The sequence below is a fragment of the Klebsiella sp. JB_Kp004 genome, assembly GCF_040065795.1.
GTDB classification, from domain to species: Bacteria; Pseudomonadota; Gammaproteobacteria; order Enterobacterales; family Enterobacteriaceae; genus Klebsiella; species Klebsiella quasipneumoniae.
Genome location: NZ_JBEAKW010000008.1, coordinates 114,596 through 165,866, shown reverse-complemented (window position 1 = coordinate 165,866; position 51,271 = coordinate 114,596). Strand labels below are relative to the sequence as shown.

Sequence of the window (51,271 nt, the reverse complement as noted above, 5' to 3'; positions counted from 1 at the left end):
GGCCGGGTCAGGCGCAGCCGCCACCCGGCAAAAAAGCGGCATCATGGCCGCGACCTGGCGAAAACGATTTTGTCGCTCGGGTGGATACTGTAGCGGCAAAACGCCTCTGCGTTTGTCGGTAAGAGCTCAGGTTCGCCTCCGGCGAGTGCGTCGCGGTTTCCTCTTTTAGCTTAGCCGTTCGCGGCGCTTTGCAACAGGATGCGCCACTCGCTGAGGGCGGAGGTGCTGAACCCCTGGCGCCAGATAAGCTGGGTGGTCGCCTCGCACAGCGGTTCGCTTAAGCTGTTTTCGGGAAGCGTCATCAGCGCCAGCACGCTCTGCGGCAACAGGCAGGCGTAGCGCCCGGAGGCCACGCAGGCCAGCATGCTGTGATAGGAGCTCACCTCATGCACCTCCACGGCCGCCTGTTGTTCCGCCAGCCAGCGCTCTCCCAGCGCCCGATAGCTGCAGCCGCTGGCAAATGCCGCGAACCGCAGCGGGCCAGCGCTCTGCGGACGGACCAGCATCAGGGTTTCCTGAAACACCGGGACAGATCCCAGGCCGGGCGGGCATGCCGGTTGGCCATCCGTCCCTGGCGGCAGGCAGACCAGCGCGGCATCAAGGGCGGCGGTTAATACCCCCTCGGTTAACTGGCGGGTCGGCCGGGTGCTGAGCGTGACATCCACCTGCGGGCACCGCTGTTGGAAGCGGGTGAGCAGCGGCGGCAGACGGCTGGCGGCGGTCGCCTCCATCGCTCCCAGCCGCAGGCTGCCGCCGGGCGTGGTTGGATGCAAACTCTGCTTTGCCTCTTCCGCCAGGCTCAGGATCCGCCGGGCATAGCTGAGAAACTGAACGCCTGCCGGCGACAGCACCATTTTTTTGTTGCCGCGGACGAAGAGTTCCACGGCAAGCTCCTCCTCCAGTTGCTGAATACGGGTGGTGATATTGGACTGGGCGCGGCCAAGCCGTTTTGCTGCCAGAGTGACGCTTTGCGTGTCGGCCACCTGGATAAAAATCTGCAGTGTGCTGTGGTTCATATTTTTATTCTCAATATGATAATGATGTTGATCTTATCATCTTTAAAAGAGATGGTAAGCCTCCGGCATCGCTCATGAACGAGGAACCCATGCAAAATTCACTGCTTTCGCTTCTTGATATTGACTACCCCCTGATCCAGGCCCCGATGGCGGGCGTCTCCACCCCCGCGCTGGCTGCCGCGGTGAGTCATGCCGGGGCGCTGGGTTCGCTGGGGCTGGGCGCTTCAACCGTTGCCCAGGCGGAAGCGATGATCGTCGCCACCCGCCAGCTGACGGACCGGCCGTTCAATGTCAATCTGTTTTGCCATGCGCCGCCCCGGCGCGACGCCCGACGGGAGGCGGACTGGGCTGAGACGCTGCGCCCCCATTTTACCCGCTTTGGCAGTCTCCCTCCGGCGTCGCTTAGGGAGATATACCAGACGTTTATCGGCCACACCGCCATGCTGGAGCTGCTTCTCGATCTCTCACCCGCGGTGGTGAGCTTTCATTTCGGCCTTCCTGAGCGCGAGGCGATCCAGCGCCTGCGACAGCAGGGGATCGTCACCATGGCCACGGCGACGTCGCTTAAGGAGGCGCAGGTCATTGAGGAGCAGGGGATTGACGTGGTGGTCGCTCAGGGCTTTGAGGCGGGCGGGCACCGGGGGATCTTCGACCCGCAGGAGCCAGACGCGCAGATGAGCACCTTTACTCTGGTGCAACATCTGCGGCGTCAGCTGACCATCCCGGTGGTCGCCGCCGGGGGCATCATGGACGGCGCGGGGATCGCCAGCGTGATGCAGCTGGGGGCGCAGGGCGCTCAGCTCGGCACGGCGTTTTTACTCTGTCCGGAATCGGCCGCCGACGCCGGCTACCGCGCGGCGATCGCTAACAGCATTGACGGGCGTACGGTACTGACCTCAGCGATATCCGGGCGTCCGGCACGTTGTCTGGCGAATACCTTCTGCGCAGTGGGGGAAGCCTGTCCGGCGAGCGCTGTGCCGGATTATCCGCTGGCATATGATATCGGCAAAGCGCTGGCCGCCGCCGCGAAAGCCCAGGGCGTCCATGAGTATGGCGCGCACTGGGCCGGGCAGGGTGTGGGGTTGATCCGCGAGTGTGACGCCGCCAGTCTGGTCCGCCAGCTGGCGGCTGAGTGCGGCTGGAATTAATATCTGACGGTTAGCGGCGGTGTGCCAGGCGGCGCACCAGCCGATCGCCGGCCATTTGTACGCCCTGAACCATCGCCACCAGGATCAGCACCGTGCCAAACATCACCTCATTATTGAACCGCTGATAGCCGTAGCGGATGGCGAGGTCGCCGAGTCCGCCGCCGCCGATCACCCCGGCCATCGACGAAAAGCCAATCAGCATCACGATGGTCAGCGTAATCCCGGCCAGCAGCGTCGGCAGGGCTTCCGGCAGCAGAGATTTAAAAATCACGTGCCAGACGTTGCCGCCCATCGACAGAATGGCTTCGATTCTCCCGTAATCCACCTCGTCGAGCGCGTTTTCCGTCAGACGGGCAAAGAACGGAAAGGCGCCGATGGTCACCGGCACGATAGCGGCGGTGCTGCCCAGCGTGGTGCCGACGATCAGGCGGGTAAAAGGGATCAGCGCGATCAGCAGCACGATAAACGGTAACGATCTGCCGATGTTGATCGCCGCCCCCAGCAGCGCGTTCAGTTTCGGCATCGGCGCGAGGCCGTTGGCGCGGGAAATAAATAACAACACACCGGTGGGCAGCCCGATCAGCACGGTAAACAGGGCCGCCAGGCCCACCATATAGAGCGTATCCAGCGTGCCGTCGAGTAATAACGGCCACAAATCTTCCCAGCTCATGCTACTCCGCATAATGGCCTCCCCTGAACGCCGTGACGGGTAAGAAAATCCTGTTCAGCCTGCGGGTCGTGCAGCAGCGACTGACGCAGCCGTGACCACGGGGTCACCAGCAGGTCGGCGAGTTTGCCGCTTTCGACAATTTCGCCCTGTTCCAGCAGCGCCGCGTGGTCACAAATGGTTTTCACCACCTCCAGCTGGTGCGTTATCAGCACAATGGTCAGATTGAGCCGCTGGTTAATATCCGCCAGCAGAGCCAGCACCGAGGCGGTGGTCTCGGGATCCAGCGCGCTGGTCGCCTCATCGCACAGCAGCACCTCCGGTCGGGCGGCCAGCGCCCGGGCGATGCCGACGCGCTGTTTTTGCCCGCCGGAAAGCTGAGACGGGAAGGCGGCGGCCTTGTCGCTGAGATCCACCAGCTCCAGCAGTTCGCGCATCCGCGCTTCGCGAGCGGCCCGCGGCACCCCGGCTATCTCCAGCGGCACCGCGATGTTGTCGGCGACGGTGCGGGCATGCAGCAGATTGAAGTGCTGGAAAATCATCCCGGTACGCAGGCGATAATCCCGCAGCGCCGCCTTGTTCAGCTGTGTAATATCCTGTCCGTTCACCAGAATGCGGCCCGAGGTGGGCCGCTCCAGCAAATTGAGACAGCGGATGAGCGTACTTTTGCCGGCGCCGCTGCGCCCGAGAATGCCGTATATCGCCCCTTTCGGGATCTGTAACGCGATATCGTTCAGCGCCGGTCGGCCGGTTCCGGCGTAGGTTTTGCTCAGCCCTTCGATGGTTATCATGACTGAGGGGCCACCGGGATCACCGAGCCGTTGTAGTTTTTACGGATAAACTCCGCTACCTGTGGCGACGTCAGGTCTTTCGCCAGCGCCTTAATGCGCGGGTCATTGGCCAGGGCTGGGGTGGTCACCAGGATATTGGCGTAGGGGTTATGCTCGGCACTTTCCAGCCCCAGAGCGTCTTTCGCCGGCACCAGCCCGGCTTCGAGGGCGTAGTTACCGTTAATCACCGCCAGGTCGACATCGTCGAGGGAGCGCGGGATCTGCGGCGATTCAATCTCCAGGATCTTCAGGTGTTTCGGGTTCTCGACAATATCCTTTGGCGTCGCCAGAGTGGTGGCCGGGTCGGTAAATTTAGGGTCCAGCTTGATAAGCTTCTGCGCCTGCAGCAGGAACAGCGCACGGCTCAGGTTGGTGGTGTTATTCGGCACCGCCACCGTGGCGTTGTCCGGCAGCGACGAGAAATTTTTATGTTTATGCGAGTAGATCCCCAGCGGCTCAATGTGCACGGTGGCCGCGACGGCAAAGGTTTTACCCAGCGCTTTTTCCTGATCCTTCAGGTAGGGAACATGCTGGAAGTAGTTGGCATCCACGTCGCCACTGGCCAGCAGTTCATTGGCGTTGACCCCGCTGGTCAGCTCCACCACCTTCAGATCGAGGCTGGGATCGATTTTTTTGATGTAGTTGAGGATCTCAGCGTGGGGAACCGGGTCCGCGGCGACGCGCAGCGCGGCGGCCTGGGCAGACGTCCATGCCAGAGAAAGAGACAGTGCGACCCCTGCCAGTTTAAAAGCGGCATATTTCATGGTGTGTTCCTTTTTAGTTATGGTTAAACGATCAATTGCTCGGCGCGTTCGCGAAACACGTCCTGATAGTAGCGTTCCGCCACGTCCGGATGGGAACGCAGACGGCCCTTGAGATAATTCCAGCCGACATCGCGCAGCAGCGGATTGTGCGGGTCGCTGTCCGGACCGCGCGCCTCACGCGCCAGCTCGGGCGGCAGGGTATAAACCGGCACCACCGCGTCAAGCTGGGCGCCAAGGAAGAAAGCGATGGAGAGGCGCTGCTGCTGCGCCGGCGGCGACACCACCCGGTGAACGGTAGCGCGCAAATAGCCGTTGGTGGCCAGCTCCAGCAGTTCGCCAATATTGACCACAAAGCTGCCGGCCAGCGGCACGGCGTCGATCCACTGCCCGGGCGCCACCTCAACCTGCAGCCCTTTCTGTTCGTCCTGCAGCAGGAAGCTGAGAAAACCGGAATCTTTATGGGCGCCGACGCCCTGGCTGCTTTGCGTCTCCTGCTGGCCGGGATAGCGGATCAGTTTGATATGCTCGTTGGGTTTGTCGCCATAGAGTCGGTCAAAGGCATTCTCCGGGAGCTGCAGCGCTTCGGCAAAGGCGCGCAGCAGGCGGATCCCCACCTGGGTCATCTGCTGTTGCCAGTGAAGTAATACCGGTTTAAGCGACGGCAGGGCGGCAGGCCACAGGTTCGGACCCTGCAGGCGCTGCCAGCGCGGGGCGTCATCGCTGAGGGTCAGCGCCGGACGTTCGGCGCCGATATCAAACTGCTCTCGCCAGTCAGGCTGGCCGCGCGTCAGCTCAGAGGCCGCGCGGTTATAGCCGCGAAAATGGGGGGAGTGGATCATCGCCACCTGCTGTTTTTGCGCCTCATCGAGGGCAAAAAAGCGTTGGGACTGGCGCTGAACTTCATATTGAAGCGCGTCGTCGACACCGTGGTTGATCAGATAAAAGAAGCCGATGTCGCGGGCGGCGTGGCGCAGGTCGGCCAGGAAGGCCGCTTTATCCGCGGGGTCCGCGTAGCGGGCCAGATCGAGAATCGGCAGGGTTGTCGCGTTCATTGTGTTCTCCGAAAACGGGATAATATGTTATGGGTCGATTCAGGTTCAGGGTTCGGGCACAACAGCAGCGCATGGTGATTTCCTCTGTTCGGGGCTGAGCACAGCTTGCCTCAGGGCCAGATAATCAACCAATAACGTTATTTTCTAATTTATGTTCGCGCGGGGTTCAGTGCTTTTGCGTTAAATAGATAAAGGCGTAAGGGCGAACTGAAGCCGTTGCGCCCGTCATCGAGAGTCAGTAAGGTGGGCGCACTTTTTTAATGCGGAACGGATGTATCCTCATGCACAGTTCAAAAGATCCCCTGCACGGCGTGACGCTGGAAGCGCTGCTCAATGCCCTGGTCGCGCGCTACGGCTGGGCGGAAATGGCCCGCCAGGTCAACATTAACTGCTTTAAAAGCGATCCCAGCATCAAGTCCAGCCTGAAATTTCTCCGCCGGACGCCGTGGGCGCGCAAAGAGGTGGAGGCGATGTATCTGGCTTCGCTCGACGACGATGCGCCGGCAGAGAAAGCGGATCCATGGGCAAACTGGCAGAAAAAATAACCCTTACCACAGGACATCATTATGCAGAGCTGGAGCAGTAAAGATTTCACCGCCGACCGCGCGTGGGGCGCGCTGGATATCGCCAATTTTTCCGGCACCACCGTGCGCCTGCACTGGACCGACCAACCCTATATCTGGCACATCAACGACGGTCAGGAGGTGTTTGCCGTCATGGATGGTCAGGTGGCGATGCATGTGAAAGTCAACGGCGAGGAGCAGGTGATCGTGCTGAACGCCGGCGATATCTTCTACGCCGAGGTGGGATGCGAGCATGTCGCTCATCCCCAGGGGGCGGCGCGTATTCTGGTGATTGAGAAAGAAGGGTCGGTCTGATCCCGCCGGCGGGCCATTCGTTAGTCCGCCGTTTCATCGCCTGTCAGACTCCATATACCGCGTTGATATAAATCACGTATCCAGCTTTCGATATACTTAATTCTTGTTTGCCATTCCCTTCACCCCAGCACTATCTTTTGCCGCAGACGCCTGAACAGGCACAACCGCGGGAGAGATCATGGCAACCTTGCAGTGGGACCACGCAGTACAGTTTGTGAATCAGCCGGAAGCGGCGATTGAAACCTTTGCCGGACAGCAGCTGCGGGCGGTGGCCGGCGGGCGCCATCCGGGGTGGGGAACCCGCAATGCGCTGAGCTATTTTGGTCTGACCTATATCGAATTCCTCGCCATTTCCGACCCGGACGAACTGCGCGCCGCGAGGGACAGGTTTCTGCTCTCGCGGGATGCCGCGCGGTTGCTGCCGGAGAACGAAGCGCTGTTTCGCGTCGCGCTGCGCAGCGACGACATCGACGCCACCCATGACCACTTGCGGCGCAAGGGGCTGGCGGTGTCACCGATCGTCGATGGCCAGCGCCACGATCCGCAGGGCAATGTCATCCGCTGGCGGATCTTCACCATCGATGGCGACACCGACGGGCTGGTCTATCCTTTTGTGCTGCAGTGGGGAGAAGACGACGAGACCCGGCTGGCGCGGCTGCGCGCCCAGGGGCTGGACGTGCCTCATCCGCTGGGCGACATTGTGCTCGAGCAGGCGGTGTTCGAGGTGGACAATCCGCAGGCGGTGCGCGATCGCTGGCAGGCGCTGCTGGGCTTCCCGCCACAGGGGGAGCAGGGGCTGGACGTGGGCGGCCAGTGGTTTACTTTCCGCGAAGGAGCCGCCAACCAGCTGACCGAACTGGTGTTTCGCGTCGCCAACCCGGCGCTTAAGGGGCAACGCTTTCGCGTTGGCAACGGCGTGTATCGCTTTATATAAAGGCTGACTCTAGCGTACCGTGGCGCGCAGGGCCCCCGGCGGCTGGCCGGTGATGCGTTTGAAAGCCCGGCTGAAGGCCGCCAGCGACTGATACCCGAGGCGGAAGGCCACCTTTTCCAGCGCCTGGCCTTCGTGTGTGATGTACTGCACCGCCAGCCGCATACGCAGCTCGGTCAGATAGCGGGCGGGGGTGGTGCCGGTGGCGGCAAGAAAACGCTCGGCGAAGAGAGAGCGCGACAGCCCCGCCTCCCGCGCCAGATCTTCCACTTTCCAGTTCACGCCCGGACGCTGATGCATGGCGTAGATCGCTTTCGCCAGCCGGGGATCGCGCAGGACCTGCACCCAGCCGGTGGCGTTACCGCACCCGCATGCCACCCAGCCGCGGACAATCAGCGCGGCCACCACGTCCGCCAGCCGGGCGAGGATCCCGGCATAGCCCGCCTGGCGGGTGAGCGATTCCCGCTCCATTGCGGCCAGCAGCGGTTGGATCTCCGGCCAGGTGTGGAGCAGGCAACTCACCCGCATCACCTCGGGCATGGCCTTCACCAGCGGCTGCATGCCGCCGAGCTCAAAGTCCATGCAGCCGCTGAAAATCACGGCGCGCTCCGGGCAGTCAGGCTGGCCGCCAGCGTTGATGCAACTTACCGTGCTGCACACCGTTTCGCTATTCAGCTGCGCCACATTCACCACCGCGGCCTGCGGATCGGAGAGCAGGGCGTGTCCGTCGCCGTTGGGAATAAACAGCGCGTCGCCGCTCTCCAGGGTGAACTGTTCTCCGCTGGCCATGCGCAGCAGCACCGGCCCGCGGCTGATGAAATGGAACTGGGCTTTGCCCGCCACGGCGCTAAAACCGACGCCAAACGGGCGGGAGGTTTCGATGCGCCGGTAATTCACGCCGGAAAGGCGCATACCGCGCAGCAGTTCGCTGGTCAGGTCGATAGTAGGCTGGCTCATGGTAATTCCGGACGAATAATCAATAACTGAAGAGTATGCATCATATATCGTCCAGAGGTAAGCCCCTAAGATGGCCAGGATGTTAATAAACCTGGAGAGATGTATATGACTTCCTGCATAGCTGCTGATGCAAGCCTGACCCCCGTCAGGCCTGCCTGGCGTGCCGTCTATGCCCTGGCCCTCGGGGTGTTCGGCCTGATCGTGGCCGAGTTTCTGCCCGCCAGCCTGTTAACGCCGATGGCCAGCAGCCTCGGCGTCAGCGAAGGGATGGCCGGGCAGGCGGTGACCGCCACTGCGCTGGTGGCGTTAGTCACCGGCCTGCTGATCGCCACCGCCACCCGCAATATCGACCGCCGCTGGGTGCTGATGTTTTTTTCCGTGCTGCAGATTGTCTCCAGCCTGATGGTCGCTTTTGCCGGTTCGCTGGCGTTTCTCCTGCTCGGTCGTCTGCTGCTGGGGATCGCCATCGGCGGTTTCTGGGCGATGTCCACCGCCACGGCGATGCGTCTGGTGCCGGCGGCCCATGTGCCGAAGGCGCTGGCGATCATCTTTTCCGCGGTATCTGTCGCCACAGTGGTGGCCGCGCCGCTCGGCAGCTACCTCGGGGAGCTGATCGGCTGGCGCAACGTGTTTATTCTCTGCGCGATACCCAGCCTGCTGGCGCTTCTCTGGCAGCTGTGGGTGCTGCCCTCCATGCGCCCGGAAAGCGTTGGCACCTTCTCCACGCTGTTCAGGGTGCTGCGCCGTCCCGGTATGCTGGGCGGCATGCTGGCGTCGATCCTGATTTTCAGCGGCCATTTCGCCTTCTTCACCTACCTGCGTCCGTTCCTTGAGACCGTCGCGCAGACCAGCGTTGAAGGCGTTTCACTGATTTTGCTCGGCTTCGGTATCGCTAACTTTATCGGCACCTCGGTAGCGAGCTATCTGCTGAGCCGCAGCCTGCGTCTGACCCTGGCGCTGGTGCCGCTGATGATGAGCGCCCTGGCGCTGCTGATGGTGACGTTTGGCCATCTGAGCGTGCTCGACGGGCTGCTAGTCGCCCTGTGGGGGTTTGCCTTCGGTCTGGTGCCGGTGGCCTGGTCCACCTGGCTGGCCACCACCGTGCCGGATGAGGCGGAAAGCGCGGGCGGTCTGCTGGTGGCCTCTATTCAGCTGGCCATCAGCGCCGGCGCCGCCGGCGGCGGGGCGGTGTTCGATCTGCACGGCGCCAGCGGCGTCTTCACCGGCAGCGGTGTGCTGCTGTTGACCGCGATGGTCGTGGTCTTCACCGCCGTGCGGGTGAAACCGGTCGCCCGCGCCGAACAGCCGGAGACCGGTCGCTTATCCCGCGAGATCGATAACTAAATTGGCCGACAGGCTGCGGGAGCAGCACAGCGCAATATGCTGCTCCGCTGCCTGTTTTTCCGCCTCCGACTGCACGGTATCCCGGTGGTCGACCGTTCCCTCCCGCACCGGCGTCAGGCAGGCGCCGCAGATCCCCATTTCGCAGGAGAGCGGCACATCGACGCCATGCTCCTGCAGCACCCGGGCGATGGTTTTGTTCCCCGGTACCGGCCAGCGCTCCCCGGTGGAGGCGAGGGTGATGGTGAAGGTTCCGTCCGCCGCCGAGGCCGCCGTCGTGGCGGGCGGCTGGAACGCTTCGCTGTGCAGTTGCGCCTCCGCCCAGCCGGCCGCCAGCGCGGTGTCGCGCACCTGGTTCATAAACCCTGCCGGTCCGCAGAAATAGACTCGGGTGTCGGCGTCCGGCGCGCCCAGATCCTGCGCCAGCCGCAGGCGCGGACTCTGTCCGTCGGCAGAGCAGTGGATCAGGCAGGTTCCGCCGGTGAGCTGGCTGGCGATCTCGGTGGCGAAGGCGACCTCCTGCGCGCGGCTGACGTAGTAGTGCAGCGTAAAGCTGGCGCCGGACGCCGCCCGGGCGTAGGCCATCGCCAGCAGCGGCGTAATGCCGATCCCGGCGGCGAGGAGCACCACGTGGCCGCCCCCGCGCAGGGGAAAGTGGTTGCGCGGGGCAGAGATCAGCAAGGGCTGCCCCGGACGCAGGGTGTCATGAATATAACGGGAGCCGCCTCGCGACTGCGCCTCGCGGGCGACGCAGAGCAGATAGTGATCCCGCCCGGCCGGGCTGCCGGTCAGCGAATACTGACGGATCAGCCCGCAGGGGAGATGGAGGTCGATATGGGCGCCGGGCGTCCACGCCGGCAGCGGTTGCCCATCGGCGCTCACCAGACGAACGGCCAGATTTTTCGCGCCCTGGCGCCACAGGCCATCGACCACCACCGGGAGTATGTCGCGCATAAGACCTCCACTCATACCAGAAAGAAATCGCCAAAGCCCATCTTCTTCAGCCCACGGCGGTAGGCGATAGAGCTGCGGTCTGCCGGAATATGCGCCTCCAGGGTCAGATCCAGCGGCAGCCGCTCCGGGCGCTGGGTCTCAACCATCAGGCGATCCTCCTCAAACACCCGCAGGTTGAACGCATGAACGTCTTCCACCGGCACATGCAGGTCAAAATTGCGGGCGATAGGGGCGAACATCCGCGTCACGCGCGACGACACCGGCGAGGCGGCGTTCATGATCACCAGCTTCGCATCGGCAGGGAAATGGATGGTCAGCGTGGCGGTGAAGGGCAGATGCATTTCAAAGTGACGCAGCCACTGGAACCCTTCCGGCGCGCGGAAATCGGAGCTGGCCGGGTAATTGCCCACCGAGCTCCAGTAGTCGGCAACAAAACCGAACGGTGTCTCCTGCGGGGTGTAGTCCGGCACCTGCTGATTGTCCGGGTCGGCGAAGGTATCAGTGTGGATCCACGCAAAGTGGGCGACATCGAGAAAGCCTTCGACCTGGCGGCCGGCAAAGCCCTTCACCTCGAAGGCCGGGCAGTTGATTTGCTGAAAGCCGGCGTCGTCCCAGTGCGGCATGGTCGGTAACGGCGGCGGATTGTCCGGATCGCAGGCCAGACAGGTCCAGATCAGCCCGTAGCGCTCCTCCACGGCGAAGCTGGTGAGATGCAGTTTGGCTGGAATGGGTTGCCCCGGACTGGAGGGGATGCGGTTGCAGCGGCCATCCTCGCCAAAGCGCAGGCCATGATAGGGGCAGACGATGCCTTCTTCTTCATGAAACCCCAGGGTCAGCGGGACGCCGCGGTGCGGGCAGACGTCGCGGGCGACCACCACCTGACCTTTAATGCGATAGATAACCAACTGTTCGTCCAGCAGGGTGGCTTTCACCGGGGCGCCGCCAATATCGCAGGCGCGGGCCACCGGGTGCCAGCAGCGGGCCAGCCGCAGCCAGTCCTCTGGATCATAGGTGCAATGGGCGGGGGGCGTGGGGGTGGTTGTCTTCATGGTTTCTCTTCCTGCTCACATCGGTGATTGTTTTATTGTTGTGAGATTATTGTTGTCATATTAGGGTGTTCACATCCATCACCATTAATTCACTCTGCTGTTGCAAAAAAGAGTACAGGGTCGCCATGAGTCCATTTTCCCGTTTCGCCCACTATTTCATCGCCGTGGCCCGCTGCGGCAGTCTGCGCCGGGCCGCCGAGCAGCTGCATATCTCCGCCTCGGCGATTAACCGCCAGATCCTGCAGGCCGAGGAGACCTTCGGGACACCGCTGTTCGAGCGGCTGCCGGAGGGACTGCGGATGACCACCGCGGGCGAACTGCTGTATGACAATCTGCTGCGCTGGCAGAAGGAGTTTCGCCAGACCCGGCAGAAATTTGATGAGCTGCAGGGGATGAAGCGCGGGAGCGTTAGCGTCGGTATGGTGCAGGCGCTGGCGGAAGGTGGCTTCGCCGCCGCGCTGGCGGAGATTATCGCCAGCTGGCCGTGGCTGGAGCTGGATCTGCAGGTGGCCGACAGCCACACCGTCAGCCAGAAAGTGCGTCAGGCGGATCTGGACGTCGGTCTGATCCTCGATCCGCAGGGGCAGGCCGGACTCAGCGTGCTGGCCTTTGCCGAACTGGAGGTGGGGATTGTGATGCGCCCGGACCACCCCCTGGCGGGGGCGAGGGCCCTGTCTTTGGGCGAGCTCAGCCTCGAGCGGCACATCGTGCCCGGCGCGCCGCTGATCGTTCATGAGCGGGTGGCGCTTCTCTATCGCCACCATGACTTTGCGCCAGAGAATACCATCAGCTGCAATGATATCCGGCTCATTAAGTCGCTGGTGCTGCGCGGCAGCGGCGTGACGCTCCTCAGCCTGCTCGACGTGCTGGACGAGGTTCAGCGCGGACAGCTGGCCTTTGTCCCGCTGCGCAGTACGCTGCTGCGGCCGCTGACCCTGGCGCTGTGCACCGCGCCTTCGCGTCAGCTATCGCGTCCTGCGCAGATGGCCATTCAGACGCTGAGCGCGGTGATTGAATCCATGGCGACCGTCAGCCCAGCGGCCCGCTGAGGATGGTATCGCACATGCCGTTGATAATCCGCTCGCCGGTCTCCTCCCGCAGCTCCTGGTACCAGGCTTCAGTGAGCTGCATATCCTTTCCGTGGGTGATATCGCAGCGCTTGCGCGCCTTCAGTACCAGATCGCGGACCCGGTCGCAGCGCTGGGCTTCATACTCGCGCAGGGCGGTCGCAATATCGCGGGTCTGGCGGAAAACGGCGCCCAGCACCACCGCATCTTCCATCGCCGCGCATCCCCCCTGGCCAATATCCGGGGTGGTGCTGTGTCCGGCGTCGCCCAGCAGCGCGACGCGACCGCGCACCAGGCGGCTGAATGGTTCGATATCGTGGATTTCAATACGGTTGGTGGTCTGCGGGTCGAGGGCGGCGATCAGCTTCTGCACCGGCGGCGCCCAGCCGGCAAAGTAGCGGCTGAGGTCAGCGCGCAGGGTGTCACGATCCTCCGCCAGACCCGCCGGCAGCGGCACATCAAAGAAAAAGTAGAACCGGCCGGCGGAGACCGGCATCAGCGAGACGCGCTTGCCTTCGCCGACAAAGGTGGTCCACTGATCGCCGGGCGCCAGCGCTTCATCTATTTCCACCAGACCGTTCCAGTTGACGTAGCCGGCGTAGCGGCGCTGCGGGGTAAAGCCGAGCACCCACGGACGCAGCGCGGAATGGCTGCCGTCGGCGGCAATCAGCAGATCGCCGCTGGCGCTGCTGCCGTCGGTAAACCACACCGTCACGCCGTCGGCGTTTTCTTCACAGCGGGTGACGCGTTTGCCGAACTGCACGCTTTCCCGTCCCCAGTAATCCAGCATTTCCCGCTGCAGCTCTGCGCGGGAGACCGGGCAGGGGCGGCTGCCGGTACGTTCGATCAGCGGCGCGAGGCTGAACTGGGTCATGTTCTCGCCGCTGCGGAAATCGCGATACGCCATGCGGCGCAGCGGTCCGCCGAAGGTTTCCATGATATCGCCCATACCGAGGTGGGCCATGCACTTCACGCCGTTGGGCCACACGGAAATTGCCGCGCCGACCGGTTTGATCTCTTTCACCGCTTCATAGACTTCGCAGTCGATCCCCGACTGTTTGAGCGCCACTGCCGCACTTAAGCCGCCGATGCCGGCGCCAATCACGATTGCTTTCATTTTTTTCTCCTTCTCCCGATGTTGTGACTGACTACAGCAATTTGCGTACCAGTTCGCCGGAGGGAGGAAAACCGCCGGCCTGAGGCACAGCGATAGGTCATGACGCACCACATCGGTGCAATGTGACGCATTGGTTGCCTTTTTATGAATCAAAAGTTTCTTTATGTTGCATTAAGAATCTATCGTTTCAGCACTCTGGTTCCGCAGCGGTGGGGAGCGAGGCGTGACTGGAGTGATTTAACTAATTGATATTAAAGTATTAATAAATTTATTCGTTCGCGTTGGTCGTCTCTGGCCTGCTTTGTGCAGAAGCTCTTGCACTTCTCTTTGCTACGGGATAACACCATGTCTGACGAACATCACAGCGGCCTGCTTTACGGCCTTGAACAGCGGATCCCACCGCTTGCGGCCTTTTTTAGCGCCCTCCAGCATGTGCTGGCGGGTCTGGTGGGGATCATCACGCCGCCGCTGATTATCGGCGCCACCCTCGGACTTGGCGACTGGCTGCCGTATCTCATCAGTATGTCGCTGCTGGCCTCGGGTATCGGTACCTTTCTGCAGTCCAACCGGGTCTGGGGCATTGGCGCCGGGATGATCTGCATGCAGGGCACCAGCTTCGCCTTTCTTGGCGTGGCGGTAGCCGGAGGGATGTGGGTGAAAGCGCAGGGCGGCGGGCCGCAGGATATTATGGCGATGCTGTTTGGCGTTAACTTTGTCGCCGCCCTGGTGCCGGTGATTGTCAGCCGCTTTATTGAACCGCTGAAGAAAATCTTTACTCCCATCATTACCGGCAGCGTGATTGCGCTGATCGGCATCAGCCTGATCAAGGTCAGCGTTATTAACTGGTGCGGTGGAGAAAAGGCGCAGGATTTCGCCAGCATGAGCAATATCGCGCTCGGGGCGGGTACCCTTGGCGTTATCGTTCTGCTGAGCTGCGCCAAAAACCGCTGGCTGCGGCTCTCCTCGGTGGTGGTGGGCATTGCCGTGGGCTGTGTGGCGGCAGGACTGAGCGGTCAGTTCCACCTTCACAGCCTGGGCGACACCCTGTTTCGCCTGCCGACGCTGTTTCCGTTCGGCTTTCAGTTCAACAGCGCGATTTTTCTGCCGGTGGCGCTGGTGTCGCTGGTCTGTATTCTGGAGGCGGTGGGCGATCTGACGGCCAACTCGCTGATTTCGCAACAGTCTGTTGACGATCGCGCTTTCCGCAACCGGTTGAAGGGCGGTATCCTGGCGGACGGCGTCAGCTGCATGGTGGCCGCGATGCTCAGCGCCTTTCCGAACACGACTTTCGCGCAGAACAACGGCGTGATCCAGATGACCGGGGTGGCCAGCCGCTATGTCGGGCGCTACATTGGCGTGATTCTGATCCTGCTTGGGCTGTTCCCGCCGGTGGGCGAACTGCTGCGGCAGATCCCGGCGCCGGTGCTGGGGGGCGCCACGATGGTGATGTTTGGCTGTGTGGTAGCGGCCGGGATCCGGATCATTACCCAGAACCCGCTCACCCGACGCGATGTGCTGATCGTTGGTCTGGCGTTTGGCGCGGGCCTTGGCGTGGAGTCGGTGCCGGCGTTTCTCAGCCATTTTCCGCCGATGGTCGGCGATCTGTTCGGTTCGGCGGCCACCAGCGGTGGGCTGGTGGCGATAGCGCTGAACCTTGTTCTGCCGCAGGAGCAGGCGGCGACGAAAACGATAAGGAGTCAGGATGATCGCGCTGAGACAGTTTAACCGTCTGAGTCATGATGAGGCAGTGGCGCTGCTGGCCCCCTGCGTGGCGCTCCCGGCCTGGAGCGATACGCTGGTGAGCTTGCGACCCTTCGCCTGCCGTGAAGCGCTGCTGCAGGTCGCCCGGGAAGCGATGGCCGACTGGGGGGAGAACGATCTGAACGCGGCGCTCAGCGCCCATCCGCGGATCGGCGAAAAACCGACCGGCAGCCAGGCGCACGCGACGATGTCGCGCCAGGAGCAGTCGGCGGTGGACAGCGATAATGAAAAGCTGGCGCAGGCCCTGCGGGAGGGGAATGCCCGCTACGAGGCTCGTTTTGGCCGGGTGTTTTTAATCCGCGCCAAAGGGCGCAGCGGCGAAGAGATGCTGCAGGCGCTGACGCGCCGGCTGCAGCATACCGCCGACGAAGAAGTGGCTGAGGCGCTTGCCCAGCTGCGGGAAATTACGATGTTAAGACTGGAAGGAGCGATTGGCGAATGAGTACCCTGAGCACCCATATTCTGGATATTTCCACCGGCACGCCGGCGGAAGGCGTGACGGTCAGCCTGAGCCGGGAGGGCGAGACGCTGGCGAACCTGGTGACGAACGCCCAGGGGCGTATCGCCACCTTCAGTGCCGCGCCGCTGCCGGCGGGGCGCTACTGCTTAACCGCGGAAACGGGGGCGTGGTTTGCCCGCGTCGGGCGCGAGAGCGTTTTTAGCCGGGCGCAGATTGATTTTGTCATTGGCGAGGCGACAGATGACCATTTCCATCTGCCGTTTCTGATAGCCCCGGGCGGGTGGTCGACCTACCGCGGCAGCTAAGCCCGGCTGCCCGTTGCCGGGCGGCGCAGCGCTTGCCCGGCCTGGATCGTTACGGAGCAGGCAGAGACAGCCGTAGGCCCGGTAAGGCGCAGCCGCCACCGGGCATGTAAAGGTGTCTCCGGCCACCATTGTTCCTGTTTTATCCCCACACAAGGATAATTATACTCCTATCCCCACCAGGGGATAACCTTGACATTATCCCCTGTAGGGTATAAAAGCAGATTTATCCCGATAGGGGGATAAACAATGGTGAGGAACAAGCGATGCATTCCCCTCAGATATACAGTCCCGTTCAGCTGGCCAATTACCTGAAACTGCTGCGCCAGCAAAATCACTGGACTCAGGAGGCGCTGGCCAGCCGGATCGGCATTAAACAGGCGACGCTGTCCAATTTTGAAAATCACCCGGACAAAACCACCTTGACCACCCTGTTCAAGATCCTCCAGTCGCTGGGGGTGGTGATGACCCTGAACGCCAAACCGGCCGAGACGGCGACGGCCCCCGATAACACCACGGATCTGGACTGGTAATGGCGACGCTCACCACCTGGATGAACAATGTGCGCGTGGGAACCTTAACCCGCCAGGCCAACGGGGCGCACAGTTTCCGCTATGATGACGAGTGGCTGCGCAGCCCGCGCGCCAGGCCGCTCTCCCTCTCGCTGCCGCTGCAGTATGGCAATATCACCGCCGACGCGGTGTATCACTATTTTGATAACCTGCTGCCCGACAGCCCACAGGTCCGCGACCGGATCGTCAGGCGCTATCAGGCGCGCTCGAAACAGCCGTTCGATCTGCTGGCTGAGGTCGGCCGGGATAGCGTAGGGGCGGTGACTCTGCTACCGCCGGGGGAAGAGGCGCATCTTGCAGCGTTGCGCTGGCAGACGCTGGATGAGGCGCAACTGACCGCGTTGCTGACCGCCTACCAGTCGGATATTCCGCTCGGGATGGTGACCGGCCAGGACGATTTTCGTATCTCGGTGGCCGGCGCTCAGGAGAAAACCGCGCTGCTGCGAATGGGCGAGCACTGGTGTATTCCGCAGGGCACCACCCCGACCACCCATATCATTAAACTGCCCATTGGCGAGATAAAACAGCCCAATGCGACGCTGGATCTGCGTGAAAGCGTGGATAACGAATATCTGTGCCTGGCGCTGGCCAGGGCGTTGGGCCTGGCGGTGCCGGAGGCGGAGATTATCACCACCCCGCGGATCCGTGCGCTGGCGGTGACCCGCTTCGACCGGCGCTGGGCGCAGGAGGGGCGCGTGCTGCTGCGGCTGCCGCAAGAGGATCTGTGTCAGGCATTCGGCATCCCGTCGTCGATGAAATACGAGTCTGACGGCGGGCCGGGTATCGCCGCGATCATGACCTTTCTGCTGGGCTCCAGTGAAGCCCTGAAAGATCGCTATGACTTTATGAAGTTCATGGTGTTCCAGTGGCTGACCGGGGCAACGGACGGGCATGCGAAGAATTTCTCGCTCTTTCTACTGCCCGGCGGCAGCTACCGGCTCACGCCGTTCTACGACATTATTTCGGCATTTCCGGTGCTGGGAGGGACGGGACTGCATCTGCGCGACCTGAAGCTGTCGATGGGGCTCAACGCCACCCGAGGGCGGAAAACGGAGATTAACGCCATCTATCCGCGTCATTTTCTGGCGACCGCCAAAGCGGTTAACTTTCCCCGGGATCAGATGCTGGCGATCCTTGACGAGTTTGCCGACCGCGTGCCACAGGCCATCGAAAGCGCCCGCCGGACACTGCCGGTGGACTTTTCCGCCCACGTCTGGCGGGCGATCACGGAGAACATGCTGAAACTGCACGCCCGCCTGCAGCAAGGGCTGCAGGCGCGATAGCGAAACCGAGTGGCGGTTAGCTCTGCGGCTGCCCCCAGCGGCTGCGCAGGTAGTTAACCGCCTGGCGGGTCTGCGGCTGATTGAGGTTGTTTTCGCGGAACAGGATGGTGCCCTGGATCTGCGGCAGGGACTCATTGAGATCGAGCTGCTTTTTCAGCTCCGGCACGCCGCCATCCACCGTCCAGTCAGGCTCATTTTTGGACGGCTCACCCACCTTATACAGCGCCACGCCAATATACAGCCGGGTATGGGTGGGCTTAACCACCTCGGCCCACCAGTTGGCCAGCACATCATAGCGCGCCGCATCGCGGGAAAATGGCCAGTAGATCTGCGGGGCGATGTAGTCGAGCAGTCCCTGCTGCACCCAGCTGCGGGTATCGGCATAGGATTCATCATAGGCGGCCGCGCCACGGGTATCAGACCCCGCTGGATCGTGGGAGCGGTTGCGCCACACCCCGGCCGGGCTTACGCCAAACTCGACGTTCGGATTGAGTTTTTTAATGGTCGCGGAGACCTGGGCAATAAGCTGTTGAGTGTTATGCCGCCGCCAGTCGCCCTTCGAGGCATAGCCCTGCCCGTAACGGCGGAAGGTCTCGTTGTCGTTAAGCGGGGAAGCGGCGGTTTCGGTGTAGAAATAGTCATCGAACTGCACGCCGTCAATCGGGTAGTTCTGCACCACTTCAGCGACGATGCTGGTGATCCAGTCACGCGCTTCGGGAATACCCGGGTCGAGAACAAAGCGATCGCTGGCGGTGCGGATCCAGTTACGGTGCAGGACAAACACGCTGGCCGGCACCTGAGTGAGGGTGTTATTCAGCTCGGCAATAGTCGACGGTTTGGTGTTGACCGAGACGCGGTAAGGGTTAAACCACGCGTGAACCTTCATGCCGCGCTTGTGCGCTTCATCCAGCATAAACTGCAGCGGATCGTAGCCGGGATATTCGCCGATTTTGCCGGTCAGCATATCGGACCACGGGAGAATATCCGACCGCCAGAGCGCCGTACCGTCCGGTTTCACCTGGAAAAAGACGGTGTTGATCCCCAGGCGCTGCAGATTATCGAGTTTGGCGATCAGCGCCAGCTTCTGCTGCGTGATGCGGCTTTCCGGCGTACTGGCGATAATCGACCCGACCGGCGGCCAGTCAAGGCGCGAGACGGTGGTCAGCCAGATGCCGCGTACCGGCTCCCGGTGCGTCTGACCGGCTTTAACGGCCGCGCTCTTCGGCGGCGTGACGAGGGATTTCGGGGCCTTACTGGTGCAGCTGAACAGCATGCCGGCGGCGATGAGCGCCGCGCCTGCCAGCGCCACTTTGCTGGCTAAAGGGAATCGACGAGAATGGCTGATGATGAACTCCCGTGTAATCAGATCGTCGCGTGTAGGCGCTATTCTCTTACGATTCGCCGGTCAGAGCAATTCCTTGTTCGGACTGCGGCCATCAAGAGAGAGGCGTCAGTCGGGCTGCCCCGCCAGAAGGTAACTCAGCGGATCCGCGACTGCTCGTCGTCGCGCAGCGTCAGTATCTCAAAACCGTTGGCGGTCACCGCCACGGTGTGCTCCCACTGCGCGGAGAGTTTTTTATCGCGGGTGACCACCGTCCAGCCATCCTTTTTGGTCTTGATACGACTGTCGCCCTGGTTCACCATCGGTTCAATAGTGAATACCATGCCTTCCTGCAGCACGGCGCCTTCCCCGGGCCTGCCGTAGTGCAGCACCTGCGGCTCTTCATGCATTTCCTGACCGACTCCGTGACCGCAGTATTCTCTGACCACGCTGTAGCCATGGTCCTCGACCCAGCGCTGAATGGCATGGCCGATGTCGCCCAGCGTCGCGCCAGGTTTCACCACCTCAATGCCTTTCCACATCGCTTCATAGGTGGTTTTTACCAGCCGGCGCGCCAGCGGGGAAACGTCGCCTATCAGGTACATCTTACTGGAGTCAGCGATCATGCCCGCTTTCTCGAGGGTAATATCGACGTTAACGATCATCCCGGAGCGCAGATGCTCGGTCGCCTTTGGGATGCCATGGCAGACCACGTCGTTAATCGAGGTGTTCAACACATAGGGAAAGTCGTATTGCCCCTTGCTGGCCGGGCGAGCGTGCAGCTGGTTGACGATAAAATCTTCCACTCGATCGTTGATTTCCATCGTCGTCACGCCGGGAACGATAAAGGTATCCAGCATGGCAAACACCGATGCCAGCAGCTGGCCGGCATGACGCTGGCGCGCGAGCTCATCGGCGGTTTTAATGATTATTGATGGCATTGATCACCTCCAGCAGACGGTCAGAGCCGGATTTCAGCATCAGCAGTTTGATCTGCTGGTGGTTAAGCTCGGGGTAGAGTTCGCTCATCATGCCCAGACGGATCCAGTATTCCGCCTGCGCATTGACGGAGCGGGACATGGCTTTGCTGGCATCACGAATATCATCGTGCAGCAGATCGGAGATTTTGACGATTCCCATAACAAAAACCCATATATGATTCGTATATGTATCGTATACCATCCAGTGCGGATTGTCCCTGGCATTTTGTGGCCTGGGTGGCGAACACCATGCAAAAAAGCCCGACCGGCGGGCTTATTTTTCAGCATGTGTTCAGGTTAAAAATTCGCGCTGTTTACCATGGCGAAAATTACCCATTAGGTTATCAGTATGCGGAATGAAAATAACATGATGGCGACGCATCAATATATTTTATGCAGGTGTTAATTTTGCGTATGAATATTCTCCCGTCAGGCCGGGAATCCGGGGGATTTACAGCGCGTCAGTGAGTTTATCCACCACCACTTTACCCGCATTATCAAACTGCGTAATGCGGAAGCTGTCGCTCCAGGAGCGGCGGGTGGTGAAGCGGTCAAACAGGGATACCCGACCTTTACGCTGGCCATCTTTACTTAAAATAACCCATTCGGTCACCGAAGAATAATGCTGACTATTGTCATGACGACTCTGTTGTTCAACCAGGCGATCTTCTTTTTCCACTTTTAAATAATCACGCAACATATTTAACCTCCATAGAAAGTATTATTAACATTACTCCTTTTATTTATTCTTTCAATCAAACTTTTTAATCAATAAAAGTAACTATTAGTGGGCGACCTAAGTGGGAAAATCGCCGAGTTTGTCACTCCCGAAGATGGCCAGGTCCACTACGCTTAACAGGCGTGTGCGCCGCGCGGTCGGCGCATGCCCGGGCCGGAAAGGCGACCATAAAACACCTTAACCTTGTATTCATTATGGGCGTGATTCTGTTATATCTAATGCGTTTTGCCACGACCGAGCCACAGAGAGCGCTGTACCATGAGTAACGATCACCTGACGGACATTGCCTATCGCCACTTTATTGAAAGTGTTAAAGATTATGCCATCTATATGTTGAGCGCCGACGGGACGGTCATCAGCTGGAACGAGGGCGCCCGCCGGGCAAAAGGATACCTGAGCGACGAGATCGTCGGTCGCTACTTCGGTCTCTTCTATAGCGAAGCCGAACAGCTCTCCGGGGTGCCGGCAAAAAATCTGCAAATTGCCCTGCGTAGCGGCCAGTTTGAAGGCGAAGGCTGGCGGTATCGTAAAGATGGCTCCCGGTTCTGGGCGCATGTCATGATCGATGCCATCCGCGATGAACACCATAACCTGCTGGGCTTTGCCAAAATTACCCGCGACATCAGCGAACAGAAGGCGATCAATGACCGCATCGCGTGGATGGCGCGCTACGATGCGCTGACCGGTTTACCCAATCGGGTGGAGTTCTTTGAGCGGGTGGAAAAGCTGATCACCGGTAATGACGCCCGCCGCTTTGCCGTTTTCACCATCGATTTAGATAAGTTTAAAGAGATTAACGATCTGCAGGGCCATCTTATTGGCGATCAGCTGCTGCAGCGCGTGGCAGGCGCCGTGCTGAAAACGCTGCAGAAGGAGGAGATGGTCGCCCGCTTCGGCGGCGATGAGTTTGTGGCCGTCAAACCTTTTGCCGATGAAAGCGAAGTGGACGCCTTTGCCACCCGTCTCTGGCACTGCTTCAGCGGTAAGCAGACGTTTGCCGCGACGGAAGTGATCCTCTCCGCCAGCATAGGTATCTCCGTCTACCCGGAGGACGGGACGGATATTAATACGGTACTGAGCAATTCCGATCTGGCCATGTATCGGGCAAAGAGCAGTCTCGACCACAAGATTTGCTGGTACGAACGTGAGATGGACGACAAGACGCGGCAGCGGAATATGATGGCCGCCGACATCCGCCGCGGTATTCAGGCGGGGGAGTTTTCGCTTCACTATCAGGCGATCCGCAACATTAAAGATCGTCGCATCACCGGTTATGAAGCGCTGTTGCGCTGGCAGCATCCGCAGCTGGGGGCTATCCCGCCGGAGGTGTTTATTCCCATCGCCGAAGAGAGTGGCGCTATTGTGCCATTAGGCTACTGGGTACTGGAGCAGGTGTGCAGCGAATCACTGGATAATCGGCTGAATAAAAAAATCTCAGTCAATATCTCACCGGTACAGTTACGTCACCGCAGCTTTATCGAAAAAGTCCGCGAGATCCTGATGCGAACCGCTTATCCGGTTAGCCTGCTGGAATTTGAAGTGACGGAGACGGCGTTTATCATCAATAAACAGCTGGCGTTCAGCGTGCTGCATCATCTGCAAAAGATGGGCATCAGTATTGCGCTGGATGATTTCGGCACCGGTTACTCCTCCCTGAGCATGCTGCGCGATTTTCATTTCGACGTCATCAAGCTCGACCGTAGCTTTATGCAGGATGTGGAGAGCAATCCTCAGGTTCGCTCGTTCGTGCGGGCGATTATCTCGCTGGGCAACTCAATCAATACCCCGCTTATCGCCGAAGGGGTAGAAACCGAGGGGCAACGGCAGATCCTCGAAGAAGAGGGATGCGACGAAATGCAGGGCTTTCTGTTCGGCGAGCCGGTCGATGTTAAACATCTGCCACGGCAGAATTAACGCACCCGCCGTTGGCTGGTGGGCGCGGGATCGTTACTGATGCGCTAACGTAGGCTGCCCGGAAAGGTGCAGCAGTGCCGCGCGCAGGGAGACCTCGAACATCTGACCGTGCGTCAGGCCAGGGTAGCGCCAGAATTGCACCGTCAGACCGTTGCTGGCCAGCTGCTGCTGGGTCTGACGCAGTACGCCCAGGGAGGCTTCATGCCCGGAGGGCTCGCCAGCGGCTTTTCCGTCGCCTTCCAGCAGATACAGTGACGTCCCGATAAACGCGGTGGCATCAAGGGTCTGGGTGTCCTTCAGGGGAGACGTCTGCGCCTGGCCAAGCGACGGGCTGGCAGAATAGTAGATCCTGAAAAGGGAGTGGTTTCGCCACGCGTCGAGTACAAACAGTCCGCCGTAAGAGTGGCCCCAGATAGCGCGCTGGCGAGGATCGATTTTCAGGTTAGCTTCTGTTTGCGGAACCATCGTTTCGCTCAGCAGCTGACGAAACAGATCATTACCCCCGGTTTTTCGCGGCGGCAGCGCGGTTTTCCCGGCGCGAGGTTCTTGCGTCTTCAGCGGCGGAGTGTAATCCCAGGCCCGGGCGGCGGTATCGAAGGGCAGCGCCGTCTGGTAACCAATAGCGACGATGACCGGTGGGGAACCGGCGGAGAGCTGTTGCAGAAACGCGTCGTTGAGTTTATCCATCACCGCATTGCCGTCCAGCATATACAGCACCGGGTAACCGGCGGCCGGCGGCGCTTTATCCGGCACCGCGGTCCACACCCGGTAATGGCGTTCGCCATCGGCAGAGTCGTACTGGCGCTGGGTAAAATGATAGAAAGCTGACCCTTTATCCGCAATATTCGGTCCCAGCGGCTGCAGATCCGGCCGGGCGAAACTGCCGCTGCTGTAAAATAGCGCGCCTATCGCCAGCGTCAGCAATCCGTGCGTCTGCCGCGCTGTGATGATCCCTGAATCCTGCTTCACCTCGTCTGTCCTCCTGTTCTCTGTCATCTGGCGTTTTGCCTGGGCTGACACGTTAGCATAGCTTCATTGATAATGGTTCTCATTTCTTTTTATGCGCGCAGTAGCAGGTGGCATGCCGCTGAGGCTGGTGGCGGAATCAGACCAATAAATGGAGGGGCCGGGGGCAGCGCCCCGGCCGGTGGCGCACTTAATGGGGCAGTGCGTTATGCTGGAGGATCTTCAGGAAGTCATTTTTGTCAGAGATTAATGACAGCGCATTCGCGATCAGCTCATCGCTGAATATCGAGGCAATTTCTTTGAGCACGTCAATATGCTCTTTCTCTTTCGCAATCACGCCAATGGCAATAAACATCACGTTGCCGCGATCCCAGATAACGCCATCAGGAAACTGAAAGATCTCAATCCCGGTTTTAAGGATGATATCCGTCGCTGATTTCGGCAGATGCGGCAGGGTGATGCCATTGCCCAAAAAAGTGGAAACCTGATGTTCACGCTCCAGCAGAAAGTGAACGCACTCCTGATTGACATAGCCTTTGGCTTTACACTCCTCGCCAATCATGGCGATGACTTCCGCTTTATTACTGGCCTTGCAGCCGATGTGCAGATTATCCAGCGTGATGTTATCGATCATAGCCAACCTCCCTGGTGAGACGAGTGGATTTTTTATCCTCATGATTCGCTGACAGCTCTGCTTCTAACTGCTCCAGCGATTTATTGGAGGTCTCCGGCAGGGCGAACACCACGAACAGAATCGCCAAATAGTTGATGGCCGCGAAGATGAAGAAGACCGGCCCCAGGCCCAGTTTCGCCTGCAGCAGCGGGAACAGGTAGCTGACTACCGCGTTCATGATCCACATGAAAAATACCGAGATCCCCATCGACAGTCCGCGGAATTTCAGCGGGAACAGCTCGGCTAATACCACCCAGGTGATAAAGCCCATCGAGCCCTGCATCACGCCGACGAACAGCGCGCCCAGCAGCCAGATAGCGGTGGCTTTCAGATCGCCCACCAGGGTGTAGTCGACTGCGGCGATAATCAGATGCAGCGTGGCCATAATGGCGAAGCCGTAGATGATGATCGTCTTACGTTTGAAGCGGTCGACAAGGAACAGCACGCCAACCAGCATACCGCCGACGGAGAAGACACCGTTCAGCACGTTACAGATCAGCGAGGTACGCTCTGAGAAGCCGGCGGTACTCAGGATTTCCGTACCGTAATACATAATGACGTTCACCCCGGTGGTTTGCTGCAGTGCGGCCCAGGTAATGCCCACCAGCAAAATTTTGAGGATCCATGGCGTTTTGAGGATAGTGGTGAAGGTGTTCTGAGTGCTGTACTTATTGCCGGCTTCAATTTTGATCAGGGTGGAGATGTCGTCATACTCTTTCTGTGCGCGTTCCGCCGGGCGGATCTGTTGGAGAATATGCAGCGCTTCTTCGTGGCGGTTTTTGCTGATCAGCCAGCGCGGACTTTCCGGCGCGCGCCACATACCAACAAACAGGCAGATAGCGGGGATCGCCTGCACTAACAGCATATAGCGCCAGACGTCCGGCAGATGGCCCCAGATGATGCCAATGATCGCGTTAATGGCAAACGCCGCCAGCTGGCCGATAACGATGGCGACTTCATTCAGGCCGGTCAACTTGCCGCGCATCTCGGTGGGCGCCACTTCAGAAATAAAGGTCGGAGCGGTAACCGAGGCGCCGCCGACGGCGTACCCCAGCAGGGCGCGGGCAATCAGCAGGGTGGTGATATCGGGAGCCGCAGCGGAAAGCAGGGCGCCGATGAGAAAGATAAAGGAGAGGAAGAGTAAGTATTTGCGCCGGCCGAAGTAGTCGGCAAACTTGCCGCCAAACACGCTGCCCAGCGCGGCGCCGACCAGCAGGACGCTCATCACCAGCCCTTCGGTGGTCGGGGTCAGCGCCATGTACTGCTTCAGTGAGGAAAAGGCGCCGTTGATAACGCCAGTGTCGTAACCGAAAAGCAGGCCGCCGAAGGTGGCCACTAAGGTGATCTGATGAAGTCGTTTTCTCTGTTGCTGGTTCAGGTTTGTTATAAATGACATGGTAGTCCCTTTATTTTGTTGAACGACACAAGATAAAAATACATCTCCCCAGTCAGGATTTATCACGCCTGTGTTGTCGTATCTAACTGAATTAAATGATTTTCTTCTTTGTGTAATTGCTCAGCACATGGCAGGGTACGCTAAGCAATGGCGGTCAAAGAGGTTTACGGCTTGGTGGTGATATGGATGTTGTCGATATCCGTTCTCCTTTTCGGGGTTAGCGGTCTTCAGTGCGTCGGCAGGACAGCGCCCTGGTGTGGCATGTTGCTGTCGTTCCGGCGATTTACTGTGATAAGAATATGGCACAAAGAAATGGAACGAGCATGCTACAAGATCACATTATGAAAATTTAATTTCAAATCAGTGTTGCAGGAAGGTAAATACATGAAGCCAATCACAATGGCATGCAGCGCGATATCCCCATGAAAAGGGGGTTGATTTTGCGATTGAGTAATAATTATGTTGTTTTCAGTGGGTTAATGTAACTCAAAGAATACAACGCAGATCACATTTTTACGCCATAATATCGAAGAATAGAATTTATATTTCATTACTCCGATCAGGGAAAAGCGTGGCTGGCGACTCTGGGTCGTCGGTCTGGAGGGGGGAGCGCAGGCCATCGACGCGTCTGTGCGGAGGGAGGTTATGGGGCAGGCATTGCGCTGATAACCCTGCGGAGAGAAGGTCTCCCGGCAGGGTTGCGGCAAAAAATCAGTGCAGCGCGGGCCAGTAACCTTCGTTGGCGACGATCAGCTCATCGAGAATCGCTTTCGCCACCGCGGCGCTGGGCACCGTTTTTGACAGGGTGATGGCCTGCCACAGTTTCTGGTAGCTTTTCTCAATCCAGGCGTCAACGACCAGCTTCTCTACCGCCACCTGCTGCTCCATCAGTCCTTTCTGGAACGAAGGGATTTTTCCCATCGCCAGCGGTTCCGGGCCGTTGACGCCCACCAGGCAGGGGACTTCCACCATCGCCGTCTCGTCAAAGTTGGCGATCGCCCCGTTGTTTTCCACGATCAACAGCATCCGCTCCTGGGTGTTAAAGGCGATGGCGCAGGCGAGGTCGACGATGAAGGTGGCATGGGCCCCGGCATGGAAATGTGCGCCTTCCGCGGTGCCGCGACGGGTGATCTCCCGGGCCATATCGAAGACCTCTTTTTCACGCCCGGCCATCACCTCGTTGGCCCGCGTAAAGTCCGGGTCAGAGTGCGCCACCTCGTAGTCAGGGTAGAGGTAGTATTTCAGGTAAGTGTTAGGCAGGGTCAGGGGATCAAGGGCAAACACATCCTTCACCTTTTTAAAGGTCTCGATCCAGCTCGGCGCCTTATGCTGAAAATCCTCTTTTGGGCTACTGTAACCCTGCTCCGCCACGTGACGCTTCAGCGCCGGCATCAGATCGTTACCGGCTTTATCGGTGATGCTGGTCCACCAGCCAAAATGATTCAGGCCGTAGTAGCGGACGTTCAGTGCCTTGCGGGACGGCAGACCGAGGATGTCGGCAAACAGCCCCTCAATGGCCACCGGCATATCGCAGATGTTGATAATGCGCGCGTCGGGACGCAGGCGACGGGTCGCTTCCGCGACGATGGCCGCCGGGTTGGAGTAGTTGAGCATCCACGCCCCCGGGGCGTACTGCTGCATATAATCGACCAGCTCCAGTACGCCGGCAATCGAGCGCATACCGTAGGCGATCCCCCCCGGCCCACAGGTTTCCTGGCCCGGCACGCCATATTTCAGTGGGATCTTTTCATCCTTTTCCCGCATCTCATACAGGCCAACGCGAATATGCGCCATCACAAAATCAACGTCGGTGAAGGCCGCCTGCGGATCGGTGGTATAGCTGAACTTCACCTGCGGGAAGCGTTCAGCCACCAGAATGGCGCAGGCGTCGCCGATGGTCTTCTGACGCTCGTGATGGTTATCGTACAGACGGATCTCCCGCAGGGGAAAGCGCGCCATATTTTCCAGCAGCATCATGACAATCCCTGGCGTATAGGTACTCCCGCCGCCGGCAATCGTGACCACAAAGTTATCTTTCATTTACCACCTCGTTATTCAGTTACACCCAGACTGGCGTTGACCGCCGTTCGAATTTTGTTAACTCCCAGGCCATAGATCACCTGGACATGATTGCCTTTAATCAGCACGCTGCTCCCGCCGCTCTCTTTCAACAGCGTCTGCTTGATGAGAGCAGGGTCGCGCACATCGATCCGCAGACGGGTAAAACAGTTTTCCACCGTACAAACATTCTCTTTACCGCCCAGCCCCGCAATCACCAGCGCGCCTTTGTCTGAATCGCCATGCGCCTGATCCGTCTGTGGGGAAGACGCCGCATCGGCAGCGGCTTCGCGCCCCGGGGTAAGCATTCGCAGGCGGGTAATGCAGAAGGTGCCGACCAGGTACATGGTGGCGGTTTCCAGCAGGCCGAGCAGGACAAATACCGGCCAGCGCGTCACGCTGGCGCCGGCGGGCAGGTTATAGACGACAAAATCGATAAGACCGTTTGTGGCGCAGACCCGCACGTGAAGCAGCCAGGCCAGCATCTGGAAGAAACCGTCCAGCAGGGAGTAGATAAGCCACAGCAGCGGGGCGGTGAAGATAAAGAGAAACTCAAACGGTTCGGTGATCCCCACCAGCACTGAGGTGACAATTAAGGGGATCAGCGTGACTTTGAGTCGCTGTTTATTCTCCGGTTTCGCCGTGCGGTAGAAGGCGAGCGCCATACCGGCGGTGCCAAAAATCTTCACCATCCCATAGGTTAAAAAGCGGGCGGAATCACTGAGCGCGTCAACGGGATGACGGGCGATTTCAGCGAGGAAAATAGGCTTGGCGCCAATGACGGTCTGGCCATCAATCAGCAGCTGACCGCCGATAGAGGTAAAGACGAACGGCGACCAGATCAGATGATGCAGCCCGGTGGGGATCAGGAACCGGTTGAGAAAGCCGTACAGGAAGACCCCGATGGCGCCAAACGATTTCATAAAGCCGGTCAGCGCCGAGATGCCCAGCTCCACCACCGGCCAGAGATAGACGGTGGCGATAGCAAACAGGCCCACCAGCGGCAGCATCACGATCAGCACCAGCTTGCTGTTGCCGTAGATCGACAGCGCGCCGCGAAATTCGATGCCGACCACGCGATTGTGAACAAAGGCGACAGCGCAGCCAAGGATAATACCGAGGAACACGCCCATATCGATGACCTGAAAACCGAAGATATAGGTTTGTCCGCTGCCATACAGTTGCGCGTTGGTGGCCCCGGTCGCCAGGCGATGGGTCAGGGTCAGCCAGCTGTTGTTCGCCGCCAAATAGACCAGCCAGGTCATTGCCGCCACGAAAGCGGCTTCGGCTTTGCGGGTTTTCGCCAGACCGCTTGCCAGCCCGAGGCAGAACAGAAACCCGAGATTGTTCATCAGCGCCCAGAGCATGCTGGAGACGAATTTCCCTAACAGATAGATCCCGCTGCTTTCCTCCACCCACAGCCGGTTGGTGGTCATGCTGAACAGGGCGATCAACAGGCCGATAGCCGGCAGATACAGCACCGGCCCGATCATCGCCTTGGAAAAGTCCTGAAGCTTTTTCACGCCAATCATGGTTGTCCTCTCGTCTTCATAGCCTGCTGTCATCACCTGATCAATAGGCTTATCAGACTAGGAGCAGACCACCGGGATCCCGAGCAGGAAAATGGCCATCTGTGACGAAAGTCATATATATTGTTGCAGGAGAGATATATAAATATAGCCATTTTTATAGATGAGTTAACGTCTGATTTTTCGCATAAAAGTTAAATTTTATCTATAAACACAATGCGTTATTTGTGGTTTCTTTCTACGCCCTCCATCTCACCGAGACATCTAAAAGTGATTTATAAAAAGATTGCCACCGAACTAAAGGCCCGTATCAACAGCGACGACTACGCCGTCGGGGATATGCTGCCCAGCGAAAAAGCGCTGGCTGCGGAGTTGCAGGTCTCGGTGATGACGCTGCGCAAAGCGCTGGCGCTACTGGAGGAGGAAAAGCTGATCGCCCGGCGGCACGGCAGCGGAACCTGCATTGTGCGTAAGAGTAACTATCATGGCGGCGAGCTGGAGGGGTTTAACTACCAGATGCAGGTGGTGGGGGTCACCAACTACCGTAATAAGGTCATTGAGTTCACCTTGCTTGACGCCCCACCGGCCATTGCCCAGCAGTTAAAGATCCAGCCGGGAGAGAAAGTCTACTACGTCAGGCGGCTGCGCCTGATTGATGAGGTCCCGATCCTGGTGGAGAACAGCTACATTCCGTACGCCGCTTTTCCGTGGCTCAGCGTGGGTAACCTTGAGCAGTCTAAGTTCAACTATTTCAAAAAAGAGTGCCATATCACCATTATCGAGAGCCACCGCAGCTATACGCCGGTGCTGGCGACCCGCGAGCAGGCGGAGCTGCTGCAGGTGGCGCCTAACAGCCTCCTGCTACGGGTGCAGTCTGTCAGCTACGCCCAGAACCGGGCGATCGTTGATTTCTCAGAGATCTACCAGAACACCAGTAAATACAATGTGAAGCACATTACCCGCCGCTAGGCCGATCCCCCCAGCAGCCCCCGGAGGACAAGCTCCAGCCCCAGCGCCAGCAGGAACAACAGAAAGCCCTGACGAAAGCGCTGCGGGCTGAGACGCGAGCGGATCCGCTGTCCCAGCCACATACCGAGCAGCGCGGGCAACAGCGCCAGCGCCGACAGCAGCAGCGACTCTGCGCGCCAGCCAGCGTGCAGGGAGAGGCCGGCCGCCATCGCCAGAGTGGAGAGGGTGAACGACAGTCCCAGGGCCTGGACCAGCTCGTCGCGACGAAAGCCCAGCGCCTGCAGCCAGGGCACCGCCGGAATAACGAATACCCCGGTCGCCCCGGTGATCAGTCCGGTCAGTCCGCCCATCAGCGGCGACAGGCGCTTTTCCACGCGGGCGGAAACCTGCACCGCCGGACCACGGAGCGCGTATCCGGCATAAGCTATCAGCACGGCGCCCAGCGCCAGCGCCGACCACCGCGGGTTCAGGTGGATGAGCAGTGACGACCCCGCCAGCGTGCCGATAATCATCCCGGTCATCATTAACCAGAGGCGACGCACAATCTGCGCCAGCGCGGGGCCTGCCAGCAGCTGCCAGAGATTGGTTAACAGCGAGGGGAGCACCAGCAGGGCCGCCGCGGCCGGTGGCGGCATCAGCAGTCCAAGCAGGCCCATCGCCACGGTGGGCAGTCCCATGCCGGTCACCCCTTTGACCAGCCCGGCGGCGATAAAGATCAGCAGTAAACAGAGAGTGTGAAGATCAAACATCATGGCTCACTTATCGGCTCAGAGAAGGCCATTGAAACAACTGGTCGCCGGGTGGACAATGCGGTATGTTGCCCGCAGGCTACGGTAAAACCGAAGGGAAAGGAGGGCGTTATGCGACTGGATCTCGCCGATCTGCGACTGTTTATCGCCATCGTGGATAGCGGCAGCATTACCGGCGGGGCGGCGGCGGCCCATCTGGCGCTGGCCTCCGCCAGCGAAAGGCTGCGCAAAATGGAGGCGGAGGTCGGTGTGCCGCTGCTGCACCGTCATGCCCGGGGGGTGACAACGACCGAGGCCGGGGAGGTGCTGGCGCGCCATGCTCGTCCGTTGTTAGAGCAGCAGCGGCGTCTGCGCCAGGCGATGCACGCCTTCGCCCGCGGTCAGCAGGGCACGCTGCGCCTGTTTGCCAATACCTCGGCGATGTCGGCTTTTCTGCCGGGCAAGCTCGCCGCGTGGATGGCCGCGCATCCCGGGATACAGATCGACACCGAAGAGCGCACCAGCGCGGATATTGTCAGCAGCATTCTGGCTGGCGTGGCGCAGGCCGGGGTGGTGTCCGATGCGGTCGACCCCGGGCCGTTGCGCCTGGAGCCCGTCGCGGAGGATCCCCTGGTGCTGATCGTGCCGCCGGCCCATGCCTTGAGTGACGCCGCCGAGGTGGCTTTCGCAACGATCATCCATGAGCCGCTGGTCGCGCTCTATCAGACCAGCGCGCTGCAGCAGCATATCGAAGAGCAGGCCGCCGGACTCGGCCAGGCGCTGAACGTCCGCATCAGGATGAGCCATTTTGAAGGGCTTTGCGAGATGGTGGCTCACGGCGCCGGCGGGGCGATCCTGCCGCGCGTTATTGCCGAACGCTACCAGCCGCGCTACCGGTTCGCCGTTATCACATTGCAGGATCGCTGGGCGCTGCGTCGGCTGTGCCTGTGCTATCAGGATGACGAACGCCTGTCGCCAGCGATGCGCCGCTTGCTGGAGTGGCTCCGCCAGCCCTGAGCCGCGATAAACATGGCTATCATGTAGTGACAGTGTCACTTTATATGGCGGTTATTGCTACTGACATCCGTGCCAGAGATGCGATAGTAGACGTCCGCCATTTATTAACACCCGAATCAGGACAGACAAGATGAGTACATTACCAAAAGTCGCGGTGCTGGGACTCGGCGCCATGGGACACGCTTTTGCCAGCAATCTGCTGAAGAAGGGCTTTACCGTCGCGGGCTGGAACCGTTCGCCAGCGCGCGGCGAGGATTTACAGGCGCAGGGATTATCCCTGCACGCCACGCCGCAGCAGGCGGTGGCCGATGCCGAGGTGATCATCAGTATGCTCGCCGATGGTCAGGCTACCCTGCAGGTACTGGCGCAAATAGCGCCTGCCTGTCAGCCGCAGGCGATCTATTGCCAGATGGGCACCATCGGCCTGGCGGAGACCCAGGAGGCTATCGCTTTGTTGCGGGAGCGTCAGCCGGCGATGACCTTCGTCGATGCCCCAGTTTCAGGGACCAAAGCCCCGGCGGAGAAGGCGCAGATCCTGGTGCTCGCCAGCGGAGATCGTGAAAAGTGTGGCGCGGCGGAACAGGTATTTGCCGCTATCTCACGTGGGACGCAGTGGTTTGGCGAGGCGGGCAACAGTCAGAAAATGAAGCTGGTCCTCAATGCCTGGCTGATTGCGATGATGCAGGGCATCGCGGAAAGCGCACAGCTGGCGAAGACGCTGGGCTTTACCCCCGACCAGCTGTGGAGCGCCCTGGAGGGCGGCCCGCTGGCAGCGCCGTATGTCAAAGTCAAACTGGACGCCATCGCCAATGAGCAATTCGCGCCGCAGATGCAGCTGGCGCATGCGCTGAAAGATGCCCGGCTGGCCTTGTCCCTGTCCGAGCCGCACACCATGCCGAGACTGGATAACATCGCCGAACTGTGGCAGCAGGCGGCGGATGCGGGATTTGCCGGGCAGGACCTGTCCTCGATATATCAGTGGCTGTCGACGTCGGCGAAAGCATAGTGTAGCGCCCTCAGGAAAAAGTGGCCTCGGCGGCCACTTATCCACAGGGGAGTTATTTTCCGGAGAGAGCCGGGCGAGTGTCGATCCCTTCGTCAATGCGCTTGATCATATAGGGAAAGAACGGATTGGAAGACTGGCGCATCAGCGAGTCCAGACCCACAACCAGCACAGAACGCTCACCGCGAGCTGCAAACGTGCCAAGGCTGATCCCGTATTGATTCAGCGGATGGGGATAGCGCCCGTACAGCGAATCGCTCAAGGGGAAGGGGAGCGCGACATGCGAAAGAGAGTAGACGTCCGGTAAATAGTGCATTCCCTGCAGCTTTTCCACCGTGGTGTCTGTTTTCCCGGCGCGGGTGGTGCGAATTTCCATCTCTGTACTGGCGGAATTGGCGTTAGTGATGATCGTGGTTTGATAAGCCCGCGGCGCCGCGGGCAGCAACCGCGCCAGCGCGGTGTAAGACGTCCGGCGTAATAATGAATTAAACCTGACCGCATGATTTAAATCGAACAAGACAATTTCACTGCCATTATCCGGTAAGCGGTTATACAGCGCTGTCACGATCGCCCGCGTACTGACCGTTGAATCCACAACGGACTGAAAGGTCAATACCGGCGGTAAGCTGTTAAGCCTATGATTTCTCGAATCCGTCACTATCTGCTTTTGCAGCGCTTTGGTCAGCAGAAACGACTGACGGGCGGCATTCGTCGGGAAGGAGTTATATTTGAACGGATTAAACTCAGGCATGATGTTTAACCATGCGGCTTTCGAGAAGGCGGGAAGAAACGCGGGCCAGCCCGCGAGGCCGGAAAAGCGCGCGAAGCGGGTAATACCGATCATTGGAGAAATCAGGATCACCCGCTGGGGTTTTGCCAGTTCGGCATTATCCAGCGCGTCCAGCGAATACTTCATTGCCAGCGCGCCGCCGTTGGAAAATCCGACGATATGCAGGGGCGCATCATGCCCCGTCAGTCGTTTCGCTTCTCTCACCGCCAGGCGCGTGGCGGCCAGCCAGTCCTGCCAGTCCACGTCGGTCAGCCCGGCGGGTACCGTCCCGTGGCCCGGTAATCTGATACCGATGGCGACATAACCCTGTTGCCGGTAATTTTCGGCGATATGCCGCAGACTGTAGGGTGTATCCGTCAGGCCATGCAGCAACACCACAGCGCCTTGCGGTTTACCATCCGGCATCATGATATATGACCGATTCCAGTTGGTGGGAAACGAGTCCGGATAGATGGGGCTGTGACTGTAGTAACGATTCAGTTCGGTTTGCTGTTCAGCGTCCAGCTTATCGGAAACCTGGCGTTTTACCTCACCGAAGAGCGCATTCTCTTTGTTGAGGTAATCGTTCCAGTCAGCATTGTCGATTTCATCCGCGCCCATTTCATGCGGAACCCAGGTATGCCAGGGCTGCAGTTCGGGCCCGCGCTGAATGTCATAAACGCGTAGTCCCAGAGCGCCAACAATCAACAGCAGCAGGGACAACACGATACGTTTTAACCAGGTTACCCATTTCAACGCGTGGCTTCCTTTCTTAATGACCTGTTTTCTGAGTATAAATAATCATAGTCAGGGAAGGTTTACTTTTTATTAGGTTTCCTGTTACCCAAGCGTTGCAGCAGCAGGTGAGCAAGTTCTTTATCTTGCAGCGAATAACCTGGCAGAACCCTGAGACGAGGATACGACGGCACGCCACTCATTTTTCATGAATCTCGCCGGAGGAAGTCATTCTCAGCTGTAGCAACAGGCTAAACGATGCAGGTAAAACGGTCAGTGTAACCAGCGTGGCAACCAGTAGTCCCCCGATAATCGCATAGGCCATCGGTCCCCAGAATACCTGATGAGAAATGGGGATCATTCCCAGAATGGCTGCACAGGCAGTCAGGCAGATGGGGCGCGCACGATGCTCTGCGGCCGCAATAATGGCGGCATCGCTTGCCATCCCCTGAGTAAGATTGCTGTCCACCTCGCTAATCAGTATGACGGCGTTACGAATGATCATGCCAGCGAGCGCAATCACGCCAAGCAGAGCGACAAATCCCATTGGTGTTCCGCCAGGTAACATAGCCAGCACGATACCCGGTAAACCAAACGGGGCCATCAGTATAGCCAACACAATACGGGAATAGTTGCGCAACTGGAGCATCAACAGCAAGAGCATGATGACCAGTGTCACCGGTAGAACCGCATAGACCGAACTATTACCTTTTTCAGATTCAGCAACCGCGCCCCCTTCTTCAATGCTGTAGCCTTCAGGCAGTTCCGCGCGCAACCTGTCTACCGCTGGTCGCAACGCTGCGGATACTGCTTCGGCGCGAAGTCCCGGGGCGAGGTCAGTTTGCACGGTGATGAAAGGCAAACGCTGTCGACGCCAGATAACCGGATCATCCACGCCCCAGACTGGCGTGGCAAAGGCGCTGAGGGGGATTTGTTTACCGTCATTCCCCTGAATAGTCAGCGAAAAGAAGGTGGCGAGGTTAAGACGCTCATTGTCCCTGGCCCGGAGCACCACATCGACAAGACGGTCATTATCGCGAACCGACGTGACTATACTGCCGGACCAGACGGTATTGAGCATCCGGGCCAGACTTTCTGACGACACGCCCGCAGCCCGGGCGGCGGTCTGATTGACCTTGAGGGTAATGACTCTCTCCGGTTCGCCTGCCGTCTGATTAACCTCGCGGGAGGAGGGTGACCGGCCAATGACTTCGCTCAGGCGGTTCGCGATCGACCTGACCTTCAGATAATCTGGCCCACTCACCCGGTATTTGACTGGCCAGCCGACGGGGGGCCCAAGTTCCAGGGGCGATACGCGAGTGATGATGTCGCTAAAGCGCGTAGCCAGTATCCTGTTTAACTGTCGATGAAGACGATCCCGCGCTTTAAGATCTTTAGCCACCACCACCATCTGGGCGATATTTTCATTTGCCAGAAGCACATCCATAGGCAGGTAAAAACGGATCGCTCCCGACCCAACGTATGTCGAAAATCGCTCAACGTTGCGGTTGCCTGCCAGGGCCTTCTCCAGCTGTTCAGCCCTATTTTGCGTTTCCGACTGCGAGGCATTGGCCGGTAGCGTCAGGCTGACCAGCAATTCAGGCCTGTCGGAGGTGGGGAAAAACTCCCCCTGCATAAAGGTTGTTCCGTAAACGGACAGACCAAGCGCAATGAGAGCAATACACACGGTGGCGAAGCGGTAACGTAACGCCTTGCGCAGTAGCCACTGGTATCCGCGGGCCATCCGTCCAGGACCTTTCGACTTCTGTCTGATGTTGTCAGATAACAGCCACGTCCCGGTTAACGGTGAAAACAGGATCGCGACAACCCATGAGCACAGCAGGGCGATGAGCACCACGGCAAACAGGGAAAAGCAATATTGACCGGCGCTGGACGCAGCAAATCCCACGGGAATAAACCCGGCAATCATCACAAGGGTGCCCGTCAGCATCGGAAATGCGGTCGTTTTAAAAGCCCGGGTAGCCGCCTGCCGGCGGGAATCCCCGGCTTCCAGACCAGAGACCATGGTTTCCACGGTGATCATGGCGTCATCGACGAGCAGACCCAGCGCGATAATCAATGCGCCGAGAGAAATACGTTGCAGACCTATTCCTGCCAGCATCATTCCCGTAAAGGTCATGGCCAGAACCAGTGGGATGGCCGCAGCCACGACCAGCCCAGCTCGTAAACCCAGCGAGACAAACGAAACGGCCAGGACGATCGCCACGGCTTCGATAAGCACCCGGATAAACCCGCTTACGGCATCGCTGACCACCGCTGATTGATCGGCAACCTTGACCATCTCAATACCGTGCGGCAGCGTGACGCTGATGGCATGCATTTTGGCATTCAGCGCGGCGCCGAAACGCAGCATATTACCCGTCGGCGCCATCGAGATAGCCAGCCCGATGGCGGGTTTGCCGTTGACCCGGTAAACCGGCTGGGGAGGCTCGGCGTTTTCCCGGCTAACGGTGGCAATATCCGTCAGAGGAAGGTAACGATCGTTAATACGCAGCGTGACGGCACGTAAGCTCGCTTCAGAAGTCAGTTCCCCGCTGACCTTTATCGCCATATTTTCCTGTCCGGTGCGGATCATACCTGCCGGGACAATCGCATTTTGTGCTCTGAGGGCATCCGCTACCTGCTGGATGTTCAACCCCATACCTGCCAGACGCGCCGGGGAAAAAGAGAGAACTATCTGTTCCTGCTGCTCACCCAGCAGGCTGGTTTTTCCGATATCCGGTAACGACATGAGTTCCCGGCGAATGGTCTCAACACGGTCCCGGACCTCCCGCAGGGTATAGCCCTCAGGTATAAATCCATAAATCGTACCGAACGTGTCATCAAATTCGTCGTCGACGGCGGGGCCCTGAACGCCTTCTGGCAACGATGGGGCAATGTCCTGCATTTTCTTACGTACCTGATACCAGATATCCGGCACCTTTTCCGGCGGGGTATCGTCACGGAGATTGACATAAATAACGGATCTTCCGGCTCGGGTTTCACTTTCGAGATAATCAAGCCAGGGGGTTTCCTGCAGCTTTTTTTCCAGCGTATCGGTCAGCAGTCGGGTGGTATCCGTCACGGATGCCCCGGGCCATTGCGCAGAAACAACGGCCGTTTTAATCGTAAACGCCGGATCTTCGTTACGTGGCAGCTTCTCATAACAGAACGCGCCCATAGCCATGATCAGCAGCATGAAGAAACTGACCATCTGTTGATTATTTAGCGCCCAGGCGGACAGGTTAAATTTCTCATTCAATACGGGTTTCATGATTCGCGCTCCCCGGCAATCACCGGCTCGCCGGAGCGTAATTTACTCACGCCGGCGGTAATCACCCGGTCGCCTGGTTCAAGGCCGCCGGAGATAATAACCGCGGTGGCGGTATAGTATACTGGCACCACCACGCGAAGCTGTGCCTGCGACTGCGGATTAATCACATAAACCGCCGGTTTGTCGCCGACGCGGCTCAGCGCTGAAGCGGGAAGGGCGTATCCATGCGGGCCGGTTGCGGGTAACGTGACGGTAACGCTGGCGCCCAGCGCCATCGCCAGCGGTGGGTTTTGTAGGGTAGCCCTGACGCGCCACGTGCGGGTCTGAGGATTGGCCTGCGGGCTAATATCTCTTACCGCGGCGGACGCTTGCACCGACGGGTCGCTGAGGAGAGAAACTCGCAAGCCAGCATGCTCCTGTGGCGGGATCGCCTCGGGTTTAGCGATATCAAACACCACATCGCGGGCTTCACCGGTCGCCAGCGTCAACACCGACTGACCACCACTGACCACCTGACCCGCAGAGGCGCTGACTTCGGTGATCACGCCGCTTTGCGGCGCCATCAGACGCGTCCAGCCAAGGCTTTCGCGGGCATTACGCAACGCGGACTCGCTGTTTTTTAAACGCGCGCGGGCGACAAGCCAATCTGCGCGGGCGGTATCGAGCTGCGTGCGGGCAATCGCGCCAGTAGGCATGAGCTTTTGCATTCGGTTGACGTTAAGTGCAGCAACCTGAGCAGCGGCTTTGGCTCCTTCATAGTCAGCCTGTGCGCCATCGAGCTGATTCTGATTGGTTGTATTTTCAAGCGTGGCCAGCAGTTGCCCTGCATTGACCCGATCGCCAATATCGACGCTACGCGTCACTATCCGGCCGCTGGTACGAAAGCTCAGAATCGTTTCATCGTGCGCATGGATCTCTCCGGTTCTTTCCAGGGCGGGAAGGGTTTGCGCTGAGCCAACAACAACGTAGCGCACCGTTCGCACAGGATCAGTCGTATTACCCTGGTTGTCCCCGCATCCGGGCAGCAGAAAAATCACCACCGAAAGAAGGGTCAGGGGAAGAAAGTGCAGCCAGGAAAGGGTGCGCGCCACGTCGTACAAATGGTGCAGACTGTGGCGGAGGGAGAGTAAAAATTCATCTGACATAACGCCGCTCCATAAAGGTTATGGCGTTATTAAATGCGCGCTTAGTCGAGAAAGATTCGACGTTTTGTCAAGGTATTATCAAGAGCGGCTATTTTCCATCTCAGACGACGTCCAGGGTAACAAAATGCTGACTGCGAGTCCGCCGGTTTCAGGTAACGACGCGCTGATACTGCCTCCATGAGCCTGACAGATCGCGCTAGCGATGGATAAGCCGAGACCGCTGCCGCCGGAGTGGCGGGCACGCGACTGCTCCTCCCGGCTAAAACGGTTGAACATTTCCGGCAGGAACCGGGGGGATACCCCCGGGCCGTCATCGCGAAATTCGAGGTAATATTGCCCGCTGGCGTAGTGCAGCGTGACATCAAGATGGCCGCCATCACGCCCGTAACGGAGGGCATTTTCCATAAGGATAGTAAACACCTGGCCCATACGGAACGTATCGCCTTTGAAGGGACACGCCTGAGAATGATGAAGCCTGATGGTAAAACGATGTGCATCAGCCTGGGGCATGATCCATGTCGCCCGTTCCTTAAGCAGCTCATCCAGACGAAAGGGTTCGTTTTCCAGAACCAGATTCCCGGCATCAGACAGTGAGAGCAGATGAAGTTCATCGGTCAGGCGATTCAGGTGCTGAAGCTGTTTCATTACCATTGCCAGTTGTTCCGGGCTGGCATCAAACACGCCATCCAGCATGCCCTGCAAACGTCCGATAGCGGCAGTCAGTGGGGAGCGAAGCTCATGCGCCATGGCCACATGAGAGGTACGTAACTCTTTTTCATAGCGGGCCAGTTTCCCCGTCATGGTATTAAAGTCACTGGCAAAGCTGACCATTTCAGCCGGCGCATTCCTGATGAGCTCTGCCTGGCGGCCAAATTGCCCTTCGGCGACGTCCTTTGCCGCATCACGCAACCGGCTGAACTGCAGCGCCAGTGGCCTGGCATATCTCAACCCCATCACCACAATAAAAGGGATCATGACCAGGACCAGTAACGCCACGGTGACCCAGTCTGCCGAGGCGATGGAGGGTGTTGAATAACTCAACCCCCACCAGGTATCGACGATTTGATGGAAGCGCGCCGGGTCCGCCTGCGGGTTCTGGCTGAGCGCAAGAAACTCTTGTCGGACCGATGCCGGCATTCTGCTCATGATCCAGTAATTCTGCACCGCATAACGTAGCCACATACAGGTCGCTATGACAATTACGCTTCCGATGGCCAGCGCTAATATACGTGCGCAAATCCAGCGCCACAGGGAGGAATAGCGGGTTTTTGTCATGGTTGTCTGAACCTGTAGCCTACGCCGCGAACGTTAACCAGCACGCCGGAAATACCCGCCGCTTCGAGTTTTTTACGCAGGTTATAAATATGGGTATCCACCACACGCTCCAGGGCTTCACTTTCCGGCAAACAGTGCTCCAGTAAATGCTGGCGGGAAAAAGGTCGTGAAGGAGAGCGCATAAGCGTGGTCAGTAGTGAAAATTCGGTTGGGGTCAGATCCAACGTCCGCGGTGTGGTGTCCCCGTCGATAATGCTCGCCACGATGGCCGTAACATCCACTTCAAGTGATTGCCAGCGAAGGATCTCTTCCTTTGTTTCCGTTTTATTGCTGCGACGCAATACCGCCTGCACCCGGGCCACAACTTCTCCCGGATGGTAAGGCTTAACAACATAATCATCAGCGCCATAGCGCAGAGCGCCAATACGATCGGGAGTATCTCCCATGGCGGTGACCATGATCACCGGAACATCATTTTTACGACGCAGGCCAGCCAGGACTTCGGTGCCGTTAAGCCCCGGAAGCATCACATCCAGCAGGATCAGATCGGGTTTCCACCGGTGCGCCATATCCAGCCCGGAAAGTCCATCTCCGGTAATGACGACATCGTAATTTTCACGGCGTAAGTAGGCTTCGAGCACGCCAGCCGCATCGGCGTCATCTTCAATAATCAGCACTCTTCTGGACAACATCCGTTCACCTTGACCGATTCTTAACACTATCCCGACGATTCATTGATTTTGCCAAATCATACTGCGCCAACATTTTGTGGCAGCTCCTGCCTCAGGAGAAACCAGCATCCGTGAGGAGAACAGTATGATAGCGATAAAAAAAGCCCTGTATATGACCGTACCGCTTTTGACGGCCATCACATCCTGTGTACAGGCAAATGATGACGCCTCTTCCGGCTCTTTCACTATCGGGCTGGGAGGACGCTACGCTCCGCGATACTCAGGTTCAGACAAGCAGGTATGGCAGGTGGTTCCGGTGCTTCAGGGTCGTAACGGCGCTTTCTTTATTGATACGCAGAAAGGGGTAGGGTATGACCTGCAGAACGCCAGCGGCTGGTACGTCGAACATACGCTGGGATACGATCTGGGAAGGAGGGATAAAAACGCCAGCTGGCGGGCAGGGGCAAATAATCTGAAAGGGATGGGAGACATTGACGTCTCACTGAATACGGCCCTTGCCGTTGGCTGGCAGGCGCTTTCGTGGCTCAGTGTTGAAGGAAAAGCGACGCTGCCTTTAACGGACAGCCAGGGGGTAAGCTACCAGGCATCCTTGACGTTGCTCCCTGTACAAACTGACCAGGACACGGTCGCTTTTCAGACGGCGGCCCTGTTTGGCGACAACCGTTACCTGAATACCTGGTATGGGGTGGATCCGCAGCAGAGCCAGCGCTCAGGTTATAGCCGCTATTCAGCACCGGGGGGATTTTATGGCATAGACAACAGTCTGACCTGGAGTCACCAGTTTGATGCCCACTGGGGCACGCTCCTGAGCGCTGACTATACCTGGCTTGGGGAGCATGCCAATCAAAGCCCGATCGTGTTACGACGTAACGAGGCGGCACTGACAGCAGCAGTGACATGGACATTTTAGGGCGGAGAAAGTGCGGCGTGCGGTTTGCCGGGAACGGTTAAAATTGAGTGAGTCGGCATTATCTGGCAGATAGGCAACCAGAAGCGAAACATGTTGTTAACCGCGCCGGAAGACCTGGTGCGGTCCTCGTGTCGCCGACGTACGTTCGGTTATTGATCCCAACGACGATCGAGAGCGACGCAAACGTGCCGGAGGAGTTTTATGAACAACGCCATAGCTGTTCCGTCGGGAAGTTTTTGGACACGTCGTTCGTCGGCATGAGAATACCGAATCCACCAATAACAACACCAATCCGCTTTGTAAGGTTATCATCTTTATTACTCCAGCCGTCATCAACTGTCACCCGCCCTTGCTGAAGTTGTCTCGATATTACGCTACCGTAATGCCTCTTAGCTTTATTTCGAAGCGGCCACTCCGGGCGGAAGTAATATAATTCACTACCGATTTCACTTGTGGCTGTGGAGAATTTATTGAAGCTTACCAGCTGACTTTCTCAGCACAGTAATATCCCTCTTGGGTGATTCCCCGAACATCCGCGTATATTCCCGGCTGAAATGGGATAAGCTTTCGTAACCGACAGCATAGGCTGCTGTGGTGACATCATAATGTTCATTCAGCATCAGTCGCCTGGCTTCATTGAGGCGTAGCCATTTCTGATACCGGAGCGGGCTCATTCCCGCAAGCTGCCTGAAGTGTTGGTGAAAAGAGGGCGTGCTCATTTGCACCCGACTTGCCAGTTCCTCTACGCGTAAGGATGACGCAATATTGGTTTTTAACCAGTCGATAGCTTTACCGATACGGTAGCCATGGCCGTCTACTGCTGCAATCTGTCTGAGATGATCGGACTGATCGCTCATCAAAAGCCGGTAATGTATCTCTCTTTGAATCAGCGGCCCGAGGACAGGAATGGCTTCAGGCTCGTCAAGCAAAGTAAGCAGACGGCAGAAAGGTTCCAGCAAAACATCAGTAACCGTTCCTATACCGACACCCGTTCCCGCGTCTCGTTTTTTGACCGGCGGCAGGCTTCCCTGGGCAATTAATTCCATCAGCACGCGCTGGTCAAGTTTATAGGCCATGCCGACGCAGGGCCGGGATGTCGAAGCCTGTAAAACCTCCGAGCTGGCTGGCAGGTCAAGGGAGGTGATCAGGAATTTATCCGCATTGTATTCGTAAGGATCACCACCAACCCACATGATCTTCGCGCCATCGGCCACCAGAACGATACTGGGAGGGACCAGGCAGCTCACTGGAGGAGCGGGTTCGTTTCGGCGGAACAATTCGAGTCCTTCTACCGCTGTTGGGAAATCACCGGTGCCCGGAGTGCGCTGAGCAATTTCACGGGAAAGCACGCCGAGTAGTTTTTCAACCGTCTTGTCAGAAATCATTCTGTAATACCTCACGTTTATTGCGGCTTTTGACGTTAACAACTTAGCAGCGATGAAAATTGAAATATACGCTTTAAATTCAGTTTCAGAGGATCAGGCAAATAATGCAGAGTATTTTAATAACAACTTTCATGTAAGGCACTCAAAATAACAACACTGAAATGAAGCTGTGACCTGTCAGTCAGCTTTCACAGCGAGCCAATTTAAACCGTTCAGGTTAAAGCCATTTTTAACTGCCAGACAGGTTATCCGGAGGAGACATACGTGAAAGAGTTTACTTTCTACAACCGCACCCGAATCGAATTCGGTTCCGGAAAAGAGAGTTGCATCTGAAATACTCATGCATGCTGTCTGAAACTATCCCTCAACATCCAATGAAAGGTTTTAATATCATGACGCTAAAATCTTCAACGCGCTTTTTTAATGGCGCACTCCTCGCCGGAGCGATGGCTCTGATTTCAACAGAAGCTGCGGTCGCCCAGCCGGCACCAGGCACAGCAGATTCTTCAGTCCGTCTGGTTCAGACGTGGGATAAAACTTTCCCAAGGAGCGAAAAAGTGGATCATCAAAAAGTCACTTTTAAAAATCGTTACGGTATTACGCTGGCCGCAGATGTGTATCTTCCTAAAGATCGCGGGAACAAGAAGCTTGCTGCGCTTGTCATTTCCGGCCCGTTTGGCGCGGTAAAGGAACAGGCCTCAGGTCTCTATGCTCAGACTTTGGCAGAGCGCGGATTCGTGACGCTGGCATTTGATCCATCTTATACCGGTGAAAGCAGTGGTGAACCCCGCAATATTGCTTCCCCTGATATCAATACCGAAGACTTTATGGCCGCAGTCGATTTTATTGGGCTGCAACCTTATGTGGATCGTGAACGTATCGGTGTCATCGGTATTTGCGGCATGGGGGGGATTGCCCTGAACGCTGTTGCCGTAGATAAACGCGTAAAAGCGGTCGTTGCCAGCACCATGTACGATATGAGCCGCGTAATGTCGAAAGGCTACAATGACAGCGTAACGCCGGAGCAACGCGAGCAGGCGCTGGAGAAGATGAGTCTTCAGCGCTGGGAAGATGCGGCAAACGGCAAGCCTGCATACCAGCCAGCCTATAATAAACTGAAGGGCGGGGAAGCACAGTTCCTCGTGGACTATGCGGACTATTACATGACTAAACGCGGTTATCATCCACGAGCCGTCAACTCTGGCAATTCATGGTCGGTGACAACGCCGATGGCCTTCATGAATTTCCCGCTCATGACCTATATCAAGGAAATTTCTCCGCGTCCGATCCTGTTCATCCATGGCGAAAAAGCGCATTCGCTTTACTTCTCTAAAACGGCTTATGAAGCGGCAAATCAACCAAAAGAGCTTCTGATTGTTAAAGATGCCACACATGTCGATTTATATGATCGTATGGATAAGATCCCGTTCGATAACATCACTGCATTTTTTAACAAAAATCTTAATAAGTAAGCCATAGCACCGTCCGGTGCTTTCAGATGCAGTGTCTGTGCGACAAACGACAGACACTGCTCTTGAAAGAGGAGAAGTTTATGTTCTGGAACCCTGAATTATTAACAAGAATAGATGCGGCCGACGACCTGAAAATCGCTCCGTATCATCCCGATATGAATACGACCGGTACGCCGACGTGGATTTGGGAAGTGAAGGTGGAGAACAGACTTTTCGTCCGAGCCTATAGTGGTACCAGTTCAAAATGGTATCAGGCTGCATTGTCCCAGCAGGCGGGTAAGATACTGGCTATTGGACAAGAGTTCGATGTACTGTTCGCAAAACCATCAGACCCTGAGCTTGAAAGTAAAATTGATCAGGCTTACCAGAAAAAGTACTCCAGTAGCAGCTATGTTTCAGCAATGACAGGGACACGCGCCAGAGCGGCCACGATTGAGATTTTACCTTCGTAATTTCATGTCAAAGTGATACTGGGTGTTCTGTGAAACAAAATCTGCCTGTGTAGCTTTAATTTCCCTGAAACTGGAGGCAAGTAGGAAACATACATAACCGCCAGTTTCTGGTCCGTTGAAAGTTCATCTTCAGGAAGCATTGTCCATTAAGGTAGGAGTTTAAATATTGATGATAGGGCGAACATGTACTATGAACATAACGCAAGAAAAGGGATGTCAGTCATAAATAAGTACCGTGTTGATTTGTTAAGAGGCCGCTGTCAAATATGAAGTTATTGGGCATTACATGTCATTTAACATAATATACATTATGCGCACTTTGATTATAGTGGCTGAGTTGTAAGGTCTGCTCCTGGATAAGTGACACGTGGATTCACCATGGAGGGATTCTGATAACGTCTCATGCAGCGGACGTTTTCACTTTGGATGAAGTTAACCGACTCAAAATCATTCAGGACGTTGTCGACCGGCGACTGACCACGCAGATGGCCGCGCAGCGCCTGGGAATTTCCGATCGCCAGTGCCGACGCCTTCTGTCGCGTTACCGTGAATCAGGCCCGCTTGGTATGGCTAACCGCCGTCGCGGAAAACCCAGCAATAACCAGTTGCCTGATGGTCTTGCCCGGTACGCACTCAGTATTATCCGCGAGCGCTATACCGACTTCGGGCCGACGCTGGCGTGCGAGAAACTCGCAGAGCTGCACGATGTTCACCTGTCCAAAGAGACCGTCCGTTCACTCATGGTCAAAGCCGGTCTCTGGATCCCACGCAAACAACGTGCGCCGAAAATTCAGCAACCACGCTATCGCCGGGCCTGCTGCGGCGAACTGATCCAGATTGATGGCTGCGACCATCACTGGTTCGAGAACCGTGCGCCCGCCTGTACCGCACTGGTCTACGTCGACGATGCGACGAGTCGCCTGATGCAGCTTCGTTTCGTGAAATCGGAATCGACCTTCACGTATTTTGAGGCCACCCGGGGCTATCTGGAAAAGCATGGTAAACCACTGGCATTGTACAGTGACAAAGCCAGCGTCTTCAGAATCAACAATAAAAATGCCACCGGCGGCGATGGTTACACCCAGTTTGGCCGTGCGATGCACGAACTGAGCATCCAGACTATCTGCGCCAATACCAGCTCCGCCAAAGGCCGTGTGGAACGTGCCCATCTGACGCTTCAGGATCGCCTCGTAAAGGAGCTCAGGCTCAGGGGCATCTCTTCAATGGATTCAGCTAATGATTATGCCGATGAATTTATGGCCGATTACAACCGACGTTTTGCTAAAGCGCCCCGGCATGACTTTGATGTGCATCGACCACTTGAAACTGACGATGACCTGGCAGCATTTTTCACATGGAGGGAGCCGCGCCGTGTGTCAAAATCCCTGACAGTGCAATATGACAAAGTGCTCTATCTGATTGAAGATAATGAGTTAAGCCGCAGGGCTATCGGAAAATATATTGAGGTCTGGCATTACCCGGATGGTCGTAAAGAGCTCCGCCTTAATGGCGCTGTTCTTCCCTACTCCACCTATGATCGCCTTCAGGAAATAGACCAGGGCGCTATCGTGGACAACAAGCGCCTCGGGCGGACACTTGAGTTTATTAAGCTGGTTCAGGGCAAACGCGACGATAACCGTTCGCAAGCTCTCCCTGCCGGAGATGGCCCTTCCCGGCGGCGCAGAAAACCGACAGAGAAGAAATCCCAGCGTTCCCTGAATGGTGACGATATGCTGGAAGCATTGAAGACATTACAGTCCCGTTCTGAGGAAATTTTCGGTACAAGGAAATGACATGGATCTGATGGCAGACATAAGCCCGCCCCTTATAGAACTTTCCAATGCCTTCAGAATCAAACGCCATATGAATACTTATTCCGTAATAGTTGTTGGAAGAAATAATCACATAATTAAGTAGAAAGACTACTTACTTCTGCATGGATTCCAAGCAGCCTGTAAAGTGACTCCTTCATCCGGATTGTATTACCAGTGGTGTAAAAGCGGTATTTCTCCTGGCCGCGCTCTTCAGGCCAGTTGCAGCTATTCAACATTGAGGCCGCATGGCTGATAACCGCAGGGGCGGGATCATGTATTGTCACTTCTGCTGGAACAATCTGTTCAATGAGATAGCGGAGGAAGGGATAATGTGTACATCCGAGAACGATTTGGTCCACTCCGGCATCAATCAGAGGCTGAACAACGCGGTTAACCATTTTACGCACTTCAAATAGGGCATGAGGATGCCCCTCTACAGCATCAACCCAGCCTTCAGGTGTTACAGCGTACACGTCAACCCGGATAATTATACTCCTTTAAAATGCTGAAGATAACATCAGCGTCTATGCATCTGCATGCCCTGATAATCGTTATAAATGAAGGGCTGCGTCAGAGAATGTGAAGTCCTCAGTGCAGCCCTGGTACATTATTCCTCGACTGATTTACCGTTGGTCGCAATGAGTTTCTGATACCAGTAGTAGCTTTTCTTGCAGAAACGCCTGCCGTCACCACGCCCCAGATCGTCAAGATTGACGTAAACCAGGCCATAACGTTTTGACATCTGGTTTGACGAGCAGCTGATGATGTCGATCGGAGACCACATATAGTAGCCCAGCACTTCCACGCCATCGGCAATGGCTTCACCGACAGAGCGGATATGATCCCTGAAGAAGGCGATACGGTAATCATCCTCTACGGTTTCGTTAACCAGCTCGTCAAAGCAGCCAATACCGTTCTCGGTGATCATGATAGGCTTTTGCCAGCGATCCCAGAAGAAATTCAGCACATAGCGAAGCCCTACCGGGTCAATTGCCCAGCCCCAGGGGGTCTGCGATAAAAGCGGGTTACGCTTGTTATTCCCCCTGAACTGGTGCGCAATCTCAGCATTGCTTACATAGGTGGTGTAATAAGAAAACGTCATGAAATCTGCCGTATTCTTCAGGAGAGCTTTATCCTCATCCGTGATGCTGAGAACGATGTTTTTCTCTTTGAAGAACCGTTTGATATAGCCGGGATATTCACCACGCAGAAGCACATCCGCGAAGTAGATTTCATACTGGTTTTTCTGCCATGTGGCAAAGTTGTCTTCCGGACTTGTCGTTTCAGGGTAGGCAAAATCGGTATACAGCATCATGCCGATCTTAATATCTCCGCCCAGGGAGGCAGCATATTTTTTTACCATGGCCGAAGCCAACAGTTCGTGGTGAACGCCCTGATATTTATCCTGTTCCAGATAGGTGCCTTCGTCCTCGAAAATGCCCAGATGATTGAAGGACTCGTAGCGAATGAGGTTAATCTGGTTAAAAGGGATCCAGTACTTAACGCGATCGTGATAGCGATCGAGGCAAGTGCGGGCAAAGTTAAAATAAAAATCGATTAACTGACGGTTCTTCCAGCCATTATAATTCAGCGCGAGGTTCAGGGGCATCTCATAATGGGCGAGCGTAATCATCGGCTCCATGCCATTTTTGATGATTTCGTCTATCAGCTCATCGTAAAATTTCAGGCCCGCTTCGTTAGGTGCCGTGTTATCCCCGTCAGGAAAAATGAGTTAGACAGAATAATGACGGAACGACTGTTATTAATGACCTCTGCCATTTTTCTGCACTCTTCATAAGGTATATATTTATATATTTCCTCGATGACCTCTTTTTCAGTCATTCCTTTTATACCCTGATGCGTCAACCGATAGGGAGCTATGTCATTTTTTAATTCCTGGAACGAGCCGTATCCCAGTTCCCTGACGAATTTGGTGATGCTCGAAGGCGTCGTATTACAGTACGACGCCAGCTCTTCGATTTTCACATACGGAAATTCTTCGATTTTAGCAATTACCGCCATCGCAATGGCGGTAAAGACGTTTCGCTTACCGGCATAAAAAAGATATTCAGATACTCTCACATAAAGAGGACTGTAAAATACGCTATCCGGAGTGTTTTGCATGCCTGCCCCAACAGAGAGTTAACAGTGATTGCCTGACGGTCATAACAATAATGGAGCATACTACAAAGGTCGCGAATGTCAGTGCCGCCAGTGCAAGCGTGTGGTTCAGTGTGGTCATGGATGCCGTGTCAACCCTTATAAGGGCAGATGCCAGTGCCGTTGACGGGAAGGTAAATCCCCACCAGATCCGCCCAAACGTATCCGGGATCATTCTTCGCCACAGGCTGATGAGCACAATGGCAAAGAAAAGTGCGGTCCAGGCCATGAATTCAATTACGTCATTCATACCGCCATAAATACAGTACAGTCCGACGGCGATGACCGCAGGCGCTGAAACCATAATAGCCAGGCCGGGCATGGCCTTCTGCGGGGTAACAGGACGAACAAACACGATACGCCAGAGGATAAGCGGCATAAAAAGCGCCCAGCAGAGCAGAGCTGAAAACAGCAGCATCTTACTGAGGCCCGGAAACCCCAGATCCACGCCCGCGAAAGCCGGAGAGGCGTTGCCCACCATAGGTATAAGCCATACCGGGCTGATTTCATGCGTATCGAGCTGATCGATAAGCCAGCGGCGGAATGTACACGTGAGGAAAAAAATCTGGGCGGCGACGGCCGCTATCCAGAGCACCTTCGCCAGCAGGATACTGTAAGGTAGCAGTCCCATTGCGAGCAGAAAACCTGAAATTGTGGCAGCACAAAAAAAGTTCTTACTGGCACGTGAATGCCATTCTGCAAGGATAATCTGACGGCAAAAAACCAGCCGCAGAAGTTGGATACCGGTCAGTACTAAAAATACCGCTAATCCTGTCGCAAGGAATACTTCACCAGGCAACGCGGACACGTCGTAGGTTTTTGCTGCGGCCCGCCATACCAGGCCCAGGCCGGTTATCCCCATCACCGAGGAATAGAGATCGAAGCTGACAGTTTGAAATTTTTCGGACACCGTATATCTCACTTTTAATTTCCGGGCAAAATTACTGCGCCCAGGACAGATGCATGCTAAATTTCCGCTATATTGGTCCTGTGCCATTACTGTTTAAAGGTCCAATTCAGGTAAATAATTGGACCACAGGGGTTTGTGTGATTGAAATTCACCTCAGCCGCAGCGCGACGGCTCTTCCGCTTTACCAACAGATTGAGCAGCAAATCAGCTGGCAGATCATCAAGGGTCAACTGAATTATGGCGAGTACCTGCCCCCCTCCCGGGAGCTGGCCCGGCAGCTGAGAGTATCCCGGGGAAGCGTTGTCCGGGCTTATGAAGCGCTTTGCATGAAAGAGTACTGTCACAGCCATACGGGAAGAGGAACGATGGTGATTTACCGGGAAAAGCCGGATGCGTCACCGCCTGGTCCGGTTGCGGCTGCCCCCTCCCCGATCGCCTACGCGAGCGATAAATTTCTTCCCGGGGGCTTATCCCTGCTTCCCAGCCATGCCAGCACGGCTCATCTTCCGGTCGGTGAGTTCCGGCAGGCTTTCAACCGCGTGCTGCGTTATCCTGACAGGCTTAATCAGTTTGGCGAGAGCGCCGGGAATCTGGAGCTACGTCAACTAATCTGCGACCAAATCCTTCCTTCCCGGGGGATCTCAGCCAGTCCCCAGGAAGTGCTGATTGTCCCCGGTTCACAGTATGGAAGTCTGCTTCTGGCCATGACGGTACGCCAGGAGAGAACATGTTTTCATTTTGGCGAGCCGGGCTACCTGGAGTTTGCCCGTAATTTTTCGCGTTTCGGCTACAATCTACAGTCACACAGGATGGATCCTGAGGGAATCGATCTATCC

49 protein-coding genes (1 of these 49 only partly in view) are annotated in these 51,271 nt (G+C 57.4%); 20 read left to right on the top strand and 29 right to left on the bottom strand.

What is annotated here, in order from left to right:
- Positions 1-170: 170 nt before the first annotated feature.
- A complete protein-coding gene (locus tag ABLX76_RS11080) occupies positions 171-1,016 on the bottom strand; it encodes a LysR substrate-binding domain-containing protein (protein WP_049014133.1) in 846 nt (281 codons plus the stop codon).
- Between the two features lie 74 nt (positions 1,017-1,090).
- Here ABLX76_RS11080 and ABLX76_RS11075 point away from each other — a divergent pair, with 74 nt between their 5' ends.
- Positions 1,091-2,164 (top strand): nitronate monooxygenase, encoded by a 1,074-nt coding sequence (locus ABLX76_RS11075; protein ID WP_077269649.1) that lies wholly within the window; start codon positions 1,091-1,093, stop codon positions 2,162-2,164.
- Positions 2,165-2,174: 10 nt separating this feature from the next.
- On the opposite strand, the gene ABLX76_RS11070 is transcribed toward ABLX76_RS11075, so the two are convergent.
- Genes ABLX76_RS11070 through ABLX76_RS11055 form a run of 4 tightly spaced genes read right to left on the bottom strand, consistent with a single transcriptional unit; the run spans position 2,175 to position 5,477 of the window.
- The gene (locus tag ABLX76_RS11070; RefSeq protein WP_072096700.1) at positions 2,175-2,834 is read right to left on the bottom strand and encodes a methionine ABC transporter permease; all 660 of its coding nucleotides are present in this window, start codon (positions 2,832-2,834) and stop codon (positions 2,175-2,177) included.
- A complete protein-coding gene (locus tag ABLX76_RS11065) occupies positions 2,831-3,622 on the bottom strand; it encodes a methionine ABC transporter ATP-binding protein (RefSeq protein WP_348874517.1) in 792 nt (263 codons plus the stop codon). Before ABLX76_RS11065 ends, ABLX76_RS11070 begins: the two co-directional genes overlap by 4 nt.
- Positions 3,619-4,425 carry a MetQ/NlpA family ABC transporter substrate-binding protein gene (locus tag ABLX76_RS11060; RefSeq protein ID WP_032452814.1) on the bottom strand — a complete coding sequence of 269 codons (807 nt, stop codon included), beginning with the start codon at positions 4,423-4,425 and terminating at the stop codon, positions 3,619-3,621. Before ABLX76_RS11060 ends, ABLX76_RS11065 begins: the two co-directional genes overlap by 4 nt.
- Positions 4,426-4,448: 23 nt before the next feature.
- On the bottom strand, positions 4,449-5,477 hold the full coding sequence (locus ABLX76_RS11055; protein WP_049014130.1) for an isopenicillin N synthase family oxygenase: 1,029 nt from the start codon (positions 5,475-5,477) through the stop codon (positions 4,449-4,451).
- 281 nt (positions 5,478-5,758) lie between these two features.
- On the opposite strand from ABLX76_RS11055, the gene ABLX76_RS11050 reads away from it, so the two are divergent.
- From ABLX76_RS11050 to ABLX76_RS11040, 3 genes are all read left to right on the top strand, one after another.
- A complete protein-coding gene (locus ABLX76_RS11050) occupies positions 5,759-6,022 on the top strand; it encodes a VF530 family protein (RefSeq protein ID WP_004205937.1) in 264 nt (87 codons plus the stop codon).
- A gap of 21 nt (positions 6,023-6,043) precedes the next feature.
- On the top strand, positions 6,044-6,355 hold the full coding sequence (locus ABLX76_RS11045) for a cupin domain-containing protein (protein ID WP_023289656.1): 312 nt from the start codon (positions 6,044-6,046) through the stop codon (positions 6,353-6,355).
- A 178-nt stretch (positions 6,356-6,533) separates the two neighbouring features.
- Positions 6,534-7,289: a VOC family protein gene (locus ABLX76_RS11040; RefSeq protein ID WP_261901445.1), complete on the top strand. Its 756-nt coding sequence runs from the start codon at positions 6,534-6,536 to the stop codon at positions 7,287-7,289.
- A gap of 9 nt (positions 7,290-7,298) precedes the next feature.
- Here the strand turns inward: ABLX76_RS11040 and ABLX76_RS11035 are convergent, their stop codons facing one another.
- Positions 7,299-8,243, bottom strand: a complete 945-nt coding sequence (locus ABLX76_RS11035) for an AraC family transcriptional regulator (protein ID WP_348874516.1) — start codon at positions 8,241-8,243, stop codon at positions 7,299-7,301.
- 105 nt (positions 8,244-8,348) lie between these two features.
- On the opposite strand from ABLX76_RS11035, the gene ABLX76_RS11030 reads away from it, so the two are divergent.
- A complete protein-coding gene (locus ABLX76_RS11030) occupies positions 8,349-9,587 on the top strand; it encodes an MFS transporter (RefSeq protein WP_348874515.1) in 1,239 nt (412 codons plus the stop codon).
- Here ABLX76_RS11030 and hpxE read toward each other — a convergent pair.
- On the bottom strand, positions 9,564-10,538 hold the full coding sequence (gene hpxE, locus ABLX76_RS11025; RefSeq protein WP_348874514.1) for a molybdenum cofactor-independent xanthine hydroxylase subunit HpxE: 975 nt from the start codon (positions 10,536-10,538) through the stop codon (positions 9,564-9,566). The genes ABLX76_RS11030 and hpxE overlap by 24 nt on opposite strands.
- 11 nt (positions 10,539-10,549) lie before the next feature.
- On the bottom strand, positions 10,550-11,587 hold the full coding sequence (hpxD, locus tag ABLX76_RS11020) for a molybdenum cofactor-independent xanthine hydroxylase subunit HpxD (RefSeq protein ID WP_348874513.1): 1,038 nt from the start codon (positions 11,585-11,587) through the stop codon (positions 10,550-10,552).
- A 125-nt stretch (positions 11,588-11,712) separates the two neighbouring features.
- Here hpxD and hpxR point away from each other — a divergent pair, with 125 nt between their 5' ends.
- Entirely contained in the window at positions 11,713-12,636 is a 924-nt protein-coding gene (gene hpxR / locus ABLX76_RS11015) for a LysR family hpxDE operon transcriptional regulator HpxR (RefSeq protein ID WP_241516047.1), read from the top strand.
- Here the strand turns inward: hpxR and hpxO are convergent.
- Positions 12,617-13,771, bottom strand: coding sequence for an FAD-dependent urate hydroxylase HpxO (gene hpxO, locus ABLX76_RS11010; protein ID WP_023289663.1), 1,155 nt, complete (start codon positions 13,769-13,771; stop codon positions 12,617-12,619). The two genes, hpxR and hpxO, sit on opposite strands and share 20 nt — an antisense overlap.
- Positions 13,772-14,116: 345 nt before the next feature.
- On the opposite strand from hpxO, the gene ABLX76_RS11005 reads away from it, so the two are divergent.
- From ABLX76_RS11005 to ABLX76_RS10985, 5 genes are all read left to right on the top strand, one after another.
- Positions 14,117-15,496: a nucleobase:cation symporter-2 family protein gene (locus ABLX76_RS11005; RefSeq protein ID WP_032452824.1), complete on the top strand. Its 1,380-nt coding sequence runs from the start codon at positions 14,117-14,119 to the stop codon at positions 15,494-15,496.
- Positions 15,474-15,974 carry a 2-oxo-4-hydroxy-4-carboxy-5-ureidoimidazoline decarboxylase gene (gene uraD / locus ABLX76_RS11000; protein WP_261901443.1) on the top strand — a complete coding sequence of 167 codons (501 nt, stop codon included), beginning with the start codon at positions 15,474-15,476 and terminating at the stop codon, positions 15,972-15,974. Before ABLX76_RS11005 ends, uraD begins: the two co-directional genes overlap by 23 nt.
- Positions 15,971-16,297, top strand: coding sequence for a hydroxyisourate hydrolase (gene uraH / locus ABLX76_RS10995; RefSeq protein WP_217332803.1), 327 nt, complete (start codon positions 15,971-15,973; stop codon positions 16,295-16,297). The genes uraD and uraH overlap by 4 nt, the downstream gene beginning before the upstream one ends.
- Positions 16,298-16,560: 263 nt before the next feature.
- Entirely contained in the window at positions 16,561-16,827 is a 267-nt protein-coding gene (gene hipB, locus ABLX76_RS10990; RefSeq protein ID WP_023289667.1) for a type II toxin-antitoxin system antitoxin HipB, read from the top strand.
- Entirely contained in the window at positions 16,827-18,149 is a 1,323-nt protein-coding gene (locus ABLX76_RS10985; protein WP_064154631.1) for a type II toxin-antitoxin system HipA family toxin, read from the top strand. Before hipB ends, ABLX76_RS10985 begins: the two co-directional genes overlap by 1 nt.
- A 16-nt stretch (positions 18,150-18,165) precedes the next feature.
- On the opposite strand, the gene ABLX76_RS10980 is transcribed toward ABLX76_RS10985, so the two are convergent.
- The 4 genes from ABLX76_RS10980 to ABLX76_RS10965 form a co-directional block, all read right to left on the bottom strand.
- Positions 18,166-19,458, bottom strand: coding sequence for a glycoside hydrolase family 10 protein (locus ABLX76_RS10980; RefSeq protein ID WP_261901442.1), 1,293 nt, complete (start codon positions 19,456-19,458; stop codon positions 18,166-18,168).
- A gap of 170 nt (positions 19,459-19,628) precedes the next feature.
- On the bottom strand, positions 19,629-20,411 hold the full coding sequence (gene map / locus ABLX76_RS10975) for a type I methionyl aminopeptidase (protein ID WP_218810086.1): 783 nt from the start codon (positions 20,409-20,411) through the stop codon (positions 19,629-19,631).
- Positions 20,392-20,610, bottom strand: coding sequence for a ParD-like family protein (locus ABLX76_RS10970; RefSeq protein WP_002904808.1), 219 nt, complete (start codon positions 20,608-20,610; stop codon positions 20,392-20,394). The genes map and ABLX76_RS10970 overlap by 20 nt, the downstream gene beginning before the upstream one ends.
- Positions 20,611-20,901: 291 nt before the next feature.
- Positions 20,902-21,150, bottom strand: a complete 249-nt coding sequence (locus ABLX76_RS10965) for a hypothetical protein (RefSeq protein ID WP_004205912.1) — start codon at positions 21,148-21,150, stop codon at positions 20,902-20,904.
- Positions 21,151-21,447: 297 nt separating this feature from the next.
- On the opposite strand from ABLX76_RS10965, the gene ABLX76_RS10960 reads away from it, so the two are divergent.
- On the top strand, positions 21,448-23,103 hold the full coding sequence (locus ABLX76_RS10960; protein WP_087776238.1) for an EAL domain-containing protein: 1,656 nt from the start codon (positions 21,448-21,450) through the stop codon (positions 23,101-23,103).
- Between the two features lie 33 nt (positions 23,104-23,136).
- On the opposite strand, the gene ABLX76_RS10955 is transcribed toward ABLX76_RS10960, so the two are convergent.
- The 5 genes from ABLX76_RS10955 to ABLX76_RS10935 form a co-directional block, all read right to left on the bottom strand.
- A complete protein-coding gene (locus ABLX76_RS10955) occupies positions 23,137-24,072 on the bottom strand; it encodes an alpha/beta hydrolase-fold protein (RefSeq protein ID WP_243805696.1) in 936 nt (311 codons plus the stop codon).
- 187 nt (positions 24,073-24,259) lie between these two features.
- Positions 24,260-24,703 carry a PTS sugar transporter subunit IIA gene (locus tag ABLX76_RS10950; protein WP_348874512.1) on the bottom strand — a complete coding sequence of 148 codons (444 nt, stop codon included), beginning with the start codon at positions 24,701-24,703 and terminating at the stop codon, positions 24,260-24,262.
- Complete coding sequence (locus ABLX76_RS10945; RefSeq protein ID WP_086076285.1) at positions 24,693-26,138, bottom strand: sugar porter family MFS transporter; 1,446 nt, start codon at positions 26,136-26,138, stop codon at positions 24,693-24,695. Before ABLX76_RS10945 ends, ABLX76_RS10950 begins: the two co-directional genes overlap by 11 nt.
- A gap of 711 nt (positions 26,139-26,849) precedes the next feature.
- Positions 26,850-28,178 (bottom strand): 6-phospho-alpha-glucosidase, encoded by a 1,329-nt coding sequence (locus ABLX76_RS10940; RefSeq protein ID WP_004205902.1) that lies wholly within the window; start codon positions 28,176-28,178, stop codon positions 26,850-26,852.
- An 11-nt stretch (positions 28,179-28,189) separates the two neighbouring features.
- Entirely contained in the window at positions 28,190-29,728 is a 1,539-nt protein-coding gene (locus ABLX76_RS10935; RefSeq protein ID WP_348874521.1) for a PTS transporter subunit EIIC, read from the bottom strand.
- A 267-nt stretch (positions 29,729-29,995) separates the two neighbouring features.
- On the opposite strand from ABLX76_RS10935, the gene ABLX76_RS10930 reads away from it, so the two are divergent.
- A complete protein-coding gene (locus ABLX76_RS10930) occupies positions 29,996-30,694 on the top strand; it encodes a UTRA domain-containing protein (protein WP_004205898.1) in 699 nt (232 codons plus the stop codon).
- On the opposite strand, the gene ABLX76_RS10925 is transcribed toward ABLX76_RS10930, so the two are convergent.
- Positions 30,691-31,443 (bottom strand): sulfite exporter TauE/SafE family protein, encoded by a 753-nt coding sequence (locus ABLX76_RS10925; protein WP_032452855.1) that lies wholly within the window; start codon positions 31,441-31,443, stop codon positions 30,691-30,693. The two genes, ABLX76_RS10930 and ABLX76_RS10925, sit on opposite strands and share 4 nt — an antisense overlap.
- Before the next feature lie 111 nt (positions 31,444-31,554).
- Between ABLX76_RS10925 and ABLX76_RS10920 the strand changes: the two genes are divergently transcribed.
- Positions 31,555-32,439, top strand: a complete 885-nt coding sequence (locus ABLX76_RS10920; RefSeq protein WP_317589707.1) for a LysR family transcriptional regulator — start codon at positions 31,555-31,557, stop codon at positions 32,437-32,439.
- Between the two features lie 130 nt (positions 32,440-32,569).
- Complete coding sequence (locus ABLX76_RS10915) at positions 32,570-33,445, top strand: NAD(P)-dependent oxidoreductase (RefSeq protein WP_348874511.1); 876 nt, start codon at positions 32,570-32,572, stop codon at positions 33,443-33,445.
- 52 nt (positions 33,446-33,497) lie between these two features.
- Here ABLX76_RS10915 and ABLX76_RS10910 read toward each other — a convergent pair whose 3' ends face one another.
- From ABLX76_RS10910 to ABLX76_RS10890, 5 genes are all read right to left on the bottom strand, one after another.
- Positions 33,498-34,967 (bottom strand): alpha/beta hydrolase, encoded by a 1,470-nt coding sequence (locus ABLX76_RS10910; protein WP_086076283.1) that lies wholly within the window; start codon positions 34,965-34,967, stop codon positions 33,498-33,500.
- 178 nt (positions 34,968-35,145) lie between these two features.
- The gene (locus tag ABLX76_RS10905) at positions 35,146-38,220 is read right to left on the bottom strand and encodes an efflux RND transporter permease subunit (protein WP_348874510.1); all 3,075 of its coding nucleotides are present in this window, start codon (positions 38,218-38,220) and stop codon (positions 35,146-35,148) included.
- Positions 38,217-39,365, bottom strand: a complete 1,149-nt coding sequence (locus ABLX76_RS10900) for an efflux RND transporter periplasmic adaptor subunit (protein ID WP_086076281.1) — start codon at positions 39,363-39,365, stop codon at positions 38,217-38,219. The genes ABLX76_RS10905 and ABLX76_RS10900 overlap by 4 nt, the downstream gene beginning before the upstream one ends.
- Positions 39,366-39,443: 78 nt before the next feature.
- Positions 39,444-40,640 carry an ATP-binding protein gene (locus tag ABLX76_RS10895; RefSeq protein WP_348874509.1) on the bottom strand — a complete coding sequence of 399 codons (1,197 nt, stop codon included), beginning with the start codon at positions 40,638-40,640 and terminating at the stop codon, positions 39,444-39,446.
- A complete protein-coding gene (locus ABLX76_RS10890; protein ID WP_064154609.1) occupies positions 40,637-41,332 on the bottom strand; it encodes a response regulator in 696 nt (231 codons plus the stop codon). Before ABLX76_RS10890 ends, ABLX76_RS10895 begins: the two co-directional genes overlap by 4 nt.
- Positions 41,333-41,456: 124 nt before the next feature.
- Here ABLX76_RS10890 and ABLX76_RS10885 point away from each other — a divergent pair, with 124 nt between their 5' ends.
- Positions 41,457-42,242 carry a MipA/OmpV family protein gene (locus ABLX76_RS10885; protein ID WP_065882435.1) on the top strand — a complete coding sequence of 262 codons (786 nt, stop codon included), beginning with the start codon at positions 41,457-41,459 and terminating at the stop codon, positions 42,240-42,242.
- A gap of 467 nt (positions 42,243-42,709) precedes the next feature.
- Here ABLX76_RS10885 and ABLX76_RS10880 read toward each other — a convergent pair whose 3' ends face one another.
- Complete coding sequence (locus ABLX76_RS10880; RefSeq protein ID WP_348874508.1) at positions 42,710-43,627, bottom strand: AraC family transcriptional regulator; 918 nt, start codon at positions 43,625-43,627, stop codon at positions 42,710-42,712.
- 374 nt (positions 43,628-44,001) lie between these two features.
- Between ABLX76_RS10880 and ABLX76_RS10875 the strand changes: the two genes are divergently transcribed.
- The 3 genes from ABLX76_RS10875 to ABLX76_RS10865 all read left to right on the top strand — a co-directional run bounded on the left by ABLX76_RS10875 (position 44,002) and on the right by ABLX76_RS10865 (position 47,344).
- Positions 44,002-45,099 carry an alpha/beta hydrolase gene (locus ABLX76_RS10875; RefSeq protein ID WP_032691186.1) on the top strand — a complete coding sequence of 366 codons (1,098 nt, stop codon included), beginning with the start codon at positions 44,002-44,004 and terminating at the stop codon, positions 45,097-45,099.
- 80 nt (positions 45,100-45,179) lie between these two features.
- Positions 45,180-45,551, top strand: a complete 372-nt coding sequence (locus ABLX76_RS10870; protein WP_348874507.1) for a DUF2255 family protein — start codon at positions 45,180-45,182, stop codon at positions 45,549-45,551.
- Between the two features lie 392 nt (positions 45,552-45,943).
- Positions 45,944-47,344 (top strand): ISNCY family transposase, encoded by a 1,401-nt coding sequence (locus tag ABLX76_RS10865; RefSeq protein ID WP_065883942.1) that lies wholly within the window; start codon positions 45,944-45,946, stop codon positions 47,342-47,344.
- Positions 47,345-47,460: 116 nt separating this feature from the next.
- Here ABLX76_RS10865 and ABLX76_RS10860 read toward each other — a convergent pair whose 3' ends face one another.
- The 4 genes from ABLX76_RS10860 to ABLX76_RS10845 all read right to left on the bottom strand — a co-directional run bounded on the left by ABLX76_RS10860 (position 47,461) and on the right by ABLX76_RS10845 (position 50,435).
- Entirely contained in the window at positions 47,461-47,838 is a 378-nt protein-coding gene (locus ABLX76_RS10860; RefSeq protein ID WP_074442694.1) for an aspartate/glutamate racemase family protein, read from the bottom strand.
- 134 nt (positions 47,839-47,972) lie between these two features.
- Positions 47,973-49,034, bottom strand: coding sequence for a family 1 glycosylhydrolase (locus ABLX76_RS10855; protein ID WP_348874520.1), 1,062 nt, complete (start codon positions 49,032-49,034; stop codon positions 47,973-47,975).
- A 14-nt stretch (positions 49,035-49,048) separates the two neighbouring features.
- Positions 49,049-49,489 carry a hypothetical protein gene (locus tag ABLX76_RS10850; protein WP_348874506.1) on the bottom strand — a complete coding sequence of 147 codons (441 nt, stop codon included), beginning with the start codon at positions 49,487-49,489 and terminating at the stop codon, positions 49,049-49,051.
- A complete protein-coding gene (locus ABLX76_RS10845; protein ID WP_223822579.1) occupies positions 49,470-50,435 on the bottom strand; it encodes a C4-dicarboxylate transporter in 966 nt (321 codons plus the stop codon). The genes ABLX76_RS10850 and ABLX76_RS10845 overlap by 20 nt, the downstream gene beginning before the upstream one ends.
- A gap of 53 nt (positions 50,436-50,488) precedes the next feature.
- Here ABLX76_RS10845 and ABLX76_RS10840 point away from each other — a divergent pair, with 53 nt between their 5' ends.
- On the top strand, positions 50,489-51,271 hold the 5' portion of the coding sequence (locus ABLX76_RS10840; RefSeq protein WP_065883948.1) for a PLP-dependent aminotransferase family protein. The gene runs 720 nt beyond the window's last position; the window shows 783 of its 1,503 coding nt (coding positions 1-783); its start codon is at positions 50,489-50,491; its stop codon lies off the right edge, out of view.

Bases quoted from the DNA above. Each gene is read 5' to 3' on its own strand.
- ABLX76_RS11060 (WP_032452814.1), bottom strand. From the start codon at position 4,425: ATGAAATATGCCGCTTTTAAACTGGCAGGGGTCGCACTGTCTCTTTCT.
- hpxO (WP_023289663.1), bottom strand. From the start codon at position 13,771: ATGAAAGCAATCGTGATTGGCGCCGGCATCGGCGGCTTAAGTGCGGCA.
- ABLX76_RS10940 (WP_004205902.1), bottom strand. From the start codon at position 28,178: ATGAAAGATAACTTTGTGGTCACGATTGCCGGCGGCGGGAGTACCTAT.
- hpxD (WP_348874513.1), bottom strand. From the start codon at position 11,587: ATGAAGACAACCACCCCCACGCCCCCCGCCCATTGCACCTATGATCCA.
- ABLX76_RS11035 (WP_348874516.1), bottom strand. From the start codon at position 8,243: ATGAGCCAGCCTACTATCGACCTGACCAGCGAACTGCTGCGCGGTATG.
- ABLX76_RS10985 (WP_064154631.1), top strand. From the start codon at position 16,827: ATGGCGACGCTCACCACCTGGATGAACAATGTGCGCGTGGGAACCTTA.
- ABLX76_RS10900 (WP_086076281.1), bottom strand. From the start codon at position 39,365: ATGTCAGATGAATTTTTACTCTCCCTCCGCCACAGTCTGCACCATTTG.
- uraD (WP_261901443.1), top strand. From the start codon at position 15,474: ATGATCGCGCTGAGACAGTTTAACCGTCTGAGTCATGATGAGGCAGTG.
- ABLX76_RS11055 (WP_049014130.1), bottom strand. From the start codon at position 5,477: ATGAACGCGACAACCCTGCCGATTCTCGATCTGGCCCGCTACGCGGAC.
- ABLX76_RS10920 (WP_317589707.1), top strand. From the start codon at position 31,555: ATGCGACTGGATCTCGCCGATCTGCGACTGTTTATCGCCATCGTGGAT.
- ABLX76_RS10925 (WP_032452855.1), bottom strand. From the start codon at position 31,443: ATGTTTGATCTTCACACTCTCTGTTTACTGCTGATCTTTATCGCCGCC.
- ABLX76_RS10890 (WP_064154609.1), bottom strand. From the start codon at position 41,332: ATGTTGTCCAGAAGAGTGCTGATTATTGAAGATGACGCCGATGCGGCT.
- ABLX76_RS10870 (WP_348874507.1), top strand. From the start codon at position 45,180: ATGTTCTGGAACCCTGAATTATTAACAAGAATAGATGCGGCCGACGAC.
- ABLX76_RS10875 (WP_032691186.1), top strand. From the start codon at position 44,002: ATGAAAGGTTTTAATATCATGACGCTAAAATCTTCAACGCGCTTTTTT.
- ABLX76_RS11070 (WP_072096700.1), bottom strand. From the start codon at position 2,834: ATGAGCTGGGAAGATTTGTGGCCGTTATTACTCGACGGCACGCTGGAT.
- ABLX76_RS10895 (WP_348874509.1), bottom strand. From the start codon at position 40,640: ATGACAAAAACCCGCTATTCCTCCCTGTGGCGCTGGATTTGCGCACGT.
- ABLX76_RS11005 (WP_032452824.1), top strand. From the start codon at position 14,117: ATGTCTGACGAACATCACAGCGGCCTGCTTTACGGCCTTGAACAGCGG.
- ABLX76_RS10880 (WP_348874508.1), bottom strand. From the start codon at position 43,627: ATGATTTCTGACAAGACGGTTGAAAAACTACTCGGCGTGCTTTCCCGT.
- ABLX76_RS11040 (WP_261901445.1), top strand. From the start codon at position 6,534: ATGGCAACCTTGCAGTGGGACCACGCAGTACAGTTTGTGAATCAGCCG.
- uraH (WP_217332803.1), top strand. From the start codon at position 15,971: ATGAGTACCCTGAGCACCCATATTCTGGATATTTCCACCGGCACGCCG.
- ABLX76_RS10970 (WP_002904808.1), bottom strand. From the start codon at position 20,610: ATGGGAATCGTCAAAATCTCCGATCTGCTGCACGATGATATTCGTGAT.
- hpxR (WP_241516047.1), top strand. From the start codon at position 11,713: ATGAGTCCATTTTCCCGTTTCGCCCACTATTTCATCGCCGTGGCCCGC.
- ABLX76_RS11030 (WP_348874515.1), top strand. From the start codon at position 8,349: ATGACTTCCTGCATAGCTGCTGATGCAAGCCTGACCCCCGTCAGGCCT.
- ABLX76_RS11045 (WP_023289656.1), top strand. From the start codon at position 6,044: ATGCAGAGCTGGAGCAGTAAAGATTTCACCGCCGACCGCGCGTGGGGC.
- ABLX76_RS10885 (WP_065882435.1), top strand. From the start codon at position 41,457: ATGATAGCGATAAAAAAAGCCCTGTATATGACCGTACCGCTTTTGACG.
- ABLX76_RS10950 (WP_348874512.1), bottom strand. From the start codon at position 24,703: ATGATCGATAACATCACGCTGGATAATCTGCACATCGGCTGCAAGGCC.
- ABLX76_RS11050 (WP_004205937.1), top strand. From the start codon at position 5,759: ATGCACAGTTCAAAAGATCCCCTGCACGGCGTGACGCTGGAAGCGCTG.
- ABLX76_RS10850 (WP_348874506.1), bottom strand. From the start codon at position 49,489: ATGCAAAACACTCCGGATAGCGTATTTTACAGTCCTCTTTATGTGAGA.
- ABLX76_RS11075 (WP_077269649.1), top strand. From the start codon at position 1,091: ATGAACGAGGAACCCATGCAAAATTCACTGCTTTCGCTTCTTGATATT.
- hipB (WP_023289667.1), top strand. From the start codon at position 16,561: ATGCATTCCCCTCAGATATACAGTCCCGTTCAGCTGGCCAATTACCTG.
- ABLX76_RS10945 (WP_086076285.1), bottom strand. From the start codon at position 26,138: ATGTCATTTATAACAAACCTGAACCAGCAACAGAGAAAACGACTTCAT.
- ABLX76_RS11065 (WP_348874517.1), bottom strand. From the start codon at position 3,622: ATGATAACCATCGAAGGGCTGAGCAAAACCTACGCCGGAACCGGCCGA.
- ABLX76_RS10935 (WP_348874521.1), bottom strand. From the start codon at position 29,728: ATGATTGGCGTGAAAAAGCTTCAGGACTTTTCCAAGGCGATGATCGGG.
- ABLX76_RS10905 (WP_348874510.1), bottom strand. From the start codon at position 38,220: ATGAAACCCGTATTGAATGAGAAATTTAACCTGTCCGCCTGGGCGCTA.
- ABLX76_RS10965 (WP_004205912.1), bottom strand. From the start codon at position 21,150: ATGTTGCGTGATTATTTAAAAGTGGAAAAAGAAGATCGCCTGGTTGAA.
- ABLX76_RS11080 (WP_049014133.1), bottom strand. From the start codon at position 1,016: ATGAACCACAGCACACTGCAGATTTTTATCCAGGTGGCCGACACGCAA.
- hpxE (WP_348874514.1), bottom strand. From the start codon at position 10,538: ATGCGCGACATACTCCCGGTGGTGGTCGATGGCCTGTGGCGCCAGGGC.
- ABLX76_RS10960 (WP_087776238.1), top strand. From the start codon at position 21,448: ATGAGTAACGATCACCTGACGGACATTGCCTATCGCCACTTTATTGAA.
- map (WP_218810086.1), bottom strand. From the start codon at position 20,411: ATGCCATCAATAATCATTAAAACCGCCGATGAGCTCGCGCGCCAGCGT.
- ABLX76_RS10915 (WP_348874511.1), top strand. From the start codon at position 32,570: ATGAGTACATTACCAAAAGTCGCGGTGCTGGGACTCGGCGCCATGGGA.